A 41,305-nucleotide genomic window follows, 5' to 3' on the forward strand; every position below is an offset into this window, starting at 1 on the left:
CCAGCCCGACCGACGCGGACCCGGCCGCTGCCCCGGTGCCCACGACCCCGCCGGTCTCCGAGGACCAGCGGGAGACCCAGCAGCTGGGCTCCGCCGAGGACGTCCGCGCCGCCCTGGCCCCGCCGGCCGCGCCCGACACCGGCGAGGAGCAGCCCACCAGCGTGATCGTCGCGGCCCGGCCGCCGACGAGCACCCCGCCGACGAGCACCCCGCCGACGGACGCGGCCCCTCCCGGTGGCGGCGCCGCGCGGTGCTGGTGCCGGCCGGCGCGGTGCTGCTGCTCGCCGGCGGCGCGTACGCCGCCGACCTGCTCGTGTCCTCCGGTGAGGTGCCGCGCTCCACGGTGGTGGCCGGCGTGGAGATCGGAGGCCTCTCCCCGGCCGCTGCCCGTGAGGTGCTCGACGAGGACCTCGCCCCGCGCATCGTGGCCGAGCGCGGCTTCGTGGCGGAGGACGTCGAGGGCACCTTCTCCCCCGCGTCCGCCGGCATCGCGCTCGACGTCGACGCCACGGTGCGGGCGGCCGACGCCCAGCCGCTGAACCCCTGGACGCGGCTGGTGAGCTTCTTCGCCGACCGCGACGTCGCCCCGGTCCTCGCGACCGACGACACCGCGCTGGACGCGCAGCTGGACGCGATCGCCGCGACCGTGGACCGCGCGCCGGCCGACGCGACCATCGCGATCGAGGGCACCACCCCGCGGGTGGTCGAACCGGCCGACGGCCGCACGCTGGACGTCGAGGCGGCCGCCGACACCATCCTCGACACGCTGGCCTCCGCCGAGGACCCGACGACGCGCCTCGAGCTGCCCGTCGACGTCGAGCCGGTCGACGTCGACACTCCGGAGGCCGAGCGGGTGCTGGCCGAGGTGGTGGAGCCCGCCCTGGCCGCGCCGGTCGGCGTGACCGGCGCCGAGGGCCGGCCCTCGGCCGACATCCCGGTCGCCGCGATCGCCGCCTCGCTCACGTTCACCCCGACCGAGGCGGGCACCCTCGAGGTCGGCATCGACCCCGCGGTCCTGCAGACCGAGCTCGGCGACGAGCTCGCCGAGTTCGGCACCCCCGCCCGGGATGCCACCTTCGAGGTCGCCGGCGGCGGCGTCCGGGTGGTGCCGTCGGTCGACGGGACCGGCATCGCCCCCGCCCGCCTGGCCGAGCAGCTCCTCGACGTGCTCACCGACCCGGCCCCGCGGTCGGTCGTCGCCGAGCTCGGACCGGTGCCGGCCGACTTCACCACGGAGGAGGCCGAGGGCCTCGGCATCCGCGAGGAGATCAGCTCCTTCACCACGAACATCGGCAACGCGGCCAGCGGCGAGAACATCCGCGTGGTCGCCGCCGAGGTCGACGGCGCCATCGTGCTGCCCGGCGAGACGTTCAGCCTGAACGGCTACACCGGCCCCCGCGGGCGAGCGCAGGGCTACGTCGAGGCGACGGTGATCCAGGGCGGCGAGCTCGCCCGGGCCGTCGGCGGGGGGATCAGCCAGTTCGCGACGACGATGTTCAACGCCGTCTTCTTCGCCGGGCTGGAGGACGTCTTCCACAAGCCGCACAGCTTCTACATCAGCCGCTACCCCGCCGGCCGCGAGGCGACGGTCTACGAGGGCGCCATCGACCTGCAGTGGCGCAACGACAGCGACACCGGCGTCTACATCGACACCCGCTGGACGCCGAGCTCCCTGACGGTGACCTTCTACGGCACCAAGCGCTACGACATCGAGTCGATCAGCAGCGAGCGGCGCAACCACCGGGAGCCGGCGGTGCTCACCAAGGTCGACAACGGTGACTGCATCCCCCAGCCGGGCGTGCCGGGCTTCGACATCACCGTGACCCGGGTGTTCAAGGACCCGGCGACGGGCCGGGAGGTCAAGCGGGAGAACTTCCAGACCCGGTACGCGGCGGAGGCGGTCATCACCTGCGTGCCGCCGGAGGAGGGCGCGCCGCCGCCCGCTCCCGACGGCACCGCGCCGTCCAGCGCGCCTGCTCCTGCCGGTCGCCGGCCCGGTGGCCGGCGGGTGCACTGACCGATCCCTCCGGCGGCCCGGCAGCCGACGACGGGCCGCGCAGCTCCCGTCCCGTGGACAACGTGCACACTGATCGGATGAGTGCCGTGCGGCCGGACGGCTCGCCGGCGCCTGCCGGCGAGCAGGATCCCGACGTGGGCGCTTCGGGCGCCACCCGCGCCGCAATCCCCGGGCCCCGGCGGCTGGACTCCTGGCCGGCGCTCGTCCGCGAACCCCTGCGCGTCCTGGGCCGCACGCTGGCCAAGGCTTGGCAGGACCGGATCCTCGGGCTGTCCGCCGAGGCCGCGTTCTGGCAGATCCTCTCGGTGCCGCCGTTCCTCATCGGGCTGCTGGGCTCGCTCGGCTACCTCAGCGACGTGATCGGCGCCGACGCGGTCACCGAGATCGAGGAGTACCTGCTCAGCGCGTCCGCCGAGGTCCTGACCCCGGACGTCGTCGATTCGCTCATCGCGCCGACGCTGCAGGACATCCTCGGCTCGGGCCGGCTGGAGGTGGTCAGCGTGGGCTTCCTGGTGGCGCTGTGGGCCGGCTCCTCGGCGACGGCGACGTTCATGAACACGATCGTGATCGCCTACGACCAGCGGGACGTCCGCGGCCCGATCCGCACCCGCCTCAAGGCGCTGTGGCTGTTCGTCATCGGCATGGTCGTCGCCGTCCTGACCCTGCCGCTGCTGGTGCTGGGCCGCGGGGTGCTGGTGGCGTTGCTGCCCGACGGCTGGCAGCCGGTCACCACCGTGCTGATCGACGGGATCTACCTGCCGGCGGTGCTCGTCGGCCTGCTGCTGGCGCTCACCAGCTTCTACAACGTGGTGCTGCCCAACCGGCTGCCCTGGCACCGCCACCTGCCGGGCGCGGCGCTCGCCCTGGTCTTCTTCATGGGGTCGGCGCTGGTGCTGCGCAGCTACGTCACCGACGTGCTCACGGCCGCGCTGCCGTACGGCGCCCTCGCGGCCCCGATCGGCATCCTGCTGTTCTGCTTCCTGTTCGGGATGTCGGTGCTGCTCGGCGCCGAGCTCAACGCGACGATCCAGGCCCGCTGGCCGGCTCCGCTGCGCCGCCACGACCCGCGCCGCCGCGCCCGCCGCGAGGCCAAGCTCGCCGAGGAGGCCCGGCGCCTCGGCCGCTGACCACACCCCGGCCGGACGTCCTACTTCTTGAGCTGCTCGTAGATCTCCTTGCAGGCCGGGCACACCGGGCTGCCCGGCTTGGGGCTCTTCGTGACCGGGAAGACCTCGCCGCACAGCGCCTCGACCATCGTGCCCATGACGGCGCTCTCGGCGATCTTGTTCTTGCGGACGTAGTGGAAGACCTCGTCGGCGTTGCCCGTGTCGGCGTCGCGGACGTCAGGCCGCTCGAGGATGTCGCTGCTGCTCACTGTCTCGCTCCCTGGGTTGCTCCACGGTCTGCGCCCGGCGGTCCGGGCGTCGCCGCGCCGGGGTCCATGATGGCTCAGCCGTCGATGACCTTCGGGGGCCGACTCTCCAGCACGCGGTCCGGACGGGCGTCGTACCGGTTGACCTGCTGGCGCTTCTTGGGCGGCCCGTCGTTGGCCATGACCACCGCGACCCACGGCAGCACCGTGCCGAGGACGGCGAGGATGATCATCAACCAGACGATCTGGTAGAAGATCGCGGCGAGCACGAGGCAGATGGCGCGCACCAGCATCGTGTACGCGTACCGCTTCTTGCGGGCGGCCTGCTGCTCCAGCTGGCTGGTCCGCGCCTCGGTGATGAGGACCGCCTCGGGTGAGCGGGGCCGCGAGAAGTGGTGGCTGCTGGCCACGGGCGTCCATCCCTCCGCTGACCGGCGCCCCCGGGCTCGCCGCCCCGGGGCTGCCGGATCCGGGACCCATGGTGCCACCGCCCGGGGAGGGCGTGCAGCCGCCCGCCCTCACGCCCGGGAGACGGCGGGCGCCGAGCCGGCGGCGGGCGCGGGCTCGGCCGGGAGCGCGCCGCCGATCCGGGACACCGCCTCCACCAGCAGCGCGGCGACCACCCCGGGCACGACGGCCAGCAGGACGACCTCGGTGCTGACGTCGAGCAGGAAGACCCCCTCCGCCAGGGCCGGTACGGCGAACACCCCTGCCGCGGCGCCGGCCATCGTCGCGACCAGCGCCACCTTCCACGCCGCCATCGGGCGGGCCAGCACGACCACCGTCCACAGGCCGACGACGAGGACGACCAAGGTGGCGGTGGTCCGCGCTCCCTCCACCCCGGTGTCCGGGGCGAGCCACCGTGCGGTGGCGTACCCGGCGTAGGCGGCGGCGCCGGTGATCAGGCCGGTGGGCAGCGAGAACCGCAGCACCCGGCGGAGGAAGCCCGGGACGTAGCGGCGGTGGTTGGGGGCGAGGGCGAGGAAGAAGCCGGGGACGCCGATGGTCAGGGTGGAGATGAGCGTCAGCTGGATGGGGGCCAGCGGGTAGGCGCCCAGGGTGACGATGCTGATCAGCGCCAGCACGAGCGCGTAGACGTTCTTGACCAGGAACAGGTTGGCCGCCCGCTCGATGTTGGCGATCACCCGGCGGCCCTCGGCGACGGCGTCGGGCAGGTGGGCGAACCGGCCGTCGAGCAGCACCAGCTGGGCCACCGCCCGGGTGGCCGGCGAGCCGTTGCCCATGGCCACCCCGATGTCGGCGTCCTTGAGCGCGAGCGCGTCGTTGACCCCGTCCCCGGTCATCGCGACCACGTGCCCGCGCCGCTGCAACGCGGTCACCATCGCCCGCTTCTGGTGCGGGGTCACCCGTCCGAACACGCTGGCGCTCCCGACCACCTCCGCCATCGCGTCGGCGTCCTCGGGCAGCTCGCGGGCGTCCACGGCATCGCCGGCCCCGGTGACCCCCGGCACGCCCACTGCCGCCGCGACCGCGCCCACGGTCCGGGGGTTGTCCCCGGAGATGACCTTGAGCGCGACCCCCTCCGCGGTGAAGTAGCGCAGGACGTCGGCGGCGTCCTCGCGCAGCCGCTCGGCGAGCAGGACCAGCGCCGCGGGGCGGACGTCCTCCGGCAGCCGCGGATCGTCGGCGGTGCCGGGGGCTCCGGCGGCCGAGGCGAGCAGCAGGACCCGGCGTCCCTGAGCGGCCAGCTCGTCGGCGCGGTTCCGGGCCCCCGCCTGGTCCGCTCCGGTGGGCGCGGGCAGCACCATCTCGGGGGCGCCGAGCACCCAGGTGTGCCCGCCTGTGCGCACCGCGGACCACTTGCGCGCCGACGAGAACGGCACGGTGGACTCCGGCGACCGGGCCGGTGCGGGGAAGACGGAGGCGAGCGCTGTTGCGGTGGCGTTGGCCGGATCGGCCGACGCGATGGTGCCCAGGGCGCCTGCCACGGCCTCCTCGGCGGCCCCGGACAGCAGTTCCAGCCGGTCGAACCCGACGTCGCCGTGCGTGAGCGTGCCGGTCTTGTCCAGGCAGACGACGTCGACGCGAGCCAGCCCCTCGACGGCCGGCAGCTCCTGCACCAGCGTCTGGCGCCGGGCGAGGGCGACGGTGGCCAGGAGGAACGCCAGCGTGGTGAGCAGGACCAGTCCTTCGGGGATCATCCCGACCAGCGCCGCGACCGTTCCGGTCACGGCCTCCCGCCAGCCGGGGTTGTCCGGGCTGCGGAACTGGCTCCAGAGCACCAGCGGCCCGACGACGGCGAGGCCGATCGCGATCCACCGCAGCAACCTGTCGGTGCCGGCCACGAGCTCGGAGTGCACGGTGGTGAAGCGCCGGGCCTCGGTGGCGAGCCTCGCGGCGTAGGCGCTCTCGCCCACCGCGGTCGCCTGCATGCGACCGCGGCCGGCCACGACGAACGAGCCCGACCACAGCCGGTCACCGGCCACCTTGGCCACCGGCTCCGCTTCCCCGGTCAGCAGGGACTCGTCGACCGACAACCCCGTCGACTCGGTGACCACGCCGTCGGCCGGCACCTGGTCACCCGTCGCCAGCCCGAGCAGGTCGTCGAGGACGACCGCGGCGACCGGGATCTCGAGTTCCGCTCCGTCCCGGACCACCCGGGCCAGCGGTGCGTGGAGGACCGCCAGCCGATCGAGCGTCCGCTTGGCGCGCAGTTCCTGGAGGATGCCGATCGCCGAGTTGGCGACGACCACCGCGCCGAACAGCCCGTTCTGCCACTGTCCGGTGAGCATCACGACGACGAACAGCGTGACCAGCAGACCGTTGAAGACGGTGAACACGTTCGCGCGGAGGATCTCGCTCGTGGTCCGGCTGGTCCGCGCCGTCGTGTGGTTGGTCAGCCCGGCGGCCACGCGCTGGGCGACGTCGTCCGCGCTCAGGCCCGACGGCGGCGGGCTGGGTGCGGCCGGAGCCGGCGCGACCCCGCGGCGTCCGTCGGGAGGGGAGCCGCTCGCCAGCATGCCGACATCCTGCCCGGGACGGGCGCTCCGTCGGGCTCGTGCCGCCGCCCCCGGAACCGGCATCCGGGCGCGCGCTCAGGGGGTCGCTCCCGCGCCCGGATCCCCTACCGTGGGCCATGGCCCGCGCCCTGGTGGTCTACGAGTCCCTGTTCGGTGACGCCCGCGCCATCGCCCACGCGATCGCCGAAGGCCTCTCCCCGCGGCTGCAGGTCGACGTCGTCGCGGCCGCCGAGGCGCCCGCGGAGATCGGCCCCGACGTCGACCTGCTGGTCGTCGGCGGGCCCAACCACGCCTTCTCCATGCCCCGGCCGTCCACGCGGCGAGGTGCCGTCGAGCAGTACGGGGCCCGGATCGACGACCCCGACCGAGGGCTGCACGAGTGGCTGGAGTCCGTCCGGCCGGCCGGGAGCGCACCCCGCGCTGCCGCCTTCGACACCCGGAGCGACCATCCGAAGCTGGTGGTGAAGCTGGACCACGCGGCGCGGACGGAGGAGAAGCTGCTGCGCGGCCTGGGCCTGTCGCTCCTCGCGCCCGCCGAGCACTTCTTCGTCACCGACGCGCAGGGACCGCTCGCCGACGGCGAGGAGGAGCGCGCCCGGCAGTGGGGCGCGAGGCTGGCGGACCTGGTGGTGGAAGGCTCGCCGCCGAGCTGACCGGCGCGCCCGGCTGACGCCCTCCCCCGGCGAGAGTCCGTTATCCGCGAGCGCCGCCGGGCCGGAAGATCGCCAGCAGCTCGTCCACCTCGTGGTCCGCGGTCGCCGGGTGGCGGAAGTGCTGGTGCGGCCGCAGCTCGTAGTGCGTGCGCCGGCCGATCCGGGTGCGGGTGAGGTACCCGGCGTCGTCCAGGTCGCGGAGGATGCTCAGCGCGGCACGGGTGCTGATGCCCACCGTGGTCGCGATCTCCTCGACTCGGGCGTCACCGTCGGCCGCGACCGCGAGCAGGACGTGCCCGTGGTTGGTGAGGAAGGTCCAGGTCGGGCGCCCTGCCGCATCGCCGTCCCCACCGCTCCGCGCACTCGCCGTCATAGGTGAAGTGTGCTTCACTTGTTCGAGCGGAGGGGAGTACCCCCCAGCGTCTCGTCGTCAGTACGGGCCCTCGGAGGGCACCCGGCGAGGCGGGCCCGTACGAGCGGGCCGGGAGAGACCTCCGGTTGGTGGCACCGACCGGAGGAGTTGCTCGTGGACGTCTCGTCGTGGTTGTGGCTGGCCGTGCTCGGCCTTCTCGTCGCCATGCTCGCCGTGGATCTGTTCGCCCATCGCCGGGCGCACGTGATCGGCGTGCGCGAGGCCGCGACGTGGTCAGCGGTCTGGGTGGCGCTCGGCGTCGCTTTCGGCGGGTGGATCTGGGCGGTCCACGGCGCGGAGTTCGGCCAGCAGTACTTCGCCGGGTACCTCATCGAGAAGTCGCTGGCCGTGGACAACGTCTTCGTCTGGGCGATCATCTTCGGCTACTTCGCCGTCCCCCGGGAGTTCCAGCACCGGGTGCTGTTCCTCGGCGTGCTCGGTGCCCTGGTGTTCCGCGGGCTGTTCATCGCCGGCGGCGCCGTGCTCATCAGCAGCTTCGGCTGGGTGCTCTACCTCTTCGCGGCGTTCCTGCTGGTCACCGGTTACCGGATGATCCGCCGGCGCGACGAGCACCTCGACCCCGACAGCAGTCGCGTCCTGCGGCTGTTCCGCCGCTGGGTGCCGCTGACCGACGCCTACCACGGACAGCGGTTCCTGGTCCGGCACGGCGGCCGGCTGGTGGCCACTCCGCTGCTGGCCGTGCTCGTGCTCGTCGAGGTCACCGACATCGTCTTCGCGGTCGACTCGATCCCGGCGATCTTCGCGGTCACCGAGGAGCCGTTCCTGGTCTTCACCGCCAACGCCTTCGCGATCCTGGGCCTGCGCGCGATGTACTTCCTGCTGGCCGACCTGATCCACCGCTTCGTCCACCTGAAGCTCGGTCTGGCGCTCGTGCTCGTCTGGGTCGGCATCAAGATGCTGCTGAAGATCGACGTCGTCTACGTCCCGACCACGATCAGCCTCGCGGTCGTCGCCACGATCATCGGCACCTCGATCTGGCTGAGCCTGCGCGCCACCCGGGGTCAGGGTCGGCAGCCTCTCGAGCCACCGGCCGACCCGCCGTTCCGCGTCGCGACGGAGGCCGAGACCGCGGCGCTGGAGCCGCTGTGGCAGCGCCGCGCCCGGACGTCTGGACGCACAGACGTGACCACCGGGCCGTGACCCCCCGCCGCGGGATCAGCCGCCGGCTCGAGCCGCCTTGGCCGCCGCCTTCTGCTCCTGCTTGAACCTGCGCACCTCGACCAGGGAGTCCGGCCCGGTGATGTCGGCGACCGAGCGGCGGGCGCCGTCCTCGCCGTAGGCACCTGCGGCCTCCCGCCAGCCGGACGGGGTCACGCCGTACTGCTTGCCGAGCAGCGCCAGGAAGATCGATGCCTTCTGCGCGCCGAAGCCGGGCAGCTCCTTCAGCCGGCGCAGCAGCGTCTTCCCGTCCGGGGCGTCGGCCCAGACGTTCTCCGCGCGGCCGTCGTACCGCTCGACCAGCAGCCGGCACAGCTCCTGGGTCCGCCCCGCCATGGACCCGGGGTAGCGGTGCAGGGCCGGCGGTCCCTGGAAGACGCGGGTGAGCTCATCGGGGTCCATGGCGGCCAGCTGCGCGGCGTCCAGCGTGTCGACGCCGAGCCGGTCGGCCAGCAGCCGCGGGGCGCCGAAGGCGCGCTCCATCGGGAACTGCTGGTCCAGCAGCATCCCGATCAGCAGGGCCAGCGGGTCGCGGCTCAGCAGCTCGTCGGCGGCGTCGTCCTGGGCGATGCGGAGGCTCGGCATGCCGAGATCGTGCCCTAGGGCCCGCTCAGCGCGCGTGGTCGTCGCCGCGGACGTCGTCCGGCGGCGCCTCGACGAGGGCGTCCAGCGTGCGGTCCAGCGCCTCGACCACCCACCACTCCCCTCCCTCGGCCGCTGCCGCCTCGTAGGCGCGGTCGCCGAGGTGGTCCCTCGCGCGAGCGGTGAGGTCGTCCAGCAGTGGCACGAAGGCAGCGGACGCCGGGTTGCCCGCACGTTCGCGGGTGGCCCGGGCGGCGGCGAGCGCCCGCGCGGCCACCGTGGCACAGCCCATCGCGAGGGCCAGCGCCGCGAGGCCGTCCAGGGAGTACGCCATCCCCGTCGGCTGACCGCCACGGCGGTTGACGCGGGCGCCCTCGACGACCCAGCGGCGGGCCGCTTCCTGGTTCCCGCACAGCAGCAGGACGAGCCCGCGCAGGCTCAGTGCCCGGCCGCGCATGGCGTCGTCGCCGATCTCCGCGGCCAGCGCGGCGCCGGAGGCGTGGTGGCTCTCGGCGGCCCGCAGGTCCCCGAGGAAGAGCGCGACGGTGCCGGCCGCGACCTCCAGGTACGCCTGGCCGAGCCGCTCCCCCGCCGCGGCCAGCAGCGCGGCGGCGGCCGTCACGGGCCCGAGCGCCGCGGCGGGATCCTCGCCGACCACCACGTAGGCCTCGGCAGCCGCGACCAGCCCGCGGTCGTAGGACCACTCGTCGGACGCCGGGAGCAGCGCGCCGGCCTCCTGCGCCATGGCCCGCGCCAGGGGGAAGTCCGCGAAGATCGTGGCGATCAACGCGCGCACCGCGAGCAGACGCCCGCGGACCGCGCCGGCGGCCTGCGGCAGCGCCCGGTCCAGCCAGCCGGCCACCTCCGCCTCCGCGTCGCGCTGCGCGAGATCGACGAACACGTCCCGGGCCAGCAGCGCGACGGTCGCGACGTCACCCCCGTCGAGCGCCCGCTCGACGGCGGCACGGAGGTTGGGACGTTCGTGGTCGAGGCGGACCGTCCAGGTGCGGTGCTCCTTCCCCGCCCGCGCCGCCCGCACGGCGTCGGCGAGGTCCAGCGACCAGGCGGTGTGCGCCCGCTCCGTGTCGGCGCGATCCGGCGACGACGCCAGCAGCTCGGCGACGTAGGCGTGCACCGGCTTAAGCATCCCGTAGCGGCGTTCGCCGGCGTCGTCGGAGACCACGACCAGGCTGGTGTCGACCAGCCCGGCGAGGGTGTCGACGACGTCGGGCTCCCCCGGACGCGCGCACACCGCCTCGGCCGCCGCCAGGGTCCACCCACCCGCGAACACGGCCAGCCGGACGAACAGCCGCTGCTGGTGCGGTTCGAGCAGGCAGTAGCTCCAGTCCATCGTGGCCCGCAACGTGCGCTGGCGGGCGGGGAGGTCCACCGGGCCGTCCCCGAGCGCGTCCAGCCTCGCCCCCAGCCGATCGAGCAGCGCCCGCGGCTCCAGCAGCCGGGTCCGCGCGGCGGCCAGCTCGATCGCCAGGGGCAACCCGTCGAGCCGGCGGATGATCTCGCCCACCACCTGCCGCTGGGCCGGGCCGGTGTCGAGCTCCGGCCGCACGGCCCGCGCCCGCGCGGTGAACAGCTGCGCCGCGGGCGCGTCCGGCAGTGGCGCCACCGGGTACTGGTGCTCCGTGCGCAGCCGCAGCAGCTGGCGGCTGGTCGCCAGGACGACCAGGCCCGGCACGCCGTCGAGCAGCCGGGCGAGCTCCGGCGCCGCCTCGACGACCTGTTCGAGGTTGTCGAGGACCAGCAGCGTGCGCGCGTCGCCCACCGCCGACGCGACGGCGGCCACGGGGTCGGAGCCGGACTCCCGGCGCGCACCCAGCGCGTCACCGATGGCGCCCAGGACCAGGGCGGGATCGGTGAGCGCGGCGAGCGGGACGAACACCGCGCCGCCCGGGAAGTCGTCGGCGACCGCCCGCGCCGCCTCGAGGGCGAGCCGCGTCTTCCCGACACCACCGGGCCCGGTGAGCGTGACCAGGCGGGTGCTCTGCTCGCCGAGCAGGCGGCGGACCGCGGCCACGTCGTCCTCCCGTCCGAGGATGGGCGGGGTCGGCGCGGGCAGGCCCGAGCCCCGCACGAGCGTCCGCAGCGGGGGGAAGTCGACGCGGAGGCCGCGCACGTCGAGCTGGTACAGCCGGACGACCCGGGGGAAGTCCTTGAGCCGGTGCTGGCCGAGGTCGCGCAGGGCGACGCCGTCCGGCAACCCGTCGCGCACCAGCGAGGCCGTGGCCTCGGAGAGGAGCACCTGCCCGCCGTGCGCCGCCGCCGCGATCCGCGCCGCCCGGTGGACACCGAGCCCGATGAACCCGGTGCCGGCGGCACTCACCTCACCCGTGTGCAGCCCCATGCGCACACGCAGCTCGCGACGCCCCGGCCAGCGGTGCCCGGCCATGGCCCGGCCGATCTCCGCCGCCGCGGCGACCGCCTCGACCGCGGTCGGGAAGGCGACGAAGAACGAGTCGCCCTGCGTGTCGATCTCCCGCCCGCCGTGCGCCGCCACCGCCGACCGGACCAGCCGGCGATGACCCTCCAGCAGGTCGGCGTACGCGGCGCCGGCCTCCTGGAGCAGCCGGGTGGAGCCCTCGATGTCGGTCATCAGCAGCGTGACCGGGCCGCGCGCGGGCGCACCGTCGGGCGGCTGGACGGCGTCGGGGGCGCTCGGCGGCTGGCTCACGGCGGGCTCCGTGGGGCATCGGCAGGCGACGAGGATCGCACGCCGGACCGCCCCGGCGGAGCGTCGCCGGTGTCAGGTGCGGGCCGCGGGGACCGCCTGCGAGCGCCGGGCGGGCTGGAAGAGCTCCACCAGGTTGCCGTCGGGATCGGCGAGCAGGACCTGGCGTCCGCCGGGACCGGTGACCACGTCGCTGCGGAAGGTCTGGTCCAGGTCGCGGAGCCGGGTGACCTCGGCGTCGAGGTCGTCGACGACGAGGTGGATGCGGTTGCGGCCGGCGGTCGCGGCATCGGCGGGGGTGGCCCGCGCGCCGGAGCTGGCCGGCCCGGACAGCAGCAGTCGCAGCGGACCGCGGACGACGTCGGCGAAGGCCGGTGCGGCGTCGGTGCCGACCCGGAAGCCGAGGCGCCCGGTGTAGAAGTCGATCGCGGCCTGCACGTCGCTGACGAGGTACCGGACGCTGGCGAGCTGGGCGGGTGCATTCACGGCTGTGCCTCCTGTCGATGGGTGAGCGCGAGAACGGGCAGCAGGTGTCCGATGCGGGCGTCGATCTCCGCGGCGATCCGCGCGAAGGCCGGATAGCCGTCGTCGGCCGTGGCCGGGTCGGGGATGCTCCAGTGCACCCGCCGGGAGGTGCCGGGGATGTCCGGGCAGACCTCCCGCGCCTTGTCGCACAGGGTGATCACGTGGTCGAAGGCTCGCCCCGCGAGGTCGTCCAGGTGCCGCGTCGGCCGCCCGGCGACGTCGATGCCGAACTGCTCGCGCAGCACCCGCACGGTGTCCGGGTGCAGCGAGGGCCGGGGCCGTGTTCCGGCGCTCGCCACCGCGACGAGCCCGCCGGTGCGATGGCGCAGCAAGGCTTCGGCGATGGCCGACCGGGCACTGTTCCCCGTGCACACGAAGAGGACGGCGACGCGGTGAAGACGTCCCCCCTGGGCGGAGGCGATCGGCGGTTCCGCCCGCAGCATCGGGTGCAGCGCGGCCCCGGAGTCGGCGAGCGCCTCGGCGCAGCGGTCCAGGTGCAGGTGGTAGTAGCTGTCCCGGCCGTCGGAGCTGCTGCGCGTGGCGCTGACCAGCCCGCCCTCGCGCAGCACCCGCAGGTGGTAGGAGACGAGGTTCTGCGGCCGGCCGACCCGGCTGACGAGCTCGCGCACCCGCAGGTCGCTGTCCGCCAGCTCCTCCAGCAGCCGCCACCGCACGGGATCGGCGGCCAGGCGGACGAAGACCGGTGGCGTGGTGCGTCGCTGCGGCGACATGGACCGACGGTAGCCCTCGTAGCCAGAATGCATCAAGCCCTGTTGATGCGTCATGGACTGCGGTAGATCTGTGCGGGACATGGACGAGCCCGATCAGCAGCCACGCGACCCCTCCCCCGGTTCCCCGGCGCCCCGGCTGGACCGCCGGCTGGGGACGGGCGACGCCGTGGTCGTCGGCCTGGGCGCCATGCTCGGAGCCGGCGCCTTCGTCGCGTTCGCGCCGGCCGCGCAGGCCGCCGGGGCGGGACTGCTGCTCGGCCTGGCCGTCGCCGCGGCGATCGCCTACTGCAACGCGACGTCCTCGGCCCGCCTGGCGGCGCTGTACCCGGAGTCCGGGGGCACGTACGTCTACGGCCGGGAGCGGCTGGGCGACTTCTGGGGCCACCTGGCCGGCTGGGGGTTCGTCGTCGGCAAGACGGCGAGCTGCGCGGCGATGGCCCTGACCGTCGGCCACTACGTCGCGCCGGAGCTCGCCCGGCCGGTCGCCGTCGCCGCGGTCGTCGCGCTGACCGCGCTCAACTACTTCGGGGTGCACAAGAGCGCGCTGGCCACCCGGGTGATCGTCGGCGTCGTGCTGGCGGTGCTCGCGGCCGTCGTCGTGGCCGGCCTCGCCGGCGGGGATCCCCGGGTGGCGCAGCTGACGCCGCTTCCCGGATCCGGGGTGCACGGAGTGCTGCAGGCGGCCGGCTTCCTCTTCTTCGCGTTCGCCGGCTATGCGCGGATCGCCACCCTCGGGGAAGAGGTGCGCGACCCGGCCCGGACCCTCCCCCGCGCCATCCCGCTGGCACTCGGGATCACACTCGCCGTCTACGCCGCCCTCGCCGTCACCGTCCTGGCGGTGCTCGGCCCGACCGGCACCGCGGCCACTCCGGCGCCGCTGGTCGCCGTCGCGGAGGCCACCCCCTGGACGTGGCTCGTGCCGGTGGTCCGGGCGGGCGCGGCCATCGCGGCGTTCGGCGCCCTGCTCGCGCTGATCCTGGGGGTGTCGCGCACCGTGCTCGCGATGTCCCGGGACCGGCACCTGCCCGTCGCCCTCGCCGCCGTCCACCCCCGCCACCGGGTGCCGCACCGCGCGCAGCTCGCGGTCGGGCTCGTGGTGATCGCCGTCGTGCTCGCCGCCGATGTGCGCGGGGCGATCGGCTTCTCCTCCGTGGCGGTGCTCGCGTACTACGCCGTCGCCAACGCCTCGGCCCTCACCCTCGACCGAGATCGTGGCAGCCGGCTGGTCCCTGCCCTCGGGCTGGTCGGCTGCCTGGTGGTCGGATTCAGCCTGCCGATCGGCACCGTGCTCGCCGGTGTCGGAACCCTGGCCGCGGGCGCGCTGGTGTGGGCCGCGCGCCGCTGAACCGGTTGCCCGCGCTCAGAGACTGTCGTGCGAGCCGAGCTGCACGAGGAGGACCCCGGCGGCGATGAGCGCGATCCCTACTCCCATCGTCGCGGTGAGCGGCTCGCCGAAGACCAGGCGGCCGAGCACCGCGGTGAGGGCCACCCCGCCGGCCGACCAGATGCCGTAGGCCACGCCGAGCGACATGCCTCCGGCGAGCACCGTGCTCAGCAGGACGAACGCCAGGAGGTAGCCGACGACGACGCCGACGATCCAGCGCCTGCGCCGGAATCCCTCCGAGGCGCGCAGCGACATGGTGCCGGTGACCTCGGCCAGGATCGCGCCGGCGAGGAGGAGCCAGCTCACGAGCGCTCCGGTTCGGCGACCCGGGCGCGTTCGGCACCCATCTCGACGACGAGCACCCCGCCGATGATGAGCACGATGCCCACGCCCATGAGCGCGGTCATCGGCTCGCCGAAGATCGCCGCGGCCAGCAGCGCGGTCAGAACGACCCCCGCCGCTGCCCAGAAGCCGTAGGCGACGCCGACCGGCATGCCCCGGCGCAACGTCAGGCCGAGGAGCACGAAGGACGACAGGTACCCCACGGCGACGACCACGTACCAGCGCGGGTCGTCGAGGGCGGCCTTCAGCGCGAGGGTCGCCGCGACCTCGCAGAGGATCGCGCCCGCCAACGTCGACCACATCACCGTGCTGCGTCCCCCGGTCCGACCGGCTGCGGTCGCGGAACCCTGTTGCACGACCGCCGCCCTGCCACCCAGCATGCCTCGCGTGAGCGATGCATCGACCCGACGACGGCCGAGCGGTCCGCCGCTGCCCGCAGGCGTGCACGCGCTGTCCCACCTCGACCCGACCGCACCCCTCGACGACCTCGAGCCGCTGCGGGATGTCATCGGCTCGGCCCGTGTGGTCGCCATCGGGGAGAACGCGCACTTCATCACCGAATTCGCCCGGCTGCGGCACCGCGTGCTGCGGTTCCTGGTCGAGCGGTGCGGCTTCACCGTGCTCGCCTACGAGTCCGGGTTCAGCGAGGGCTTCGCCCTCGATCGCTGGGTGCGCGGTGAGCTGCCGGAGGACGAGCTGCCGGAGCTCGCCGAGCAGTGCATCCCGTCCGGCCTGGCCCGCCCGCGCGAGGTCCGGGAGATGCTCGGGTGGGTCCGCGCGCAGGCCGCCACCGCCACCTCGCCGGTGCGGTTCGCCGGGGTCGACGTGCCCTCCGCGGGCGGCTCGCTGCTGCCGTCGCTGCAGCCGCTCGGCGACTACCTGGCGGGGGTGGATCCCGCCGCCGGGCAGCTGCTGGCGCCCGCCCTCGAGATCGCCGCCGGTACCGCCGGCACGACCCAGGCACAGGCCGCTCCCCGCTACCTGCAGCTCGACCCGGCCCGGCAGGATGCGCTGACCGCTCTCCTCAGCCGGCTGGCCGACCGATTCGACGCGCTGGCGCCCACATACGTCGACGGCGGCGGCCGGGCCGAGTACGACGTCGCCCGGTGGCGGCTGGAAGGGGCCCGCGCCGCCGACCACCAGCTCCGCGCGATCGCCGGGGCCTACGCCGGGACGGCGTTGCCGGCGGCCGCGACCTCGCGCGAGCGGTACATGGCCGCGACGGTCCGCTGGTGGCTGGACCGACTCGGGCCCGGGGCGCGCATCGCCCTCATGGCGCACAACGCACACATCCAGCGCACCCCGGTCGTCTACGGCGGGGAGGTGCAGGTGCTGCCGATGGGGCTGCACCTGGACCTGGCGCTCGGGGGCGACTACGTCGCGGTCGGGCTCACCAGCGGCGGCGGCCGGACCGCCGGACTGCACCCGGACGCCGGCGCCGGCCCCTACGGCTTCCGGGTCGAGGACGCGGCCCTGGAGCCGCCGCGGCCGGGCAGCGTCGAGGCCGCGTTCCGCGACGCCGGCGTCGGGTTCGGGCTCGCCGCGTTCGGCGCCCGCAGCGGTGGGGCCGCGGGGCCGGACCGCATCCGGATGGACACCGACTACCTCGCCACACCGGTGTCCGAGGCGTTCGACGCCGTCGTCCACGTCCCCGAGTCCACGGTGGCCTCCGACCTCGGGTTCTGAACCGGTCCGACCGGGGTCACGTGCCGGGCGGCGTGCGCCACGGCGTCGGCCAGCCCGGTGAACACGTGCCCCCTGTCGGCGAGGTGCCGCAGGGCGCCGACGGCGGTGAGCAGCCGCAGCTGCTCCTCCCCCGCCACCTTCACCAGCACGGTGATGCCGCGGCGCTCCAGGTCCTCGATGACCCGGCCGAGCGCGTGGGCGCCGGTGGCATCGAGCATCGCCACCGACCCGGCCCGCAGGATCACCACGTCCACGTCCTCCGTCGCGGCGATCTCCCGGAGCAGCCGGTCGGCGACGGCGAAGAACAGCGGGCCGTCGAGACGGTAGGTGAGCACCCGCTCGGCCAGCAGCGCCCGTTCGACGGTGCCGCTGTCGTCGGTCGTCTCCTCCGCGACGACCCGGGCCGTGCGGCCCAGCCGGGCCACGGCGAGGACGACCGCCGCGGCGAGGCCCACCGCGACCGCGGTGACCAGGTCGATGGCGACCGTGGCCACGGCGGTGAGGAGGAAGACCGCCGCATCGCCGCGGGTCGAGGTGAGCACCGCCCGGACGGTGTGCCGCTCGACCATCCGGTAGGCGGTCACCAGCAGCACCCCGGCCAGCGCGACCAGCGGGATCCGGCCCACCGCGCCCGACGCGGCGTACACGATGGCGGCCAGCACCACCGCGTGCGTGAGCGCGGCCACGCGGGTCCTGGCACCGGCCCGCGCGTTGACCGCGGTGCGAGCGATGGCGCCCGTGGCGGGCAGCCCGCCGAACAGGCCCGACGCGACGTTGGCCAGGCCCTGGCCGAAGAGCTCCCGGTCGGGGTCGTGCCGGGGGGCGTCGATCATCCCGTCGGCGACCCGCGCGGACAGCAGGCTCTCCAGCGCGGCGAGGAAGGCGACGACGACGGCCGCGCCCACCAGGTCGCCGGCGTGCCCGAAGTCCGGCAGCGCGGGCATCGGCAGCGACGAGGGCAGCTCGCCGATCGTGGGGACTTCGACGCCGGACAGCTCGACGACGAGGGTCACGGCGGCGACCGCCAGCAGGCTCGCCGGCACCGCCCGGTGCAGCCGCGGCAGGACGGCGGTCAGCGCGACCGCGAGCGCCAGCAGGCCGACGACCGTCCAGTCCGGCCGCGCGGCGAACGTCGACACGACCGACGCCGCCGCGGCCAGGGCGTTCTCGATCTCCGGTTGGGGCAGACCGAGGGCGCTGGGCACCTGCTGCGCGGCGATCACCACGGCGATGCCGACGGTGAAGCCCTCCACCAGGGGCCAGGGCACGTACGCCAGCAGCCGCCCCATCCCGAGGACGGCCGCGGCGACCACGAGGACCCCCGCCATCACCGCCACCGGGACGACCACGCCCGGGCCGTGCGCGGCCACCAGGGGCACGAGCACGACGGTCATGGCGCCGGTCGGCCCGGACACCTGCAGGGACGAGCCCCCGAACACCGCGGCCACCGCACCGGCGATCACCGCCGTCACCAGGCCCGGGGCCGCGCCGACACCCGACGCGACGCCGAAGCCGAGCGCCAGCGGCAGGGCGACGACGCCGACCGTCACGCCGGCGGCGAGGTCGCGGGCCCAGGAGCGGCGCAGGCCGGCGTAGTCGGCCCGTCGCGGGAGCAGCCGCCGCAGCACCGACCGGCGGGGCGCGCCCACGGCGGCGGTCATTCCGGGCGCCGCGCGCGATCGGCCAGTGCGACGGCGTCGTCGGCCTTCCTGAGCGCGGCCAGCAGTGCCTGGTCGTCCCGGAGCGTGCGGGTGAGCATCCTGCGCGCCACCGCCAGCAGCTCCGCCGTCTGCGGGTCGCGCAACGAGCACAGCACCGTGTTCTTCTCCCGGCGGCTGTCGACGATCCCGACCCGTCGCAGCACCGCCACCTGCTGGGACAGGTGCGACAGCTCCATCCCGGTCTCGGTGGCCAACTGGCCGACGGTGCGGTCGCCCTCGGCGAGCAGCTCGAGGATGCGCACCCGGCCGGGGTGGGCGAGCCCCTTGAAGAGCTCGGCCTTCGCTTCGGTGATGGGGCGACCAGGCGTGAACGGCATGGGTATTACTTTACTACTTGATGAACTTGTCAACCACCGAATGGGCTGTGAGTTCGCTCGCCTTCGCACGAGCCGGGGCGGTGGGGCGCGGCCAACTCCGGCCGGTCGCCCACACTGTTCCCGTGCGCGCCGTCGTGAGCAGGGTCGGTTCAGCCGCTGTAACCGTGGACGGCGCCGTCGTCGGCGAGATCGGCCCGGGCCTGCTGTCACTGGTCGGAGTGCGGCACGGCGACGACGTCGACGGAGCGCGACGGCTCGCCCGCAAGATCCACGAGCTGCGGATCTTCCCCAGCGAGAGCGGGGAGCTCTCCGCCGCCGACCTGGGCCTGCCGGTGCTCGTCGTCAGCCAGTTCACGCTCTACGCCGACACCCGCAAGGGACGCCGGCCGTCGTGGACCGACGCAGCGCCCGGCGAGGTCGCCGAGCCGCTGGTGGACGAGGTCGTGGCCGAACTGCGCCGTCGCGACGCCACGGTGGCGACCGGCGTCTTCGGGGCCCTCATGCAGGTGTCGTCGGTCAACGAGGGGCCGATGACCTTGCTCCTCGAGGTCTAGTCCTCGCCCCTCGGGGTACGCGGGGTGAGCGACAACACTCCCTGCCGGTTGCCTGTGAACCGCGCGATCGTGGAACACGCAGCCCCGTCCGCGCCGTTGTGCAGGGCGTACCACACCGGACCCAAGAGCCAGGGGCCGGCCCGAGACCACGGGCCCCCATGACGCCGGATGAGCGACCGCTGCGCCCCGAGACCAGTGGATGCATCCGAACCGAACACAAGGACGAAGAAGCATCGTGACGCTGCTGCAGTCTTCCCCCGACGACGCCCTCGAGGTGCGTTCCCGCACGACGCGCCGTGAGCCCGACACCACCGGACTGGTGTCGACCGATCTCGTGCGCGTGTACCTCAACACCATCGGCAAGACCGCGTTGCTCACCGCCGAGCAGGAGGTCGAGCTCTCCAAGCGGATCGAAGCCGGTCTCTACGCCGAGCGGCTGCTGGCGGAGAAGAAGAGTCTCTCCCCCGCCAAGCAGCGCGACTACAAGATCCTCGCCGTCGACGGCAAGGCCGCCAAGGCGCACCTGCTGGAGGCCAACCTCCGGCTGGTCGTCTCCGTGGCCAAGCGCTACACCGGCCACGGCATGACGTTCCTCGACCTCATCCAGGAGGGCAACGTCGGCCTGATCCGCGCGGTGGAGAAGTTCGACTACACCAAGGGCTTCAAGTTCTCGACCTACGCGACCTGGTGGATCCGCCAGGCGATCACCCGCGCCATGGCCGACTCGGGCCGCACGATCCGGCTGCCCGTCCACCTGGCCGAGCAGGTGAACAAGGTCGTGCGCACCCGCCGCCGCATGCACCAGGAGCTGGAGCGCGAGCCCACTCCCGAGGAGATCGGGCTCGAGCTGGACATGACCGAGGAGCGGGTGACCGAGCTGCTCGAGCACAGCCGCGACCTGGTCAGCCTCGACCAGACCGTGGGTGCCGACGAGGAGTCGCGGCTGGGTGACTTCATCGAGGACGCCGACGCCGCGGTCGCCGAGGACGCCGTCGCCTTCCAGATGATGAAGGGCGACGTCCGCAACGTGCTCAACACGCTCGAGGACCGCGAGCGCGACGTCGTCGTGCTCCGCTTCGGCCTCGACGGGTCGCAGCCCCGCACGCTCGAGCAGATCGGCAAGCAGTTCGGCCTGTCCCGCGAGCGGGTGCGGCAGATCGAGCGCGAGACGATGGCCAAGCTCCGCGACCCGGAGCGCGCCGACGCGCTGCGCGACTACCTCGCCTGAGGCTCCATCATGATCAGCTGACCTGATCGATACGGGTCCCCCCTCACCGTCGACCGTGAGGGGGGACCCGTCGTCGTGAGGGGGGACGGCGGCTACACCGGCGACCGCATCCGCCGCGCGCCGGGGTCCACCCGCGCGGTGGGCCGGCCGACCACGCAGGTGCCGCCGGCGATCATCAGCGAGCGCCCGCCGTGCCAGGGGTTCGGCGGGCCCACGATGACCGGCTCGAGCGTCAGCCGGAGCACCTCGGGCAGGTCGTCGGCCAGCCGGGCGACCCGGAGCAGCAGGTCCTCGAGCGCGTCGGTGTCCACCGGCTCGGATCCTCGCCAGCCGTCCAGCAGCGGCCACGCCCGCGGCGCCCGCACCAGTTCGGCGGCGTCGAGATCGGTGAGCGGGAGCGTGCGGAACGCGCGGTCGCCGAGCAGCTCGGTGGCCACACCTCCGAGCCCGAAGCTCACCAGCGCACCGAAGGAGGGGTCGTCGACGATCTCCACGACCGTCGCCACCCCGGGCGCCGCCATCTCCTGCACGATCACCGGGTCGCCGGACGGGATCGCGGCGAACGCGGTCCGCACCGCATCGGCGTCGGCCAGGTCCAGCCGGACCCCGCCGAGGTCGGAGCGGTGCCGCAGCCAGGGCGCGGTCGACTTCAGCACCACCGGGTAGCCGATCTCCTCGGCCGCGGCGACCGCCGCGTCCGCGTCGGTGACAGTCCGGGTGCCCAGCAGCGGGACGCCGTAGGCGCCGAGCAGCGCGATCAGCTCGTCGTCGTCCAGCTCGCGGCCGTCGGGCGCCGAGGCGAGCGCCTTCTTGACCACCGCCCGCGCCGCGGCCTCGTCGACGTCGGGCAGCTCGGGCACCTCGCCCACCGGGCGCCGGCGCCAGCGGGCGTACTCGACCGCCTTCGCCAGCGCGATCACCGCGCGCTCGGGGGTGCTGTAGGACGGCACGGAGCCGCGTGCCGGCATCCCGTGCTCGTCGAGGACGGCGAGCTCGGGCGGCACGCCCTCGGTGGACAGGAAGCTGGCCAGCACCGGCTTGTCGGAGCCGACGGAGACCTCGCGCAGCGCCGGTCCGAACTCCTGCGAGCCGGCCATCAGCGGCGGGAGGAACACCGCGATGACGGCGTCGACCCCCTCGTCGTCCACGGCTCGTTGCAGCGCCGCCCGGAACTCCTCGGGGGTGCCGTTCGCGCCGATGTCGATCGGCGCCTCGTGCGCCAGCTCCAGCCCCTCCTCCAGGACCGCGTCGGCGACCAGGACGCCGATCGCCGTCGAGTTGCCGACGACGGCGACCCGGTTGCCCGCCGGTAGCGGCTGGTGGGCGAGCAGCGTGCCGACGTCGAACATCTGCGCCACGGTCTCGACCCGGATGACCCCGGCGGAGGCGAACAGCGCGGCGACCGACTCCTCCGGCACGGCGACCGACGTGCCGGCCAGGCCCGGGGTGACGCTGACGTGCCGCCCGCTCTTCACCGCCACGACGGGCTTCGTGCGCCCGACGGTGCGGGCGAGCCGGGCGAACTTGCGCGGGTTGCCGAAGCTCTCCAGGTGCAGCAGGACGACCTCGGTGCCGGGGTCGGTCGCCCAGTACTGCAGCAGGTCGTTGCCGCTGACGTCTGCGCGGTTGCCGGCGGACACGAACGTGGACAGCCCGATCCCGCGGCTGCGCGCCCGCTCCAGCAGGGCCACGCCGAGCGCACCGGACTGGGCGAAGAAGCCGACCCGGCCCCGCCCGGGCACCATCGGCGCCAACGAGGCGTTGAGCCGCACCGCGGGGTCGGTGTTGACCACGCCGAGGCAGTTCGGGCCGACCACCCGCATCCCGGACGCGCGCGCCGCGACCACGAGCCGGCGCTCGGCCTCGCGCCCCTCCGGTCCGGTCTCGCCGAAGCCGCCGGACACCACGATCAGCCCCCGCACGCGCTTGCGGCGGGCCGCCTCGACCACTCCGGCGACCTCGTCGGCGGGAACCGCGAGGACCGCCAGGTCCACGTCGTCCGGGACGGACTCCAGGTCGGCGTAGGCCGGTACCCCGCGCACGTGCCGGGCCGTGGGGTTCACCGGGTACACGGGGCCGGCGAACCCGTAGTCGAGCAGGTGCCGCAGCAGCGCGTTGCCGATCTTGTCCTCGTCGTTGCTGGCGCCCACCACGGCGACCGAGGACGGGGTGAGCAGCCGGGCGATGGACCGTGACTCGCTGCGCTGCTCGCGCTCGTAGGTGACCGCGAGCGCGTCCTCGGTCTGCTCGATCGGGAAGGTGAGGTGGACGATGCCGTCCTCGTAGGAGCGGGCCGACTTGTATCCGGCATCCCGGAAGACCCGCACCATCGAGCTGTTCTGCGCCAGCACCTCGGCCACGAACCGCTTGATGCCGCGTTCCCGGCCGGCGGCGGCCAGGTGCTCGAGCAGCACCGAGCCCAGGCCGCGGCGCTGGTGGGCGTCCTCGATGAGGAAGGCCACCTCGGCATCGTCGGTGCCCGGGTAGCGGTCGTAGCGGCCGACGCCGATGACCTGGTCGCCGAGCAGCACGACGAAGGCGACCCGGTTGTCGTGGTCGACGTGGGTGAAGCGGTGCAGGTCCTTGTCCGACAGCCGCTTCATCGGCCCGAAGAACCGGTAGTAGCGGGTCTGGTCGCTGCTGCGCTCCATCAGCCCGGTGAGGCCCTCGGCGTCGTCGGGGCGGATCGGGCGCAGGTGCACCGTCCCGCCGTCGGCGGCCACGATGTCGGCCTCCCAGTGCTTCGGCGGCGTCGGGTCGATGGATTCTTCGATCGTCACGGCAGCCTCCGGCCGCCCAGCAGGGGCCCACCGCGAGCCCGCGAGTGGTGGGGGGCTGGGCGGTCCTTAATCACGGGGGTCGTCCGGGTCGAGTCCGAGGAGCGGGAAGCTGGCCGTGCGGGTGCGGAGGATGGCCCGGTCCACCCGGGAGCCGCTGAGACTGTCCCAGCGCGAGAAGCCGGTGTACCCGCCCTCGGTCATGTGCGTCGGAGGGCGGGCGCGCAAACCCCGGGCGGCGACGTCGTCCCGCCACGACTGCGGGATCTCCGTCGCCGGGTCCAGCGGGGCGCCGGCCACCTCCGCGAGCAGGTGCGTCCAGGCGCGGGGCACCGCCCGGACGAGCCCGTAGCCGCCTCCGCCGAGGGCGATCCAGCGTCCGTCGCAGATCTCGTGCGCCAGCTCGTGCATCGCCCGGTAGCTCGCCCGCTGGCCGTCGACGGTGAGCGACAGGTCGGCCAGCGGATCCTCGTGGTGGGAGTCGCAGCCGCACTGGGTGACCAGGATCTGCGGCGCGAAGGCACGCAGCACGCTGGGGACGACGGCGTCGAACGCGCGCAGCCACCCTGAGTCGTCGGTGCCGTTGGGCAGCGACAGGTTGACCGCGCTGCCCGAGGCCTTCTCCGGGTCCCCGGTCTCCTCGGCGAAGCCGGTGCCCGGCCAGAGGGTCAGCGGCGTCTGGTGGATGCTCACGGTGAGCACCCGGGGGTCGTCGTAGAAGGCCGCCTGCACGCCGTCACCGTGGTGGACGTCGAGGTCGACGTAGGCGATCCGCTCGTACCCCTGCCCCAGCAGCCAGGCGATGGCCACCGCGGCGTCGTTGAACACGCAGAAGCCCGAGGCCGCGTCGCGCATCGCGTGGTGCAGGCCGCCGGAGATGTTGACCGCGTGCTGGGCGGCGCCGGTGTGCACCTGCTCGGCGGCGAGCACGCTGCCGCCGGTGATCAGCGCCGCGGCGTCGTACATGTCCGGGAAGATCGGGTTGTCCGACGTGCCGAGCCCGTAGCCCACGGTGGGGTCGGAGGGGGCCCGGCGCACCGCCTCGAGGAACGCGGGGTCGTGCACCAGGGTGAGCAGCTCTTCGTCGGCGGGCGTGGGGCGGAGCACGCGGATCCGGTCGCCGGACAGCACGCCGAGCTGGTCGGCCAGCCGCATCGTGAGGTCGAGCCGCACCGGGTGCAGCGGGTGCTCGCCGCCCATGGTGTAGCTGAGCAGAGCCTCGTCCCAGACGACGGCGACCGAGTCGCTCACCGCACCTCCTCGTGCCGGACCCGGCGGCGTGAACGCGGTTCGCGCACGGGCCGCCCGACGGGAGCGACGCTACCGGCGTGAGTGGCGGCACGTCCTCCTGACCGGGGCTGCGCGTCCCCCTGGAGGGCGCTCGCAGCCCCGTAGACTGGCCGGCAACACGGAGGAGGACTGCGTGAACGACCTGATCGACACCACGGAGATGTACCTCCGCACCATCTTCGAGCTCGAGGAGGAGGGCATCGTCCCTCTGCGAGCCCGGATCGCGGAGCGGCTCCACCAGAGCGGCCCCACGGTGAGCCAGACGGTGGCTCGCATGGAACGCGACGGTCTGCTGACCGTCGAGGGCGACCGCCATCTGCAGCTGTCCGAGGAGGGGCGGCTGCTGGCCACGGCGGTCATGCGCAAGCACCGGCTGGCCGAGTGCCTGCTGGTCGACGTGATCGGCCTGGACTACGCCGACGTCCACGAGGAGGCGTGCCGCTGGGAGCACGTGATGAGCGAGGCCGTGGAGCGCCGCCTGCTCTCGCTGCTGGGCAACCCCACGGTCTCCCCCTTCGGCAACCCGATCCCGGGGCTGGACCTGCTGCGCGGCGAGGAGCCGGTGGGCGGCGAGACCTCCGCGGTCCTGGACGCGCTCACCCTGCTGTCCACGACCGCGACCCCAGAGGGGCGGCCGGTCGTGATCCGGCAGATCAGCGAGCAGCTGCAGGAGAACACCGAGCTGCTGCGGGCCCTGGCCGAGCAGGGGGTGCGGCCGGGAGTCACGAAGCAGGCGCGGCTGGCCGAGGGCTCGGTGAGCCTGGACGGTTACGTGCTGCCGATGGGCGTGGCCCAGCACATGTTCGTCAGCGCCGTCGACGAGGAGCTCACCCCGCTCGAGGCAGCGCCCCTGCTCTGAGGCGCCGGCCCGGGGTGGCCGATCGGAGCGCGGCGGGGACCGTCTCACTACGGTGAGGCGGTCCCCGCCGCCGCTGAGAGAGGGCCCCGGTGAGCTCCTCCGCCCCGTCGTCCGCCGAACCGTCCCCCGAGTCGCCCGCCGAGCAGGTGCCCTCGCCCTTCCACCGGCTGAGCGACTTCGTCGCCCTGCCGCGGATCGGTGCGCTGGCGCTGTCCCCCGACGGCTCGCGCCTGGCCGTCACCGTGGCCACGCTGGACCCCGCGAGGAAGAAGTGGCGGACCGCCCTCTGGGAGGTCGACCCCGCCGGCGAGCGTCCGGCCCGCCGGCTGACCCGCAGCGCGCCGGGTGAGTCCTCTCCGGTCTGGGCTCCGGACGGCTCGCTGCTGTTCACCTCGGCCCGCCCGGATCCGTCGGCCGCGCAGGAGGGCGAGCCCAAGCCCGGGCTCTGGAGCCTGCCACCCGGCGGCGAGGCCCGGATGGTGCTCGCCCGCCCCGGCGGCGTCGCGGCGGTGGCCGTCGCGGCCGACACCGGTGACGTCGTCGTCGCCTCGCCCACCCAGCCGGGAGGCGCGGAGACCGAGGCGGACGAGGAGCGCCGGAAGCGGCGCGCCGACGCCGGCGTGACGGCGATCCTCCACGAGACCTATCCCATCCGGTACTGGGACCACGACCTGGGCCCGGCCGCGCCGCACCTGTTCTGGGCCGGCCGGCTGCCGACGGAGGAGGTCGCTGACGGCGAGCCGCCGGCGTTGCGCGACCTGACCCCCGACGCCCTCCCGCCGCACGGGTCGGGAACCGAGTTCGCGCTGTCGCCGGACGGCCGGTTGCTGGTCCGCTCCGAGGAGGTGCCCGACGGCCCCGCCGGGCACCGCAACCGGGTGGTGCTGACCGCCACCGACGACGGCGACACCCGGGTGCTCGTCGACGACCCGCTCGCCGACGTCTACGGCGCCCGTTTCTCCCCCGACGGCCGCTGGGTGGTCTGCGTGCGGGAGTCGCTGTCCAGCTACGCCGAGCCACCGGACTACACCCTGCTCGTCGTCGACGTGGACAGCGGCGCGGCGCGCGACCTGACCCCCGACTTCGACCGCTGGCCGAGCGCTCCGCAGTTCAGCGCCGACGGGGCGGCCGTCTACTTCCTGGCCGACGACGACGGGCGGCACGCCGTGTTCCGCGTGGACCTCGCCGGCGGGGACCCGGTGCGGCTGACCGCCGACGGCGCGTACAGCAACCTGCAGGTCGCCCGCGACGGGAGCGCCCTCTACGCGCTGCGCTCGGCCTACGACTCCCCCGACGTGCCGGTGCGGCTCGATCCGCGGACGCCGCTGCAGGACCCCGACGTGCTGCCGAACCCGGCCACCCTCGACTCGCTGCCCGGCACGCTGACCGAGCTGCGGACGACGGCCGAGGACGGCGCCGAGGTGCAGTCGTGGCTCGTGCTGCCCGAGGGCGCCTCCGCCGACTCCCCCGCTCCCCTGGTGCTGTGGATCCACGGCGGGCCGCTGATGAGCTGGAACTCGTGGTCGTGGCGGTGGTGCCCCTGGGTGCTGGCCGCCCAGGGCTACGCGGTGCTGCTGCCCAACCCGGCGCTGTCGCAGGGCTTCGGCCAGGACTTCGTGCGCCGCGGGTGGGGCGAGTGGGGAGCCGCGCCCTACACCGACCTCATGGCCGCCGTGGACGCCGCCGAGCGACGCCCGGACATCGACGCCTCGCGCACCGCGGCGATGGGTGGCTCGTTCGGCGGCTACATGGCCAACTGGATCGCCACGCAGACCGACCGTTTCCGGGCGATCGTCAGCCACGCCGGCCTGTGGCACCTGGACTCCTTCACCGGGACCACCGACGCGGCCTACTTCTGGGAGCGCGAGTGGGGCGACCCGCTCGCCGAGCCCAAGCGCTACGAGCAGTACTCGCCGCACCGGTTCGCGGACGCCATCCGAACGCCGATGCTGGTCATCCACGGCGACAAGGACTACCGCGTGCCGGTGGGCGAGGCGCTGCGGCTCTGGTACGACCTGCAGAAGCGCGGCGTGCCCTCGAAGTTTCTCTACTTCCCCGACGAGAACCACTGGGTGCTGACGCCGGGCAACTCGATGGTCTGGTACGAGACGGTGCTCGCGTTCCTCGCCGAGCAGGTCCTGGACCGGGAGTGGCAGCGGCCCGAGCTGCTCTGACCCGCACTGCCCTGACCCGCACTGCCCTGACCCGCACTGCCCTGACCTCGACGGTCGGGTCACCACCGGCCGAGGTCCGGCTCCCGGCCGGCCTCGGCGAGCAGGGACTCGACGAGAAAGGCGCGCAGCCGGCTCGGCGGGACGCAGGCCGTCAGCGCGTCGGCGAGCACCCCGGCGAGGTGGTAGCCGGGATCGCCGGCCAGCGCACGGTCCAGCGCGATGTTGGCCATGGCCCCGTCACCGCGCAGCCAGGCGGTGACCGCGAGCAGGGTGGCGGGCGCGGCGTCCAGCGGTGCCGGCGCGCGGCGGACGCACTCGGTCCACAACGCCTCGGCCGCCGGGGCCTCGGCGCCGAGGCACAGCCGCAGCGCCCGGTCGCGGACCGGCACGTCGCTCAGGCTGCACACGATCCGGGCCAGCTCGTCGTCGTCGAGCCGTTCGCGCACCGGCCCCGGCCGGAAGCGCCGGACCGCCCGCAGGATCCGCTCGTCGGCCGCCGGCCCGGTGCGTTCGTGCGGTCGGGCGGCGAACTCCGCCATGATCCGCGCGCAGGCCTGCTCGGCCGCGGCGCGGGCGACCGGCAGGGACGGGGTCAGCCGCTGCTCCAGCTCCGCCCGGTCCGCGGCGACCACCATGCCGGCGGCGACCGAAGCGGCCGCGATCGCGCCGGTCCCGCCCGGCAGTGCGGTGCCGGCCCCCGGAGCGCAGCACGGCTGGGCGCAGTCGAAGTCCCACCACCGGCCGCCGCGCGCCAGCAACGCCTGCTCCAGCGACAGGCCGACGTCGTCGAGGGCGAGCACCACGTCGTGCACCAGCTCCCGGTGCGGGAGACCGACCCCCGACCATCCCGGCTCGTCCGGGTCCTCCGAGACGACCACCGCCAGCGCTCGCTGCGCGCCGTCGGTGGCCAGGCGCCGGGCGAGTGACGCCGCGAGCTCGCGGCCGTGGCCCGCGGGCGGGAGATCGGCCCGCGCGGTCAGCCCGACCCGACGGCCGGACTCCCCTCCGAGGGCGATGAGGACGACCGACTCGCGCGGCCGGTAGCCCAGCAGGTGCGGCAGCCCGGCGACGAGGTCACCGGGGTCGTCGATGCGGACGGTGGGTCTGGTCTCCATGGGCGTCGACGCTGCCCGTCGGGCACCGCCGCCGGACCCCGCCGACGGGATCTGTGGAGCCACCCACGCCTGTGGACGGCCTAGTCGAACGCGGCGGCCTGCGCCTGGTAGGCCTGCTCGAGCAGCGCCGCGAACGCCGCGAGGTCCAGCTCGACGCCGGCACCGGTCGGGTCGACCGAGAGCGTCGTGAGGATGACCAGCCGGTCGCCGTCCTGCACCGCGCCCACGAGCGCCGGCACCGACACCGACGTCCCGTCGGGCAGCCCGACGAGGGTCGTGTAGAGCAGGGCGGCGGAGCCGTCGCCGAGGTCGCCGACCGGCACCTCCTCGAACGTCACGGTCGCCTCCCCGATCTCCGGGGAGCTCACCTGCGCCTGCGGGCACCGCTCGACGGCCCCGGCCAGCTGGTCGATCGCTCCCTCGACCGGGCCGCCGCGGGTCAGCATCTCGACGGTGACGGTCGTGCCCTCCGTGGCGCTGACGGCAGCGACGTCGTCGAAGTCCGCCAGGTCCGGCTGGGTGCCCTCGACGGCGCCCGAGCAGGACTCGGGCGTGATCTGGACGTCGTCCAGCTCCGCGGCGATGCCGGCGCCGGCCTCGAGGTCCTCGGGCGACACCGCGGCCACCACGGCGTCGGGCCCGAAGTCGTCGGCCGTGAGCAGCCCCGAGGCGAGGTCGGGCTCGGCCTGCTCCGAGGCTGTCGCCTCCTTCGCGCCGGCGTCGGCACCCGTGTCCGCGTCGCCGTCGTCACCCCCGCCGCACGCGGTGAGGACGGCGGCGCAGGCCACGCCGGCGGCGAGCAGCCGCACGCGGCCGAACGGGCGGGGTGTCGTCGACATGGGACGACGGTATCCGCCGGGCCGATCAGGTCCGGTACTGGACGGCGGCGCGCGAGGCGAGGATCGGGCGCACGTGCTCGGCGAGCACCGCGAGGTGGTCGGGGTGCTGGGCGTACCGGCGGAAGGCCTCGACGTCGGGGAAGTCGGCGATCAGCACCGCGTCCGCGTTGCCGTCGGTGAGCCCCGCGTCCTCCTCGACGACCAGCGAGGTCATCCCGCCCACCGCCTGCCGCAGGTTCCGGAGGGCGGCGACGGTGGTGCCGCGCCGCTGCGCGTCCGCCTCCGGGGACCACGTGAACGTGACGACGTGACGGATCATGCGGTGCACCCTGCCAGGTGGTGGATGCACCCGGACGGGGGTCGCGGCACGGCTGGTATCCGGGCACGTCGGGGTGCCTCGTTAGAGTTCCCGACCATGGGACGGTCGTTGCGCATCGCACTGCTGTCCTACCGCAGCAAGCCCCACGGCGGCGGCCAGGGGGTCTACGTCCGGGCGCTCTCGCGCGAACTGGCCGCGCTGGGGCACCGCGTCGAGGTGTTCAGCGGGCAGCCCTACCCGGTCCTGGACGAGGGCGTCGCCCTCACCCCGCTGCCCAGCCTGGACCTCTACCGGGAGCCCGATCCGTTCCGCATCCCGCGGCCGTCGGAGTTCCGCGACCGGATCGACGTCCTCGAGTACGCGACCATGTGCGCGGCCGGCTTCCCCGAGCCGCTCACCTTCACCCTCCGCGCCGCGCGGCACCTCCTCCCCCGCGCCGCCGAGTTCGACGTCGTCCACGACAACCAGTCGCTGGGCTACGGGCTGCTGAAGCTCGCCCGAGCGGGGCTGCCGACGGTCGCGACGGTGCACCACCCGATCGCCATCGACCGCGAGCTGGAGCTCGCCGCGGCGCCGTCGCTGCACCGGAAGCTCACGCTGCGCCGCTGGTACGCGTTCACCCGCATGCAGGCCAAGGTGGTGCGCCGGCTCGACGCGGTCACCACGGTGTCGGAGACCTCGCGCACCGACATCGAGAAGTACATGGGGCTCCCCGCGTCCCGCGTGGACCTCATCCCCAACGGCATCGACCCCGCCGTCTTCGCGCCCCCCGCCGAGGGACGGCAGCGCGACGCGGACTCGATCCTGGCCATCACGAGCGCCGACGTGCCGCTCAAGGGCCTGGTGCACCTGCTGGAGGCGCTCGCCAAGCTCCGCACCGAGCGGCCGGTGACGCTCACCGTCGTGGGCACCGCGCGTCCCGGGGGCCCCGCCGAGGCCGCCCTGGACCGGCTCGCCCTGCGCGACGCCGTCCGCTTCACCGGCCCCGTGCCCGAGGAGGAGTTGATCGCGCTGCTCCAGCGGGCGGCGGTCATGGCCATCCCGTCGCTCTACGAGGGCTTCTCGCTGCCGGCCATCGAGGCCATGGCCTGCGCGACGCCGCTGGTCACCACCGACGCGGGCGCCCTCCCCGAGGTGGTGGGCACCAAGGCCGGGCTGCGGGTGAAGGCCGGCGACGTCGGGGAGCTCACCGCCGCGCTGAAGCTGGTGCTCGACTCGCCGTCGCTGGGCGAGCAGCTGGGCCGCGCCGGGCGCCGTCGGGTGCTGGACAACTACACCTGGCGGGCCACCGCCGAGCGCACCGCTGACTGGTACGCGCAGACCCTGGAACGGAAGGGACTCCCTTGCTGACAGTCGACTACGACCTGCTCGACCTGCGGCCGGGGATGCGCGTGCTCGACCTCGGCTGCGGCGAGGGCCGGCACGCCTTCGAGGCCTACCGCCGGGGCGCGGACGTCGTCGCCGTCGACTGGGGCGTCTCCGAGGTGCAGACGACGAAGCGCTGGCTGGGCGCGATCGCCGAGGAGGGCGAGGCGGGGCTGCGGCCCGACGGCACCCCGGCCCGCTTCGAGGTGGTGCGCGGTGACCTGCTGCACCTGCCCTTCCCCGACGCCAGCGTCGACCGGGTCATGGCGTCGGAGGTGCTCGAGCACATCCCGGACGACGTCACGGCGATGGCCGAGATCTTCCGCGTGCTCAAGCCGGGCGGCCGGATGGTGATGACGGTGCCCCGGTACGGCCCCGAGCGGATCTGCTGGGCGCTGTCCGACGAATACCACGCCAACGAGGGCGGCCACATCCGCATCTACCGCCGCGGCGTCGTCCGCGAGCGGCTCGCCTCCGTGGGCCTGGTGCCCGGCCGGACGCACCACGCGCACTCCCTGCACGCGCCGTTCTGGTGGCTGAAGTGCGCGGTCGGCGTGGAGAAGGACAACGCCGCCGTCCGCGCCTACCACCGCCTGCTGGTGTGGGACCTGATGCACCGACCGTGGCTGACCCGCACCGCCGAGAAGCTGCTGGACCCCGTGTTCGGCAAGAGCTTCGTCATCTACGCGGACAAGCCGGCCGACGCCGGTGCCCCGACGGCCGACGAGGTGGAGCAGGTCCTTGCCGCCGGCTGAGCGCGCCCTGCTGCTGCCCGAGCTGCCCGGCGTGCTGACGGGCGACCAGGTGCGCGCCACCGTCGCCTGGATCGCCGCGCAGCAGGACTCCGACGGCGCCCTCCCCTGGTTCCGCGGCGGCCAGCTCGACCCGTGGGACTCCGTCGAGGCGGCCATGGGCCTGGACCTGGGCGGCGAGCACGAGCGGGCCGCAGCCGCCTACCGCTGGCTGGCCGGCCGGCAGCGCCCCGACGGCTCGTGGGCGGCCGAGTACCGCGACGGCGCCGAGGTCTCCGCCGCCGTCGAGAGCAACCACGCCGGCTACCTCGCCGTCGGCCTGTGGCACCGGTGGCTGATCACCGCCGACGAGCAGCTCGTGACCGAGCTCTGGCCGACGGTGCGCCGGGGGCTGGACCTCGTCGTCGCCATGCAGCTCGACGGCGGCGCCATCGGCTGGGCGCTGCGCCGCGACCGCACCCCGGACTCGCTGGCCCTGCTCACCGGCAACGCCAGCCTGTTCCAGGCGCTGCGCTGCGGCATCGCGCTGGCCGGGCTGGTGGGCGAGCCGCAGCCGGACTGGGAGCTGGCGGTCAGCGACCTCGGCACCGCCCTGCGCACCCGGCCCGAGGCGTTCGCCGACAGGTCGCGCTACTCGATGGACTGGTACTACCCGATCCTCGGCGGCGCGGTCACCGGTGCTCAGGCCCGCGACCGGCTGGCCGAGGGCTGGGACACCTTCGTCGTCCCCGGCCTGGGCGCCCGGTGCGTGTCGGACCGGCCGTGGGTGACCGGGGCCGAGACCTGCGAGCTGGCGCTCGCGCTCGTGGTCGCCGGGCAGCGGGACGCCGCGCTCGAGCAGGTCGCGGCCATGCAGCACCTGCGGGACGACGACGGCTCCTACTGGACCGGCTACGTGTTCGCCGACGACGCGCGCTGGCCGATCGAGCAGACCACCTGGACCGCCGCCGCCGTGCTGCTGGCCGCCGACGCCCTCTCGGGCGCGTCCCCGGCGTCGGGCCTGTTCGCCGATCCGTCCGCGCTGCCGCCGGCCGGCACGACCGACGACGACGCCCGGACGGCCGATTGGGTACCGGGAGGTGCGGGCACGGTCACCCCGTGACCCAGTCGCTCCCCGCTGCACCCGGCGACGTCACCGTCGTCGTCGCCAGCCGGAACCGTCGCGCCGACCTGCTGACCTCCCTCCCCCGGCACGAGGCGCCGGTGGTCCTCGTGGACAACGGCTCCACCGACGGCACCGTCGACGCGGTGCGCGCCGCCCACCCCGAGGTCACCGTGCTCCCGCTCGAGCGCAACGTCGGCGCCGCCGCCCGGACGCTGGGTGCCGCACGCGCCGGGACCCCGTTCGTCGCGTTCGCCGACGACGACTCCTGGTGGGCACCCGGCGACCTGGCCCGCGCGGTGGAGATCATGCGCGCGCACCCGCGGCTCGCCGTGCTCAACGCCCGCATCCTGGTCGGGCCCGAGGCGCGGCTGGATCCGGTGTGCGCGGAGATGGCCCGGAGCCCGCTGCCCGCCGACGACCTGCCGGGGCCCGCGCTGCTGGGCTTCGTGGCCTGCGCCGCCCTGGTGCGCCGGGAGGCGTTCGAGGAGGTCGGCGGCTTCGACGCGATCGTCCGCTTCCCCGGCGAGGAGGAGCGGCTGGCCCTGGACCTGGCGACGGCGGGGTGGCGCATGGCCTACGTGGACGAGGTGACCATCCACCACCACCCCTCGCCACGGCGCGACGACCCCGGTCGCCGGCAGGCGGGGATCTGGCGCAGCCGGCTGCTCACCGCGGCGATGCGGCTCCCCGCTGCCGACCTCGCCGCCGTCCTCGCCGGAGCCGTGCGGTCCGGACGCGCGGGGCGCACCGGGTTGCTCCGGGCGCTGCCGGACGTGCCGGCCGCGTTGCGCCACCGGCGGCCGATCCCGCCGCGGGTGCGTGCCGACCTGCGGTTGCTCGCGGGCGAGGCCGCCTGATGCGGGACCCGCGGGTCGCCGTCGTCGTCATCACCCACCAGCGGCGGGACGAACTGCTGCGGGCGCTGGACCGGCTGCTGGCGCTGCCGGAGCAGCCGCACGTCGTCGTCGTCGACAACGGCTCCACCGACGGCACGGCCGAGGCGGTCCGGTCGCGGTTCCCCTCGGTGGAGCTGATCGCCAGCCGCCGCAACCTCGGCGCGGTCGGGCGGAACCTCGGCGTGGCCCGGCTGGACACCCCCTACGTCGCGTTCTGCGACGACGACACCTGGTGGGAGCCCGGCTCGCTGCGCACCGCGGCGGACACCCTCGACGCCCACCCGCGGCTCGCCGTCGTCACCGCGCGGATCCTGGTCGAGCCCGGCGGCACCGAGGACCCGATCGTGCCCGAGCTGCGCGACTCCCCCGTGCGCGGCGCGGACTGGCTGCCCGGCCCGGCGCTGGGCTCGTTCCTGGCCGGGGCCTCCGTGCTGCGGCGGGCGGCCTTCGACGACGTCGGCGGCTTCTCCGAGCGGCTCTGGCTCGGCGGCGAGGAGGAGCTGATGGCCGGTGACCTCGCCGCCCGCGGCTGGGAGCTGTGCTACCTGCCGGCGCTCACCGTGCACCACGAGGCCAGCCGGGCGCGGGATCCGCACCGGCGCCGCCGCGACGGCATCCGCAACACCCTCTGGACGACGTGGCTGCGCCGTCCCGCCCGCCCGGCGCTACGCCGCACCGCGCACCTGCTGCGCACGGTGCCGCGCGACCGGGTCACCGCGCTCGGCCTGCTGGACGCCGTGCGGGGGCTGCCGTGGGTGCTGCGCGAACGGCGCGTCCTCCCGCCGCACGCCGAGGCCCGGTTCGCCGCGCTGGACGAGGCCCAGCGCCGCTCCACCGCCCGCCGCTACGTCTCGTGAGCCCGGGGCGGCTCAGCGGGCGCAGTCGATGCAGGTGCGGGCGGTCGGCCGGGCGGCCAACCGCTCCTCGCCGATCGGCCGCCCGCAGTTCTCGCACCGCCCGTAGGTGCCGGCCTCCACGGCCGTGACGGCGGCGTCGACGTCGGCCAGCCGGCGACGCGCCTGGTCGAGCAGCGCGGCGACCTGCTGCCGCTCGAACGCGATCGTCGCGCCCTCGGGATCGTGCTCGTCGTCGGCGTTGGACGCCTGCGACGCGGCGACGATCTCGTCGAACTGGCGGGTCAGCGCCTCGATCTGCGCCAGCGCGGCGGCGCGCTCGTCGGCGAGCGGGTCGCCGGTCACGAGTCGCGGCGCAGCAGCCGCATCGAGCCGACCGCGGAGAGCTCGGTGAAGTCGCCGGTCTCCAGCACCCGCCGGTAGACGCCGTAGGGCGCCTGGCCGCCGTCGGCCGGGTCCGGGAAGACGTCGTGGATCGCCAGGGTGCCGCCGACGGCGAGCTTGGCGACCCACGCGTCCTGGTCGCGGCGCGCCGACTCCTCGGTGTGCGAACCGTCGAGGAACAGCAGCGCCAACGGCGTGCTCCACAGCGGAGCGAGGATCTCCGACCTGGTGACGACGGCGATGACGACGTCCTCGGCACCGGCCTCGGCGATGGTGCGGCGGAAGCGCGGCAGCGTGTCGACGAGGCCGACGGCGGGGTCGACCAGCGACGGGTCGTGGTACTCCCAGCCGGGCTGGTGCTCCTCCGAGCCGCGGTGGTGATCGACCGTCACCACCTGCCGGCCGGTCTCCCGGGCGGCGGCGGCCAGGTAGAGCGCCGAGCGCCCCATCCAGCTGCCCACCTCGAGCAGCGGCCCGGGCACGGCGACCGATCGGGCGGCGTCGTAGAGGGCCATGCCCTCGTCGTCGGGCATGAAGCCGGGGGCGGCCTGGGCGGCGGCGAGGAGCGGAAGGACCCCGTCCACCTCCCCCCTCGCAAGCTCGGGGCGAGCCTCGGGACGGGGCCGGTCGATGGTCATCGGGCGAATCTAGCCTGCAGCGCGGACAGCCTCCGCTCCGTGGCCTCGCCGGCGGAGGTGGCGGCGGCCTTGGCGAAGAAGGCGCCGACCGCCGTCGTCACCGGGACCGCCAGGACCAGGGCGATCGCCCCGACCAGCGTGCGGATGACCTCCTCGGCGAGGGCGGAGGAGGTGACCAGGGTCCACATCGGCTGGTCGTAGAGCTCGAAGAGCAGCAGCAGCGGCAGCGCGGCCCCCGCGTAGGCGAAGACGATCGTGTACACGGTCGACGCGATGTGGTCGCGGCCCACCGTCATCCCCCGGTCGTACAGCTCCCGCCAGGTCATCGACTGGTCCACCTCGTGCAGCTGCCACACCGCCGAGGCCTGGGTGATCGTGACGTCGTTGAGGACGCCGAGCCCGGCGACGACGATCCCGGCGAGGACCAGGCCGGAGAAGTTCAGCGTGGGGTCGAAGTTGTTGAGGGTCGTCGTCTCCTCGCTGGTCAGCCCGGTGAGCCGGGCGGAGGAGACCGCCAGCGACCCCAGCACGGCGACCAGCGCCAGCCCGAACAGCGTGCCGACCAGCGCCGTCGTCGTCCGGGCGGAGAAGCCGTGCGCCAGGTAGAGGACGACGAACATGATCGCCGCGGAGCCGACCAGGCTGACCAGCCACGGCGAGGACTCCGACAGCAGCCCGGGGATCATGAAGTTCAGCAGGACGAAGAAGGCGAACGCCAGGCCGACGAGCGAGGCGAGGCCGCGCCAGCGGGCGACCAGCCCCACCACGAGGGCGAACGCGATCGCGAGGGTGATGATCGGGGCGTCCCGTTCGTAGTCGAAGAACTGGTAGCCCGCACCGCCCTCCGCGCCGGCGTCCCGGGTGAGCACCAGGGTGTCGCCCTCGTCCACGCCACCGGCAACCACGTCGGGGGGCAGGTCGACCTGCACGTAGTCGCCGGCTCCCTCGCCGTCCAGCACCTCGACGACCGCTGTCCCGCACGTCGCCGGCCGCCCGGGGTCACCGCACTCGAACTCCTCCAGCGACACCACCCGCGCATCGGGGTAGGTGGTGCCCGGCGGCAGGTAGGTGGCCGCCACCTCCTGCGCGCGGGTCGGCTCGCCGCTGGGCCACAGGACGAACAGGCCGATGATCGTCGCCAGCCCGACGGGCACCAGGACGAGCAGCATGAGCCAGACCGCCCGTCGGCGCAGGCGGAGGGTCTCCGGGCTCGGCGGTGGCGCGTCGGGATCGGGCCCGTGGGTGTGCGTATGACCGGTGGACACCGGGTCAGGCTAGGAGCCGCACCGCCGGCAACCGGCCCCCGACACCGGCTCCCCTCGGGAGTGCTCGCCGGACCGCCTCGTACCGCGCCTCACGACGGCAGGGAATATCTAGCACACAAGGACGTTGTATCTAGCGCATGCCCGAGGTAATCTCTAGCCGCCACTAGAGGTTCCACCTCGGGCAGCGAACAGACGACAACTACACACGAGGAGGTTCCGCCATCATGCTGACCGCATACGATCCGTTCGCCGCCACCTCCGCCGCCTTCCGCGCGCTGGACCAGTTGACCGGCCGGGCCGGCGCCGGCACCGCCCGCGCCCTGTCGGGCATGCCCATGGACGCCTACCGGGTCGGCGACAACTTCGTCGCCCACCTCGACCTCCCGGGCATCGACCCCGGTTCGATCGACCTCTCGATCGAAGGCAACACGCTCACGGTCCGCGCCGAGCGCAGCGTTCCCCAGCTCGAGAACGCCGAGTGGCTGATCGCCGAGCGCCCGTTCGGGAGCTACACCCGACAGCTGGTGCTGGGCCGCAGTCTCGACACCGATCGGCTGGAGGCCAGCTACCACGACGGCGTGCTCACCGTGAGCATCCCGGTGGCCGAGAAGGCGAAGGCCCGCAAGATCACCGTGAACAGGGCGGACGCACCCGCCGCGGTCGAGGCCCGCACCATCGAGGGCGAGTCCTCGTCCGAGGAGCAGAAGTCCGTCACCAGCTGATGACGGCGACCGGAGGGGCCGGACCCACGCACAGGGTCCGGCCCCTCGGCGTCTCGTACCGACCCGAAGGAGGACGGCGATGGCCGACGACACCGCCCCTGCCGACCCGTTGCGCCGCCTCGACGACCCCGACTTCCCCGCCCTGACCATGAGCCAGGCCGCCGAGCTGCTCGGCGTCCGTGCCGCCTTCCTGCGCAGCCTCGACTCCTCCGGCGTCCTGCAGCCGCACCGCTCCACCGGTGGCCACCGGCGCTACTCCCGCAGCCAGCTCGGCCTGGCCGCCCGACTCCGGGGACTGCTCGACGACGGCCACTCGCTGGCCTCCGCCGAGCTCATCGTCGGCCTGCAGGACCAGCTCACCGCTGCGCACGAGCACCTGGACCGGCTGCGCTCCGACGTGTCACGGCTCCGGCAACGCGCCGCGGGCAAGCCTGGCGCGGATACACCCTAGGGGGGTATAGTTCCGCCTCGCGCTGCGAGGGTCGCGGCCACGGCAGGAGGTCCGGCGTGCACACCGTCGAACAGGTCGGCGACCACCAGCAGGCGAGCCTCGAGCACGCGCCGCACGGCTACATCGGCCGCAAGGACGACTACCTCAAGCGGCTGCGCCGCATCGAGGGCCAGGCCCGCGGGCTGCAGCGCATGGTCGAGGACGAGAAGTACTGCATCGACATCCTCACCCAGGTCTCGGCGATGACGAAGGCGCTGCAGGCGGTCTCGCTGGGACTGCTCGAGGAGCACCTGAGCCACTGCGTCGTCCAGGCCGCCCGGACCGGCGGCCGCGAGGCCGACGAGAAGATCCGCGAGGCCTCCGACGCCATCGCCCGGCTCGTCCGCTCCTGACCCCCCACCCCCCGAGAGGAACCCCCATGACCACCGCCACCTTCACCGTCGTCGGCATGACCTGCGGCCACTGCGTCACCTCCGTCACCGAGGAGGTCTCCACGGTCCCCGGCGTCACCGACGTCGCGGTCGACCTCGAGTCCGGTGGCCTGACCGTCACCAGCGACGCCCCGGTCGACGAGACCGCCGTCCGCGCCGCCGTGGAGGAGGCCGGTTACTCGGTCGCGGGCTGATCCAGCCCGCACCGGCGACCGCATCGCCATGAACACACCGGTCAAGCTCGCCGGCTTCGGCATCGGGCTGCTCGCGATCTTCGGCGCCGCCACCGGCGTCGGTGCGCTGGTCGGCCCGATCGGCTCGACGGCCGAGGAGTCCGCAGCGGCCGGGCACGACATGGCGGCCGAGCAGGGCGCCGCGCACGGGGAGCAGGCACCGCACGAGCCCGACGGCACCCACCTGCCGGCCGGGCTCGTGGTCTCCGAGGACGGCTACGCGCTCGTCCTCGACCGGCCCGCGGTCGCGGCCGGGGACGCCGTCCCGCTGGCCTTCCGGATCGAGGGGCCCGACGGGCACGCGGTCACCGACTTCGCGGTCCGCCACGAGGAGGACCTGCACCTGATCGCCGTCCGCCGTGACCTGACCGGCTACCAGCACGTGCACCCGGAGATGGACGCCGACGGCGTCTGGCGGGTGCCCCTGGAGCTCACCCCCGGCTCCTGGCGGGTGTTCGCCGACTTCGCCGCGAGCGCCGACGGCGAGGACCGGGTGCTCGGCGCGGACCTCGCCGTCGCCGGCGACCACGCCCCGCAGCCCCTCCCCGCTCCCGCGGCGGTCGCCGAGGTGGACGGCTACACCGTCGTCCTCGACGGCGAGCTGACCGCCGGCGAGGAGACCGAGCTCCGCTTCGGCATCAGCCGGGACGGCGCTCCGGTGACCGACCTGCAGCCCTACCTCGGCGCCTCCGGGCACCTGGTGGCGCTGCGCCAGGGCGACCTCGGCTACCTGCACGTGCACCCGACCGACCCGCCCGGCGGCGCGGCACCCGCCCCCGGGCCGAACATCGGGTTCGCCACGACCGCACCCTCGGCCGGCACCTACCGGCTGTTCCTGGACTTCAAGCACGGCGACATCGTCCGCACGGCCGCCTTCACGGTGACCGTCGGCGCGCACGAGGAGCACGGCTCATGACCACCGCCCCGACCGGGCCGCGCACCGACGTCGAGCTGCTCATCGGCGGGATGACCTGCGCCGCCTGCGCCAACCGCGTGGAGCGGAAGCTCAACAAGCTCGAGGGCGTCACCGCCACCGTCAACTACGCCACCGAGAAGGCGAAGGTCAGCGTCACCGGCGACGTCACCACCGACGACCTCATCGCCACCGTCGAGCAGACCGGCTACACGGCCGCGCTGCCCGAACCGCCACAGGCGGAGGAGCCGGCCGAGGCCGATCCGGTCGCGCCGCTGCGGACCCGGCTCGTCGTCTCCGCGCTGCTCAGCGTGCCGGTGATCGCGCTGGCGATGGTGCCTGCCTGGCAGTTCGAGTACTGGCAGTGGCTCTCGCTCACCCTCGCCGCACCCGTGGTGGTGTGGGGCGGGCTGCCGTTCCACCGTGCCGCCTGGACCAACCTCCGGCACGGCGCGGCCACGATGGACACCCTGGTCTCGCTGGGCACGCTGGCCGCGTTCGGCTGGTCGATCTACGCGCTGTTCTGGGGCACGGCCGGCATCCCGGGCATGGTGCACCCCTTCGAGCTGACCATCGAGCGCTCCGACGGCAGCGCCAACATCTACCTCGAGGCGGCCGCCGGGGTGACCACGTTCATCCTGGCCGGCCGGTACTTCGAGGCGCGGTCCAAGCGGCGGGCGGGTGCCGCGCTGCGGGCGCTGCTGGAGATGGGCGCCAAGGAGGTCTCGGTGCTGCGGGCCGGGGTCGAGCTCCGGGTGCCGGTCGACCAGCTCGCCGTCGGCGACTCGTTCGTGGTCCGCCCCGGGGAGAAGATCGCGACCGACGGGGAGGTCACCGAGGGCTCCTCGGCCGTGGACGCCTCGATGCTCACCGGCGAGTCGGTGCCCGTGGAGGTGGGCCGGGGCGACACGGTCGTGGGGGGCACCGTCAACGCGGGTGGCCGGCTGGTCGTGCGGGCGACGCGGGTGGGCGCGGAGACGCAGCTCGCGCAGATGGCCCGGCTGGTCGAGGACGCGCAGAACGGCAAGGCCGAGGTGCAGCGGCTCGCCGACCGCATCTCGGGCATCTTCGTGCCGATCGTGCTGGCGCTCGCGGTGGCCACGCTCGGCTTCTGGATCGGCACCGGCGCCGGGCTGCCCGCGGCGTTCACCGCGGCCGTCGCCGTGCTGATCATCGCCTGCCCCTGCGCGCTCGGGCTCGCCACGCCGACCGCGCTGATGGTCGGCACCGGCCGCGGCGCGCAGCTGGGCATCCTCATCAAGGGCCCGGAGGTGCTGGAGAACACCCGCCGGGTCGACACCGTCGTCCTGGACAAGACCGGCACCGTGACCACCGGGCGGATGACCCTGCTCGACGTCGTGCCCGCCGAGGGCGCGGACGCCGACGCCGTGCTGCGGATGGCCGGTGCCCTGGAGGCGGCCTCGGAGCACCCGATCGCGCAGGCCGTCGCGACCGCCGCGGCCGAGCGCGGGCCGCTGCCCCCGGTCGAGGGCTTCACCAACGTCGAGGGCCTCGGCGTGCACGGCGTGGTCGAGGGCGCGGCCGTCGTCGTCGGC

The 41,305-nt window shown here is 74.5% G+C and carries 42 protein-coding genes; 21 read left to right on the forward strand and 21 right to left on the reverse strand.

Annotation, left to right across the window (positions count from 1 at the left end):
* The coding region (locus tag A6V29_RS21525) for a hypothetical protein (protein WP_249933075.1) at positions 1-208 on the reverse strand (208 nt) is incomplete at its 3' end.
* Positions 209-250: 42 nt separating this feature from the next.
* On the opposite strand from A6V29_RS21525, the gene A6V29_RS06830 reads away from it, so the two are divergent.
* Both A6V29_RS06830 and A6V29_RS06835 read left to right on the forward strand, forming a co-directional pair.
* Positions 251-2,017 (forward strand): VanW family protein, encoded by a 1,767-nt coding sequence (locus A6V29_RS06830; protein WP_249933076.1) that lies wholly within the window; start codon positions 251-253, stop codon positions 2,015-2,017.
* A 77-nt stretch (positions 2,018-2,094) separates the two neighbouring features.
* A complete protein-coding gene (locus tag A6V29_RS06835) occupies positions 2,095-3,144 on the forward strand; it encodes a YihY/virulence factor BrkB family protein (RefSeq protein ID WP_137159610.1) in 1,050 nt (349 codons plus the stop codon).
* A 20-nt stretch (positions 3,145-3,164) separates the two neighbouring features.
* Here A6V29_RS06835 and A6V29_RS06840 read toward each other — a convergent pair whose 3' ends face one another.
* The 3 genes from A6V29_RS06840 to A6V29_RS06850 all read right to left on the reverse strand — a co-directional run bounded on the left by A6V29_RS06840 (position 3,165) and on the right by A6V29_RS06850 (position 6,370).
* Positions 3,165-3,392 (reverse strand): DUF3039 domain-containing protein, encoded by a 228-nt coding sequence (locus A6V29_RS06840; RefSeq protein ID WP_137159611.1) that lies wholly within the window; start codon positions 3,390-3,392, stop codon positions 3,165-3,167.
* Between the two features lie 74 nt (positions 3,393-3,466).
* Entirely contained in the window at positions 3,467-3,799 is a 333-nt protein-coding gene (locus A6V29_RS06845) for a DUF3099 domain-containing protein (RefSeq protein ID WP_137159612.1), read from the reverse strand.
* A gap of 108 nt (positions 3,800-3,907) precedes the next feature.
* Positions 3,908-6,370 carry an HAD-IC family P-type ATPase gene (locus A6V29_RS06850; protein ID WP_137159613.1) on the reverse strand — a complete coding sequence of 821 codons (2,463 nt, stop codon included), beginning with the start codon at positions 6,368-6,370 and terminating at the stop codon, positions 3,908-3,910.
* Positions 6,371-6,486: 116 nt separating this feature from the next.
* Between A6V29_RS06850 and A6V29_RS06855 the strand changes: the two genes are divergently transcribed.
* Positions 6,487-7,023 carry a flavodoxin gene (locus A6V29_RS06855; RefSeq protein ID WP_137159614.1) on the forward strand — a complete coding sequence of 179 codons (537 nt, stop codon included), beginning with the start codon at positions 6,487-6,489 and terminating at the stop codon, positions 7,021-7,023.
* Positions 7,024-7,063: 40 nt separating this feature from the next.
* Here the strand turns inward: A6V29_RS06855 and A6V29_RS06860 are convergent, their stop codons facing one another.
* Entirely contained in the window at positions 7,064-7,396 is a 333-nt protein-coding gene (locus A6V29_RS06860; protein ID WP_137159615.1) for a helix-turn-helix transcriptional regulator, read from the reverse strand.
* A gap of 153 nt (positions 7,397-7,549) precedes the next feature.
* On the opposite strand from A6V29_RS06860, the gene A6V29_RS06865 reads away from it, so the two are divergent.
* Positions 7,550-8,596 (forward strand): TerC family protein, encoded by a 1,047-nt coding sequence (locus A6V29_RS06865; protein ID WP_137159616.1) that lies wholly within the window; start codon positions 7,550-7,552, stop codon positions 8,594-8,596.
* Between the two features lie 15 nt (positions 8,597-8,611).
* Here the strand turns inward: A6V29_RS06865 and A6V29_RS06870 are convergent, their stop codons facing one another.
* The 4 genes from A6V29_RS06870 to A6V29_RS06885 form a co-directional block, all read right to left on the reverse strand.
* Complete coding sequence (locus tag A6V29_RS06870; RefSeq protein WP_137159617.1) at positions 8,612-9,199, reverse strand: HhH-GPD-type base excision DNA repair protein; 588 nt, start codon at positions 9,197-9,199, stop codon at positions 8,612-8,614.
* Positions 9,200-9,224: 25 nt separating this feature from the next.
* A complete protein-coding gene (locus tag A6V29_RS06875) occupies positions 9,225-11,882 on the reverse strand; it encodes an adenylate/guanylate cyclase domain-containing protein (RefSeq protein WP_137159618.1) in 2,658 nt (885 codons plus the stop codon).
* A 72-nt stretch (positions 11,883-11,954) separates the two neighbouring features.
* The gene (locus tag A6V29_RS06880) at positions 11,955-12,365 is read right to left on the reverse strand and encodes a VOC family protein (protein WP_137159619.1); all 411 of its coding nucleotides are present in this window, start codon (positions 12,363-12,365) and stop codon (positions 11,955-11,957) included.
* The gene (locus A6V29_RS06885; RefSeq protein ID WP_137159620.1) at positions 12,362-13,135 is read right to left on the reverse strand and encodes an arsenate reductase/protein-tyrosine-phosphatase family protein; all 774 of its coding nucleotides are present in this window, start codon (positions 13,133-13,135) and stop codon (positions 12,362-12,364) included. Before A6V29_RS06885 ends, A6V29_RS06880 begins: the two co-directional genes overlap by 4 nt.
* Positions 13,136-13,214: 79 nt before the next feature.
* Between A6V29_RS06885 and A6V29_RS06890 the strand changes: the two genes are divergently transcribed.
* Positions 13,215-14,480, forward strand: coding sequence for an APC family permease (locus A6V29_RS06890; protein WP_137159621.1), 1,266 nt, complete (start codon positions 13,215-13,217; stop codon positions 14,478-14,480).
* A 15-nt stretch (positions 14,481-14,495) separates the two neighbouring features.
* Here the strand turns inward: A6V29_RS06890 and A6V29_RS06895 are convergent, their stop codons facing one another.
* Together A6V29_RS06895 and A6V29_RS06900 are read right to left on the reverse strand one after the other, a co-directional pair.
* Complete coding sequence (locus A6V29_RS06895; RefSeq protein WP_137159622.1) at positions 14,496-14,825, reverse strand: DMT family transporter; 330 nt, start codon at positions 14,823-14,825, stop codon at positions 14,496-14,498.
* Positions 14,822-15,163, reverse strand: a complete 342-nt coding sequence (locus A6V29_RS06900) for a DMT family transporter (protein WP_137159623.1) — start codon at positions 15,161-15,163, stop codon at positions 14,822-14,824. The genes A6V29_RS06895 and A6V29_RS06900 overlap by 4 nt, the downstream gene beginning before the upstream one ends.
* An 85-nt stretch (positions 15,164-15,248) precedes the next feature.
* Between A6V29_RS06900 and A6V29_RS06905 the strand changes: the two genes are divergently transcribed.
* Positions 15,249-16,547, forward strand: coding sequence for an erythromycin esterase family protein (locus A6V29_RS06905; protein ID WP_212719080.1), 1,299 nt, complete (start codon positions 15,249-15,251; stop codon positions 16,545-16,547).
* Here A6V29_RS06905 and A6V29_RS06910 read toward each other — a convergent pair.
* Together A6V29_RS06910 and A6V29_RS06915 are read right to left on the reverse strand one after the other, a co-directional pair.
* Positions 16,463-18,208 carry a SulP family inorganic anion transporter gene (locus tag A6V29_RS06910; protein ID WP_137159625.1) on the reverse strand — a complete coding sequence of 582 codons (1,746 nt, stop codon included), beginning with the start codon at positions 18,206-18,208 and terminating at the stop codon, positions 16,463-16,465. The genes A6V29_RS06905 and A6V29_RS06910 overlap by 85 nt on opposite strands.
* A complete protein-coding gene (locus A6V29_RS06915) occupies positions 18,205-18,585 on the reverse strand; it encodes an ArsR/SmtB family transcription factor (protein WP_137159626.1) in 381 nt (126 codons plus the stop codon). Before A6V29_RS06915 ends, A6V29_RS06910 begins: the two co-directional genes overlap by 4 nt.
* Positions 18,586-18,707: 122 nt before the next feature.
* Here A6V29_RS06915 and dtd point away from each other — a divergent pair, with 122 nt between their 5' ends.
* Positions 18,708-19,139, forward strand: coding sequence for a D-aminoacyl-tRNA deacylase (gene dtd, locus A6V29_RS06920; RefSeq protein WP_137159627.1), 432 nt, complete (start codon positions 18,708-18,710; stop codon positions 19,137-19,139).
* Positions 19,140-19,374: 235 nt separating this feature from the next.
* On the forward strand, positions 19,375-20,367 hold the full coding sequence (gene sigB / locus A6V29_RS06925) for an RNA polymerase sigma factor SigB (RefSeq protein ID WP_137159628.1): 993 nt from the start codon (positions 19,375-19,377) through the stop codon (positions 20,365-20,367).
* A gap of 92 nt (positions 20,368-20,459) precedes the next feature.
* On the opposite strand, the gene A6V29_RS06930 is transcribed toward sigB, so the two are convergent.
* Positions 20,460-23,147: a bifunctional acetate--CoA ligase family protein/GNAT family N-acetyltransferase gene (locus tag A6V29_RS06930; RefSeq protein ID WP_137159629.1), complete on the reverse strand. Its 2,688-nt coding sequence runs from the start codon at positions 23,145-23,147 to the stop codon at positions 20,460-20,462.
* A 66-nt stretch (positions 23,148-23,213) separates the two neighbouring features.
* The gene (locus A6V29_RS06935; RefSeq protein ID WP_137159630.1) at positions 23,214-24,395 is read right to left on the reverse strand and encodes an acetoin utilization protein AcuC; all 1,182 of its coding nucleotides are present in this window, start codon (positions 24,393-24,395) and stop codon (positions 23,214-23,216) included.
* Positions 24,396-24,567: 172 nt separating this feature from the next.
* Between A6V29_RS06935 and A6V29_RS06940 the strand changes: the two genes are divergently transcribed.
* Both A6V29_RS06940 and A6V29_RS06945 read left to right on the forward strand, forming a co-directional pair.
* Positions 24,568-25,293 (forward strand): iron-dependent transcriptional repressor DtxR, encoded by a 726-nt coding sequence (locus A6V29_RS06940; RefSeq protein ID WP_137159631.1) that lies wholly within the window; start codon positions 24,568-24,570, stop codon positions 25,291-25,293.
* Between the two features lie 89 nt (positions 25,294-25,382).
* Positions 25,383-27,467, forward strand: a complete 2,085-nt coding sequence (locus A6V29_RS06945) for a S9 family peptidase (protein WP_212719083.1) — start codon at positions 25,383-25,385, stop codon at positions 27,465-27,467.
* A 59-nt stretch (positions 27,468-27,526) separates the two neighbouring features.
* Here A6V29_RS06945 and A6V29_RS06950 read toward each other — a convergent pair whose 3' ends face one another.
* The 3 genes from A6V29_RS06950 to A6V29_RS06960 form a co-directional block, all read right to left on the reverse strand.
* Positions 27,527-28,582 carry a DUF4192 domain-containing protein gene (locus A6V29_RS06950; protein ID WP_137159632.1) on the reverse strand — a complete coding sequence of 352 codons (1,056 nt, stop codon included), beginning with the start codon at positions 28,580-28,582 and terminating at the stop codon, positions 27,527-27,529.
* 80 nt (positions 28,583-28,662) lie between these two features.
* Positions 28,663-29,421: a hypothetical protein gene (locus A6V29_RS06955; protein ID WP_137159633.1), complete on the reverse strand. Its 759-nt coding sequence runs from the start codon at positions 29,419-29,421 to the stop codon at positions 28,663-28,665.
* 25 nt (positions 29,422-29,446) lie between these two features.
* Positions 29,447-29,740 carry a Dabb family protein gene (locus A6V29_RS06960; RefSeq protein ID WP_137159634.1) on the reverse strand — a complete coding sequence of 98 codons (294 nt, stop codon included), beginning with the start codon at positions 29,738-29,740 and terminating at the stop codon, positions 29,447-29,449.
* A 96-nt stretch (positions 29,741-29,836) separates the two neighbouring features.
* Here A6V29_RS06960 and A6V29_RS06965 point away from each other — a divergent pair, with 96 nt between their 5' ends.
* The 5 genes from A6V29_RS06965 to A6V29_RS06985 are packed head-to-tail and all read left to right on the forward strand — an operon-like array spanning position 29,837 to position 34,715.
* Positions 29,837-31,090, forward strand: coding sequence for a glycosyltransferase family 4 protein (locus tag A6V29_RS06965; RefSeq protein ID WP_137159635.1), 1,254 nt, complete (start codon positions 29,837-29,839; stop codon positions 31,088-31,090).
* Positions 31,084-31,860 (forward strand): class I SAM-dependent methyltransferase, encoded by a 777-nt coding sequence (locus A6V29_RS06970; protein ID WP_137159636.1) that lies wholly within the window; start codon positions 31,084-31,086, stop codon positions 31,858-31,860. The genes A6V29_RS06965 and A6V29_RS06970 overlap by 7 nt, the downstream gene beginning before the upstream one ends.
* Positions 31,847-32,959: a prenyltransferase/squalene oxidase repeat-containing protein gene (locus A6V29_RS06975; RefSeq protein ID WP_249933077.1), complete on the forward strand. Its 1,113-nt coding sequence runs from the start codon at positions 31,847-31,849 to the stop codon at positions 32,957-32,959. The genes A6V29_RS06970 and A6V29_RS06975 overlap by 14 nt, the downstream gene beginning before the upstream one ends.
* A complete protein-coding gene (locus A6V29_RS06980; RefSeq protein ID WP_170977731.1) occupies positions 32,956-33,819 on the forward strand; it encodes a glycosyltransferase family 2 protein in 864 nt (287 codons plus the stop codon). Before A6V29_RS06975 ends, A6V29_RS06980 begins: the two co-directional genes overlap by 4 nt.
* Positions 33,819-34,715 (forward strand): glycosyltransferase family 2 protein, encoded by an 897-nt coding sequence (locus A6V29_RS06985; protein ID WP_137159638.1) that lies wholly within the window; start codon positions 33,819-33,821, stop codon positions 34,713-34,715. The genes A6V29_RS06980 and A6V29_RS06985 overlap by 1 nt, the downstream gene beginning before the upstream one ends.
* 12 nt (positions 34,716-34,727) lie before the next feature.
* Here A6V29_RS06985 and A6V29_RS06990 read toward each other — a convergent pair whose 3' ends face one another.
* Genes A6V29_RS06990 through A6V29_RS07000 form a run of 3 tightly spaced genes read right to left on the reverse strand, consistent with a single transcriptional unit; the run spans position 34,728 to position 36,999 of the window.
* Positions 34,728-35,057: a TraR/DksA family transcriptional regulator gene (locus A6V29_RS06990; RefSeq protein ID WP_137159639.1), complete on the reverse strand. Its 330-nt coding sequence runs from the start codon at positions 35,055-35,057 to the stop codon at positions 34,728-34,730.
* Complete coding sequence (locus A6V29_RS06995) at positions 35,054-35,734, reverse strand: class I SAM-dependent methyltransferase (RefSeq protein WP_249933078.1); 681 nt, start codon at positions 35,732-35,734, stop codon at positions 35,054-35,056. Before A6V29_RS06995 ends, A6V29_RS06990 begins: the two co-directional genes overlap by 4 nt.
* Positions 35,731-36,999 (reverse strand): YibE/F family protein, encoded by a 1,269-nt coding sequence (locus A6V29_RS07000; RefSeq protein WP_137159640.1) that lies wholly within the window; start codon positions 36,997-36,999, stop codon positions 35,731-35,733. The genes A6V29_RS06995 and A6V29_RS07000 overlap by 4 nt, the downstream gene beginning before the upstream one ends.
* A gap of 224 nt (positions 37,000-37,223) precedes the next feature.
* On the opposite strand from A6V29_RS07000, the gene A6V29_RS07005 reads away from it, so the two are divergent.
* The 6 genes from A6V29_RS07005 to A6V29_RS07030 form a co-directional block, all read left to right on the forward strand.
* A complete protein-coding gene (locus A6V29_RS07005; protein ID WP_137159641.1) occupies positions 37,224-37,721 on the forward strand; it encodes an Hsp20/alpha crystallin family protein in 498 nt (165 codons plus the stop codon).
* A gap of 79 nt (positions 37,722-37,800) precedes the next feature.
* Positions 37,801-38,172, forward strand: coding sequence for a helix-turn-helix domain-containing protein (locus A6V29_RS07010; RefSeq protein ID WP_137159642.1), 372 nt, complete (start codon positions 37,801-37,803; stop codon positions 38,170-38,172).
* 56 nt (positions 38,173-38,228) lie between these two features.
* Positions 38,229-38,564 carry a metal-sensitive transcriptional regulator gene (locus A6V29_RS07015; RefSeq protein ID WP_137159643.1) on the forward strand — a complete coding sequence of 112 codons (336 nt, stop codon included), beginning with the start codon at positions 38,229-38,231 and terminating at the stop codon, positions 38,562-38,564.
* Positions 38,565-38,590: 26 nt separating this feature from the next.
* Positions 38,591-38,797 (forward strand): heavy-metal-associated domain-containing protein, encoded by a 207-nt coding sequence (locus A6V29_RS07020; protein ID WP_137159644.1) that lies wholly within the window; start codon positions 38,591-38,593, stop codon positions 38,795-38,797.
* A 28-nt stretch (positions 38,798-38,825) separates the two neighbouring features.
* Positions 38,826-39,752: a DUF8832 domain-containing protein gene (locus tag A6V29_RS07025; RefSeq protein WP_137159645.1), complete on the forward strand. Its 927-nt coding sequence runs from the start codon at positions 38,826-38,828 to the stop codon at positions 39,750-39,752.
* On the forward strand, positions 39,749-41,305 hold a 1,557-nt coding region (locus tag A6V29_RS07030; protein WP_137159646.1), incomplete at its 3' end, for a heavy metal translocating P-type ATPase. The genes A6V29_RS07025 and A6V29_RS07030, both read left to right, overlap by 4 nt.

The sequence above is a fragment of the Blastococcus sp. CCUG 61487 genome, from assembly GCF_005222955.1.
GTDB lineage: Bacteria > Actinomycetota > Actinomycetes > Mycobacteriales > Geodermatophilaceae > Blastococcus.

What these genes read in the sequence shown, in the direction of transcription:
- A6V29_RS06915 (WP_137159626.1), bottom strand. Translation starts at nt 18,585, where the DNA reads ATGCCGTTCACGCCTGGTCGCCCCATCACCGAAGCGAAGGCCGAGCTC.
- A6V29_RS06890 (WP_137159621.1), top strand. Translation starts at nt 13,215, where the DNA reads ATGGACGAGCCCGATCAGCAGCCACGCGACCCCTCCCCCGGTTCCCCG.
- A6V29_RS06965 (WP_137159635.1), top strand. Translation starts at nt 29,837, where the DNA reads ATGGGACGGTCGTTGCGCATCGCACTGCTGTCCTACCGCAGCAAGCCC.
- A6V29_RS06885 (WP_137159620.1), bottom strand. Translation starts at nt 13,135, where the DNA reads ATGTCGCCGCAGCGACGCACCACGCCACCGGTCTTCGTCCGCCTGGCC.
- A6V29_RS07010 (WP_137159642.1), top strand. Translation starts at nt 37,801, where the DNA reads ATGGCCGACGACACCGCCCCTGCCGACCCGTTGCGCCGCCTCGACGAC.
- A6V29_RS06860 (WP_137159615.1), bottom strand. Translation starts at nt 7,396, where the DNA reads ATGACGGCGAGTGCGCGGAGCGGTGGGGACGGCGATGCGGCAGGGCGC.
- A6V29_RS07005 (WP_137159641.1), top strand. Translation starts at nt 37,224, where the DNA reads ATGCTGACCGCATACGATCCGTTCGCCGCCACCTCCGCCGCCTTCCGC.
- A6V29_RS06900 (WP_137159623.1), bottom strand. Translation starts at nt 15,163, where the DNA reads ATGTGGTCGACGTTGGCGGGCGCGATCCTCTGCGAGGTCGCGGCGACC.
- A6V29_RS06950 (WP_137159632.1), bottom strand. Translation starts at nt 28,582, where the DNA reads ATGGAGACCAGACCCACCGTCCGCATCGACGACCCCGGTGACCTCGTC.
- A6V29_RS06855 (WP_137159614.1), top strand. Translation starts at nt 6,487, where the DNA reads ATGGCCCGCGCCCTGGTGGTCTACGAGTCCCTGTTCGGTGACGCCCGC.
- A6V29_RS07025 (WP_137159645.1), top strand. Translation starts at nt 38,826, where the DNA reads ATGAACACACCGGTCAAGCTCGCCGGCTTCGGCATCGGGCTGCTCGCG.
- A6V29_RS06850 (WP_137159613.1), bottom strand. Translation starts at nt 6,370, where the DNA reads ATGCTGGCGAGCGGCTCCCCTCCCGACGGACGCCGCGGGGTCGCGCCG.
- A6V29_RS07020 (WP_137159644.1), top strand. Translation starts at nt 38,591, where the DNA reads ATGACCACCGCCACCTTCACCGTCGTCGGCATGACCTGCGGCCACTGC.
- A6V29_RS06910 (WP_137159625.1), bottom strand. Translation starts at nt 18,208, where the DNA reads ATGACCGCCGCCGTGGGCGCGCCCCGCCGGTCGGTGCTGCGGCGGCTG.
- A6V29_RS06995 (WP_249933078.1), bottom strand. Translation starts at nt 35,734, where the DNA reads ATGACCATCGACCGGCCCCGTCCCGAGGCTCGCCCCGAGCTTGCGAGG.
- A6V29_RS06960 (WP_137159634.1), bottom strand. Translation starts at nt 29,740, where the DNA reads ATGATCCGTCACGTCGTCACGTTCACGTGGTCCCCGGAGGCGGACGCG.
- A6V29_RS06870 (WP_137159617.1), bottom strand. Translation starts at nt 9,199, where the DNA reads ATGCCGAGCCTCCGCATCGCCCAGGACGACGCCGCCGACGAGCTGCTG.
- A6V29_RS06955 (WP_137159633.1), bottom strand. Translation starts at nt 29,421, where the DNA reads ATGTCGACGACACCCCGCCCGTTCGGCCGCGTGCGGCTGCTCGCCGCC.
- A6V29_RS06835 (WP_137159610.1), top strand. Translation starts at nt 2,095, where the DNA reads ATGAGTGCCGTGCGGCCGGACGGCTCGCCGGCGCCTGCCGGCGAGCAG.
- A6V29_RS06985 (WP_137159638.1), top strand. Translation starts at nt 33,819, where the DNA reads ATGCGGGACCCGCGGGTCGCCGTCGTCGTCATCACCCACCAGCGGCGG.